63 protein-coding genes and 1 pseudogene (2 of these 64 cut by a window edge) are annotated in these 54,940 nt (G+C 68.2%); 14 read left to right on the plus strand and 50 right to left on the minus strand.

The window, feature by feature from the left end; all coding sequences use genetic code 11:
• Together H7J89_RS15835 and H7J89_RS15840 are read right to left on the minus strand one after the other, a co-directional pair.
• Positions 1–473: the 5' portion of a GNAT family N-acetyltransferase gene (locus H7J89_RS15835; RefSeq protein ID WP_264044601.1), read on the minus strand. It extends 193 nt beyond the left edge of the window; 473 of the gene's 666 nt are visible here — the first part of the coding sequence; it begins with the start codon at positions 471–473; the stop codon falls past the left edge of the window.
• 9 nt (positions 474–482) lie between these two features.
• Positions 483–1,844: a xylulokinase gene (locus H7J89_RS15840; protein WP_264044602.1), complete on the minus strand. Its 1,362-nt coding sequence runs from the start codon at positions 1,842–1,844 to the stop codon at positions 483–485.
• A gap of 30 nt (positions 1,845–1,874) precedes the next feature.
• On the opposite strand from H7J89_RS15840, the gene H7J89_RS15845 reads away from it, so the two are divergent.
• From H7J89_RS15845 to H7J89_RS15860, 4 genes are read left to right on the plus strand one after another with little or no spacing between them, the layout of a single operon-like run.
• On the plus strand, positions 1,875–2,864 hold the full coding sequence (locus H7J89_RS15845) for an NAD(P)-dependent oxidoreductase (RefSeq protein WP_264044603.1): 990 nt from the start codon (positions 1,875–1,877) through the stop codon (positions 2,862–2,864).
• Entirely contained in the window at positions 2,861–3,523 is a 663-nt protein-coding gene (locus tag H7J89_RS15850) for an L-fuculose-phosphate aldolase (protein ID WP_156622590.1), read from the plus strand. Before H7J89_RS15845 ends, H7J89_RS15850 begins: the two co-directional genes overlap by 4 nt.
• Positions 3,523–4,440, plus strand: coding sequence for an MBL fold metallo-hydrolase (locus H7J89_RS15855; protein WP_264044604.1), 918 nt, complete (start codon positions 3,523–3,525; stop codon positions 4,438–4,440). Before H7J89_RS15850 ends, H7J89_RS15855 begins: the two co-directional genes overlap by 1 nt.
• A 2-nt stretch (positions 4,441–4,442) precedes the next feature.
• Positions 4,443–5,480, plus strand: coding sequence for an NAD(P)H-dependent amine dehydrogenase family protein (locus H7J89_RS15860; RefSeq protein ID WP_264044605.1), 1,038 nt, complete (start codon positions 4,443–4,445; stop codon positions 5,478–5,480).
• 10 nt (positions 5,481–5,490) lie between these two features.
• On the opposite strand, the gene H7J89_RS15865 is transcribed toward H7J89_RS15860, so the two are convergent.
• Complete coding sequence (locus H7J89_RS15865) at positions 5,491–6,345, minus strand: helix-turn-helix transcriptional regulator (protein ID WP_264044606.1); 855 nt, start codon at positions 6,343–6,345, stop codon at positions 5,491–5,493.
• Between the two features lie 74 nt (positions 6,346–6,419).
• Here H7J89_RS15865 and H7J89_RS15870 point away from each other — a divergent pair, with 74 nt between their 5' ends.
• On the plus strand, positions 6,420–7,058 hold the full coding sequence (locus tag H7J89_RS15870) for a class I SAM-dependent methyltransferase (RefSeq protein ID WP_372513784.1): 639 nt from the start codon (positions 6,420–6,422) through the stop codon (positions 7,056–7,058).
• Here the strand turns inward: H7J89_RS15870 and H7J89_RS15875 are convergent.
• Together H7J89_RS15875 and H7J89_RS15880 are read right to left on the minus strand one after the other, a co-directional pair.
• Positions 7,034–8,287, minus strand: a complete 1,254-nt coding sequence (locus H7J89_RS15875; RefSeq protein ID WP_264044608.1) for a zinc-dependent alcohol dehydrogenase — start codon at positions 8,285–8,287, stop codon at positions 7,034–7,036. The genes H7J89_RS15870 and H7J89_RS15875 overlap by 25 nt on opposite strands.
• Positions 8,284–9,057: an SDR family NAD(P)-dependent oxidoreductase gene (locus tag H7J89_RS15880; protein ID WP_264044609.1), complete on the minus strand. Its 774-nt coding sequence runs from the start codon at positions 9,055–9,057 to the stop codon at positions 8,284–8,286. The genes H7J89_RS15875 and H7J89_RS15880 overlap by 4 nt, the downstream gene beginning before the upstream one ends.
• Before the next feature lie 96 nt (positions 9,058–9,153).
• Between H7J89_RS15880 and H7J89_RS15885 the strand changes: the two genes are divergently transcribed.
• From H7J89_RS15885 to H7J89_RS15895, 3 genes are read left to right on the plus strand one after another with little or no spacing between them, the layout of a single operon-like run.
• Entirely contained in the window at positions 9,154–10,104 is a 951-nt protein-coding gene (locus tag H7J89_RS15885; protein ID WP_264044610.1) for a class I SAM-dependent methyltransferase, read from the plus strand.
• A gap of 10 nt (positions 10,105–10,114) precedes the next feature.
• The gene (locus H7J89_RS15890) at positions 10,115–11,029 is read left to right on the plus strand and encodes a class I SAM-dependent methyltransferase (protein WP_276042147.1); all 915 of its coding nucleotides are present in this window, start codon (positions 10,115–10,117) and stop codon (positions 11,027–11,029) included.
• Between the two features lie 22 nt (positions 11,030–11,051).
• Complete coding sequence (locus H7J89_RS15895) at positions 11,052–11,966, plus strand: class I SAM-dependent methyltransferase (RefSeq protein ID WP_264044611.1); 915 nt, start codon at positions 11,052–11,054, stop codon at positions 11,964–11,966.
• 4 nt (positions 11,967–11,970) lie between these two features.
• Here the strand turns inward: H7J89_RS15895 and sppA are convergent, their stop codons facing one another.
• On the minus strand, positions 11,971–13,743 hold the full coding sequence (sppA, locus tag H7J89_RS15900) for a signal peptide peptidase SppA (protein WP_264044612.1): 1,773 nt from the start codon (positions 13,741–13,743) through the stop codon (positions 11,971–11,973).
• A 39-nt stretch (positions 13,744–13,782) separates the two neighbouring features.
• On the opposite strand from sppA, the gene H7J89_RS15905 reads away from it, so the two are divergent.
• The gene (locus H7J89_RS15905; RefSeq protein ID WP_264044613.1) at positions 13,783–14,709 is read left to right on the plus strand and encodes an LLM class flavin-dependent oxidoreductase; all 927 of its coding nucleotides are present in this window, start codon (positions 13,783–13,785) and stop codon (positions 14,707–14,709) included.
• On the opposite strand, the gene rplO is transcribed toward H7J89_RS15905, so the two are convergent.
• The 12 genes from rplO to H7J89_RS15965 all read right to left on the minus strand — a co-directional run bounded on the left by rplO (position 14,710) and on the right by H7J89_RS15965 (position 20,098).
• Positions 14,710–15,150, minus strand: coding sequence for a 50S ribosomal protein L15 (gene rplO / locus H7J89_RS15910; protein ID WP_264044614.1), 441 nt, complete (start codon positions 15,148–15,150; stop codon positions 14,710–14,712). It lies immediately after the preceding gene.
• Positions 15,147–15,362 carry a 50S ribosomal protein L30 gene (gene rpmD, locus H7J89_RS15915; RefSeq protein WP_068047460.1) on the minus strand — a complete coding sequence of 72 codons (216 nt, stop codon included), beginning with the start codon at positions 15,360–15,362 and terminating at the stop codon, positions 15,147–15,149. The genes rplO and rpmD overlap by 4 nt, the downstream gene beginning before the upstream one ends.
• Positions 15,359–16,033, minus strand: coding sequence for a 30S ribosomal protein S5 (rpsE, locus tag H7J89_RS15920; RefSeq protein WP_264044615.1), 675 nt, complete (start codon positions 16,031–16,033; stop codon positions 15,359–15,361). The genes rpmD and rpsE overlap by 4 nt, the downstream gene beginning before the upstream one ends.
• A 41-nt stretch (positions 16,034–16,074) precedes the next feature.
• Positions 16,075–16,443 (minus strand): 50S ribosomal protein L18, encoded by a 369-nt coding sequence (rplR, locus tag H7J89_RS15925; RefSeq protein ID WP_082939445.1) that lies wholly within the window; start codon positions 16,441–16,443, stop codon positions 16,075–16,077.
• A gap of 41 nt (positions 16,444–16,484) precedes the next feature.
• Positions 16,485–17,024 (minus strand): 50S ribosomal protein L6, encoded by a 540-nt coding sequence (rplF, locus tag H7J89_RS15930; RefSeq protein ID WP_264044616.1) that lies wholly within the window; start codon positions 17,022–17,024, stop codon positions 16,485–16,487.
• 21 nt (positions 17,025–17,045) lie between these two features.
• The gene (gene rpsH / locus H7J89_RS15935; protein WP_264044617.1) at positions 17,046–17,444 is read right to left on the minus strand and encodes a 30S ribosomal protein S8; all 399 of its coding nucleotides are present in this window, start codon (positions 17,442–17,444) and stop codon (positions 17,046–17,048) included.
• An 85-nt stretch (positions 17,445–17,529) separates the two neighbouring features.
• On the minus strand, positions 17,530–17,715 hold the full coding sequence (locus tag H7J89_RS15940) for a type Z 30S ribosomal protein S14 (RefSeq protein WP_264044618.1): 186 nt from the start codon (positions 17,713–17,715) through the stop codon (positions 17,530–17,532).
• Between the two features lie 4 nt (positions 17,716–17,719).
• Positions 17,720–18,283 (minus strand): 50S ribosomal protein L5, encoded by a 564-nt coding sequence (gene rplE, locus H7J89_RS15945; RefSeq protein WP_264044619.1) that lies wholly within the window; start codon positions 18,281–18,283, stop codon positions 17,720–17,722.
• Positions 18,283–18,600: a 50S ribosomal protein L24 gene (gene rplX / locus H7J89_RS15950; RefSeq protein WP_066945894.1), complete on the minus strand. Its 318-nt coding sequence runs from the start codon at positions 18,598–18,600 to the stop codon at positions 18,283–18,285. Before rplX ends, rplE begins: the two co-directional genes overlap by 1 nt.
• A complete protein-coding gene (gene rplN, locus H7J89_RS15955; RefSeq protein ID WP_003403649.1) occupies positions 18,601–18,969 on the minus strand; it encodes a 50S ribosomal protein L14 in 369 nt (122 codons plus the stop codon).
• Between the two features lie 200 nt (positions 18,970–19,169).
• Positions 19,170–19,706: a DinB family protein gene (locus H7J89_RS15960; RefSeq protein ID WP_264044620.1), complete on the minus strand. Its 537-nt coding sequence runs from the start codon at positions 19,704–19,706 to the stop codon at positions 19,170–19,172.
• Positions 19,707–19,807: 101 nt separating this feature from the next.
• On the minus strand, positions 19,808–20,098 hold the full coding sequence (locus tag H7J89_RS15965) for a CDGP domain-containing protein (RefSeq protein WP_264044621.1): 291 nt from the start codon (positions 20,096–20,098) through the stop codon (positions 19,808–19,810).
• Between the two features lie 293 nt (positions 20,099–20,391).
• Between H7J89_RS15965 and H7J89_RS15970 the strand changes: the two are divergent.
• Positions 20,392–21,126, plus strand: a pseudogene (locus tag H7J89_RS15970) (adenylate/guanylate cyclase domain-containing protein); the annotation flags it as partial.
• Positions 21,127–21,142: 16 nt separating this feature from the next.
• Here the strand turns inward: H7J89_RS15970 and H7J89_RS15975 are convergent.
• From H7J89_RS15975 to H7J89_RS15990, 4 genes are all read right to left on the minus strand, one after another.
• On the minus strand, positions 21,143–22,654 hold the full coding sequence (locus H7J89_RS15975) for an HNH endonuclease signature motif containing protein (protein ID WP_264044622.1): 1,512 nt from the start codon (positions 22,652–22,654) through the stop codon (positions 21,143–21,145).
• A gap of 42 nt (positions 22,655–22,696) precedes the next feature.
• Positions 22,697–23,575 carry a DUF4436 domain-containing protein gene (locus H7J89_RS15980; RefSeq protein WP_066951897.1) on the minus strand — a complete coding sequence of 293 codons (879 nt, stop codon included), beginning with the start codon at positions 23,573–23,575 and terminating at the stop codon, positions 22,697–22,699.
• A 216-nt stretch (positions 23,576–23,791) separates the two neighbouring features.
• Positions 23,792–24,706 (minus strand): formylglycine-generating enzyme family protein, encoded by a 915-nt coding sequence (locus H7J89_RS15985; protein ID WP_264044623.1) that lies wholly within the window; start codon positions 24,704–24,706, stop codon positions 23,792–23,794.
• 20 nt (positions 24,707–24,726) lie between these two features.
• Entirely contained in the window at positions 24,727–25,680 is a 954-nt protein-coding gene (locus tag H7J89_RS15990; RefSeq protein WP_264044624.1) for a DUF4436 domain-containing protein, read from the minus strand.
• 395 nt (positions 25,681–26,075) lie between these two features.
• Between H7J89_RS15990 and pstS the strand changes: the two genes are divergently transcribed.
• Entirely contained in the window at positions 26,076–27,212 is a 1,137-nt protein-coding gene (gene pstS, locus H7J89_RS15995; RefSeq protein ID WP_264044625.1) for a phosphate ABC transporter substrate-binding protein PstS, read from the plus strand.
• A 3-nt stretch (positions 27,213–27,215) separates the two neighbouring features.
• On the opposite strand, the gene H7J89_RS16000 is transcribed toward pstS, so the two are convergent.
• The 15 genes from H7J89_RS16000 to H7J89_RS16070 form a co-directional block, all read right to left on the minus strand.
• Entirely contained in the window at positions 27,216–28,151 is a 936-nt protein-coding gene (locus tag H7J89_RS16000; protein WP_264044626.1) for a DUF4436 domain-containing protein, read from the minus strand.
• Between the two features lie 42 nt (positions 28,152–28,193).
• Complete coding sequence (locus H7J89_RS16005) at positions 28,194–28,868, minus strand: hypothetical protein (RefSeq protein ID WP_264044627.1); 675 nt, start codon at positions 28,866–28,868, stop codon at positions 28,194–28,196.
• Positions 28,843–31,203: an arylsulfatase gene (locus H7J89_RS16010; RefSeq protein WP_264044628.1), complete on the minus strand. Its 2,361-nt coding sequence runs from the start codon at positions 31,201–31,203 to the stop codon at positions 28,843–28,845. Before H7J89_RS16010 ends, H7J89_RS16005 begins: the two co-directional genes overlap by 26 nt.
• A 139-nt stretch (positions 31,204–31,342) precedes the next feature.
• On the minus strand, positions 31,343–31,702 hold the full coding sequence (rpsQ, locus tag H7J89_RS16015) for a 30S ribosomal protein S17 (RefSeq protein WP_372513790.1): 360 nt from the start codon (positions 31,700–31,702) through the stop codon (positions 31,343–31,345).
• Positions 31,699–31,932, minus strand: coding sequence for a 50S ribosomal protein L29 (gene rpmC / locus H7J89_RS16020; RefSeq protein WP_066951916.1), 234 nt, complete (start codon positions 31,930–31,932; stop codon positions 31,699–31,701). Before rpmC ends, rpsQ begins: the two co-directional genes overlap by 4 nt.
• Positions 31,932–32,348 (minus strand): 50S ribosomal protein L16, encoded by a 417-nt coding sequence (gene rplP, locus H7J89_RS16025; RefSeq protein ID WP_007167840.1) that lies wholly within the window; start codon positions 32,346–32,348, stop codon positions 31,932–31,934. The genes rpmC and rplP overlap by 1 nt, the downstream gene beginning before the upstream one ends.
• A gap of 3 nt (positions 32,349–32,351) precedes the next feature.
• The gene (rpsC, locus tag H7J89_RS16030; protein ID WP_264044630.1) at positions 32,352–33,191 is read right to left on the minus strand and encodes a 30S ribosomal protein S3; all 840 of its coding nucleotides are present in this window, start codon (positions 33,189–33,191) and stop codon (positions 32,352–32,354) included.
• Entirely contained in the window at positions 33,191–33,745 is a 555-nt protein-coding gene (rplV, locus tag H7J89_RS16035) for a 50S ribosomal protein L22 (RefSeq protein WP_066951918.1), read from the minus strand. Before rplV ends, rpsC begins: the two co-directional genes overlap by 1 nt.
• A complete protein-coding gene (gene rpsS, locus H7J89_RS16040; RefSeq protein WP_006245110.1) occupies positions 33,742–34,023 on the minus strand; it encodes a 30S ribosomal protein S19 in 282 nt (93 codons plus the stop codon). Before rpsS ends, rplV begins: the two co-directional genes overlap by 4 nt.
• 29 nt (positions 34,024–34,052) lie before the next feature.
• Positions 34,053–34,895 (minus strand): 50S ribosomal protein L2, encoded by an 843-nt coding sequence (gene rplB, locus H7J89_RS16045; RefSeq protein ID WP_264044631.1) that lies wholly within the window; start codon positions 34,893–34,895, stop codon positions 34,053–34,055.
• A 29-nt stretch (positions 34,896–34,924) separates the two neighbouring features.
• Positions 34,925–35,227 carry a 50S ribosomal protein L23 gene (gene rplW, locus H7J89_RS16050; RefSeq protein ID WP_264044632.1) on the minus strand — a complete coding sequence of 101 codons (303 nt, stop codon included), beginning with the start codon at positions 35,225–35,227 and terminating at the stop codon, positions 34,925–34,927.
• Positions 35,228–35,908, minus strand: coding sequence for a 50S ribosomal protein L4 (gene rplD / locus H7J89_RS16055; protein ID WP_264044633.1), 681 nt, complete (start codon positions 35,906–35,908; stop codon positions 35,228–35,230).
• Entirely contained in the window at positions 35,908–36,561 is a 654-nt protein-coding gene (gene rplC, locus H7J89_RS16060; protein ID WP_264044634.1) for a 50S ribosomal protein L3, read from the minus strand. Before rplC ends, rplD begins: the two co-directional genes overlap by 1 nt.
• A 15-nt stretch (positions 36,562–36,576) precedes the next feature.
• Entirely contained in the window at positions 36,577–36,882 is a 306-nt protein-coding gene (gene rpsJ / locus H7J89_RS16065; RefSeq protein WP_003873519.1) for a 30S ribosomal protein S10, read from the minus strand.
• 384 nt (positions 36,883–37,266) lie between these two features.
• Entirely contained in the window at positions 37,267–37,923 is a 657-nt protein-coding gene (locus H7J89_RS16070; RefSeq protein WP_264044880.1) for a TetR/AcrR family transcriptional regulator, read from the minus strand.
• Between the two features lie 95 nt (positions 37,924–38,018).
• Here H7J89_RS16070 and H7J89_RS16075 point away from each other — a divergent pair, with 95 nt between their 5' ends.
• Positions 38,019–39,614: an MFS transporter gene (locus H7J89_RS16075; protein ID WP_264044635.1), complete on the plus strand. Its 1,596-nt coding sequence runs from the start codon at positions 38,019–38,021 to the stop codon at positions 39,612–39,614.
• Between the two features lie 647 nt (positions 39,615–40,261).
• Here the strand turns inward: H7J89_RS16075 and mftG are convergent.
• The 7 genes from mftG to mftA form a co-directional block, all read right to left on the minus strand.
• Positions 40,262–41,701, minus strand: coding sequence for a mycofactocin dehydrogenase MftG (gene mftG, locus H7J89_RS16080; RefSeq protein WP_264044636.1), 1,440 nt, complete (start codon positions 41,699–41,701; stop codon positions 40,262–40,264).
• Positions 41,702–41,720: 19 nt separating this feature from the next.
• Positions 41,721–43,133: a mycofactocin biosynthesis glycosyltransferase MftF gene (gene mftF / locus H7J89_RS16085; protein ID WP_264044637.1), complete on the minus strand. Its 1,413-nt coding sequence runs from the start codon at positions 43,131–43,133 to the stop codon at positions 41,721–41,723.
• Positions 43,130–43,873 carry a mycofactocin biosynthesis peptidyl-dipeptidase MftE gene (gene mftE / locus H7J89_RS16090; RefSeq protein WP_264044638.1) on the minus strand — a complete coding sequence of 248 codons (744 nt, stop codon included), beginning with the start codon at positions 43,871–43,873 and terminating at the stop codon, positions 43,130–43,132. Before mftE ends, mftF begins: the two co-directional genes overlap by 4 nt.
• 164 nt (positions 43,874–44,037) lie before the next feature.
• Complete coding sequence (gene mftD, locus H7J89_RS16095) at positions 44,038–45,228, minus strand: pre-mycofactocin synthase MftD (protein WP_264044882.1); 1,191 nt, start codon at positions 45,226–45,228, stop codon at positions 44,038–44,040.
• Positions 45,229–45,230: 2 nt separating this feature from the next.
• A complete protein-coding gene (mftC, locus tag H7J89_RS16100; RefSeq protein ID WP_264044639.1) occupies positions 45,231–46,427 on the minus strand; it encodes a mycofactocin radical SAM maturase in 1,197 nt (398 codons plus the stop codon).
• Positions 46,424–46,696, minus strand: a complete 273-nt coding sequence (gene mftB / locus H7J89_RS16105) for a mycofactocin biosynthesis chaperone MftB (RefSeq protein WP_231588695.1) — start codon at positions 46,694–46,696, stop codon at positions 46,424–46,426. The genes mftC and mftB overlap by 4 nt, the downstream gene beginning before the upstream one ends.
• A 5-nt stretch (positions 46,697–46,701) precedes the next feature.
• The gene (gene mftA / locus H7J89_RS16110; RefSeq protein WP_040621348.1) at positions 46,702–46,791 is read right to left on the minus strand and encodes a mycofactocin precursor MftA; all 90 of its coding nucleotides are present in this window, start codon (positions 46,789–46,791) and stop codon (positions 46,702–46,704) included.
• Positions 46,792–46,890: 99 nt separating this feature from the next.
• Here mftA and mftR point away from each other — a divergent pair, with 99 nt between their 5' ends.
• Both mftR and H7J89_RS16120 read left to right on the plus strand, forming a co-directional pair.
• Entirely contained in the window at positions 46,891–47,487 is a 597-nt protein-coding gene (gene mftR / locus H7J89_RS16115) for a mycofactocin system transcriptional regulator MftR (RefSeq protein WP_264044640.1), read from the plus strand.
• Positions 47,484–48,527 (plus strand): DUF2332 domain-containing protein, encoded by a 1,044-nt coding sequence (locus tag H7J89_RS16120; RefSeq protein ID WP_264044641.1) that lies wholly within the window; start codon positions 47,484–47,486, stop codon positions 48,525–48,527. The genes mftR and H7J89_RS16120 overlap by 4 nt, the downstream gene beginning before the upstream one ends.
• Positions 48,528–48,572: 45 nt before the next feature.
• On the opposite strand, the gene H7J89_RS16125 is transcribed toward H7J89_RS16120, so the two are convergent.
• The 6 genes from H7J89_RS16125 to fusA all read right to left on the minus strand — a co-directional run.
• Positions 48,573–49,748 carry an NAD(P)/FAD-dependent oxidoreductase gene (locus H7J89_RS16125; protein ID WP_264044642.1) on the minus strand — a complete coding sequence of 392 codons (1,176 nt, stop codon included), beginning with the start codon at positions 49,746–49,748 and terminating at the stop codon, positions 48,573–48,575.
• Between the two features lie 25 nt (positions 49,749–49,773).
• Positions 49,774–50,601, minus strand: a complete 828-nt coding sequence (locus H7J89_RS16130) for a mycofactocin-coupled SDR family oxidoreductase (RefSeq protein ID WP_264044643.1) — start codon at positions 50,599–50,601, stop codon at positions 49,774–49,776.
• Between the two features lie 49 nt (positions 50,602–50,650).
• Complete coding sequence (locus H7J89_RS16135; protein WP_264044644.1) at positions 50,651–51,490, minus strand: SHOCT domain-containing protein; 840 nt, start codon at positions 51,488–51,490, stop codon at positions 50,651–50,653.
• 90 nt (positions 51,491–51,580) lie between these two features.
• Positions 51,581–52,333: a PE family protein gene (locus H7J89_RS25670; protein WP_276042150.1), complete on the minus strand. Its 753-nt coding sequence runs from the start codon at positions 52,331–52,333 to the stop codon at positions 51,581–51,583.
• A gap of 133 nt (positions 52,334–52,466) precedes the next feature.
• Positions 52,467–53,657: an elongation factor Tu gene (tuf, locus tag H7J89_RS16145; RefSeq protein WP_066951944.1), complete on the minus strand. Its 1,191-nt coding sequence runs from the start codon at positions 53,655–53,657 to the stop codon at positions 52,467–52,469.
• Positions 53,658–53,766: 109 nt separating this feature from the next.
• Positions 53,767–54,940 carry the 3' portion of an elongation factor G gene (gene fusA, locus H7J89_RS16150; protein WP_264044645.1) on the minus strand. Its footprint extends 932 nt past the window's final position, so the window shows 1,174 of its 2,106 coding nt (coding positions 933–2,106); its start codon lies beyond the right edge, outside the window; the stop codon is at positions 53,767–53,769.

The following is a 54,940-nucleotide window of genomic DNA, read 5'->3' on the forward strand; positions in this document are numbered from 1 at the left end:
TCGACGGCCACGAACCACGCCGCCTCCTCGTCGTCGAGGCGCCCCAGCGCCGCGCCGATCTCGTCGTCGAGGTTGCCGGCCGGGCCGCCGGACCCGTCGCCCGCGGCGCCCATGTCCTCGGTGCGGGCGGCGAAGATGTCGCGGTCTTTTTCCGCCGAGAACGGCCGCAGCTCCAGGGTCTCGCCCAAGCTGGCCGGACGCTCGCCGAGGGTGAAGCTGAGCTGCTTGTTGAGGTCCTCGAGCTCGGCCAGGATCTTGCGGCGCGAGTCGATGGTGAGCTGATCGAACGACATCCCCATCACCGCTTCGGCGGCCACGTGGGAGGTGTCGAGCAGGCGGACGATCGCCTCGACCGCGGCCGCCTTGTTCTCGGACTCGACCACGACGTCGGCGATTTCATGCCGCCGTTCAAGAGCTTTCAGCAGGGCATCGGCAATCTCGCGGCGGGCGGCTTTGCGATCGTGGTCGGTCATTGCACCAGCCTAGAACGCCGCCGGACGGAGCGCGCTACATCTCCGGTTTCCCAGCTCCAGGAACCGCTGGTAGCGGTCCTCGACCGCGCCGGCCCAGGCGGGATCGGGTTCGACAACCCGCTCCGTGGAGGCCCAGCGCGCGGCGTCGGCGATCGAGGTTTCCAGGCCGGCCGCCATGCGCCCGAGGAAAGCCGCGCCCAGCGCCGCCCCCTCGGGCACCGCCGACACCTCCACCGGCCGCCCGGTGGCGTCGGCGATGGCCTGCATCCACGGTCCGACCCGGGTGCCGCCGCCCGTGGCGACGATGCGTGCCACCGGCGCCCCGCTCAACTCGATGAGCTGCCGGACCACGAAGCCCGACGCCTCGTAGGCGGCCCGGCGCAGCGCGGCGGCGTCGTGGGTGAGGTCCAGCGCGTCGAGCACGGCCCGGCGATCCGGGTCATGGAACGGGGTGCGCTCCCCGCGAATGTAGGGCGACCACACCGGCACCCGCCCGGGCTGCGCGGCGGCCGGGTCGCCGGATGCGACCACACGGTCCACCCAGCCGAGGAACAGCCCGCCGGCATTGCTCGCCCCACCGATCTGACTCTTGCCCGCGGCGGTATGGGGGATAGTCCAAAGGCCCGGCACCTGCCGGGCCTCTCCGATGGTGGTCCACACGATCAAGGTGGTGCCGCACAGCACCAGCACGTCGCCGTCGCGGTCGGCGCCGGCCACGATCTGCTCGCACAACGCGTCGATCGCGCCGATTCCCAGCGCCGCGCCGCTGCCGTGCACCTGCCCCACGGCGGCACCCATGCTCTCCACCCGCGGCATCTGCTCGGGCCGCGCGGCGCGCTCGGCGCACGCCTCGGGGTTCCAGCCCGTCCCGTCGAACAGCGGGTACGCGGTCGCGGCGGTGGCGAAGTCGATCACCGCCTCGCCCGCAAGGGCGTGGTTGGCCACCGCCGGCGCCGGCCAGTACCCGGCCGCGTCCGGCGCGTGCGCCGCCGTCCAGCGCAGGAACTCGGCGGCCTCGCCCAGGGCCGGCAGCGGCTGCACCGGTTGTTCCGGTGTTCGGCCCCGTTCGTCGCCGTACAACAGTCCCGGCGTCATCGGTACCCCCGCGGCGTCGACGGCCGTCAGCGACGGCACCATCGCCGATACGGCCACCGCGCGGACGTTCGGCCCGGGATTCAGCTGGTTCAAAGCCGCCACCGGCCCCCGCCGCCACGCCTCGCCGGCGTCGTGCTCGAGCCGGCCGGGCGCCGGCACCCGCAGCTGGTGCGGGATCCGCGCCCGCGCCGTCACCCGGCCGTCGGCGTCCGCGGCGACCGCCTTGACCGCGGTGCTGCCGACGTCGATGCCGATTGTGACGACTTCACGTGACACGGGCGTCACCGTACGCCAGCATTGGGGTTCGTGACGTCAAGACCGCGCGCCTTGGTGACGGCCCCGCTGCGGGGACCGGGCTTCGCCAAGCTGAAGCAGCTGGCCGACGTGGTCTATGACCCTTGGATAAGTGAGCTCGAGCAGACCCCGCTGCGGATCTACAGCGCCGAACAGCTGGCCGAACGCATCACCGCCGAGGCCGCCGATGTCGTTGTGGTGGAAAGCGACTCGGTCGGTGGGCCGGTGTTCGACTTGGGCCTGCGGGTGATCGCCTCGACCCGCGGCGACCCCAACAACGTCGACATCGCGGGGGCCACCGCGGCCGGGGTCCCGGTGCTGAACACCCCGGGCCGCAACGCCGACGCCGTCGCCGAGATGACGGTGGCGCTGCTGCTGGCCGTCACCCGCCGGCTCCTGCCCGCCGACGCGGATGTCCGCAGCGGCAACATCTTTCGCGACGGCAGCATCCCCTATCAGCGGTTCCGCGGCTGGGAGGTCGCCGGGCGGACCGCCGGTCTGGTGGGCCTCGGCGCCGTCGGCCGCGCCACCGCATGGCGGCTGTCCGGGTTGGGCCTGCAGGTCATCGCCCACGACCCCTACAACGACGACGCCCGGCACGGCCTGGACGAGCTGCTGGGCGAGGCCGACGTCGTCTCCCTGCACGCGCCCGTCACCGACGACACGGTCGGCATGATCGGGGCGCCACAGTTCGCCGCCATGCGCGACGGCGTGGTCTTCCTCAACACCGCCCGCGCCCAGCTGCACGACACCGGCGCGCTCGTCGACGCGCTGCGCGACGGCAAGGTGTCCGCCGCCGGCCTGGACCACTTCGTCGGCGAATGGCTGCCCACCGACCACCCGCTGGTCGGGATGCCCAATGTCGTGCTGACGCCCCACATCGGCGGCGCCACGTGGAACACTGAGGCTCGGCAGGCGCAGATGGTGGCCGACGACCTGGAAGCGCTGCTGGCCGGCGAGATGCCCGCCCACATCGTCAACCCGGAGGTGCTCGGCCCATGACGTCCGTGAAATCGGTGGCCCACCCCGAAACGGCGGTGCTCGACGCGGCCAAGGACATGCTGCGCCGGGGCCTGGTGGAGGGAACCGCGGGCAATATCTCCGCGCGGCGCTCCGACGGCAACATCGTCATCACCCCGTCATCGGTCGACTACCGCGACATGCAGCTCGACGACCTCGTGCTCATAGACCCCGACGGCGCCGTGCTGCACGCCGCGGACGGCCGCTCGCCGTCCTCGGAGATGCAGCTGCACCTGGCCTGCTACCGCGCGTTCGACGACATCGGCAGCGTCATTCACAGCCACCCGGTGTGGGCGACCATGTTCGCCATTGCGCACCAATCGATTCCGGCGTGCATCGACGAGTTCGCGGTGTACTGCGGCGGGGACGTCCGCTGCACCGAGTACGCCGCCTCCGGGACCCCCGACGTCGGCGCCAACGCCGTCAAGGCGCTCGACGGCCGTGGCGCCGCGTTGATCGCCAACCACGGCCTGGTGGCCGTGGGCCCACGACCGGACAAGGTGCTGCACATCACCGCCCTGGTGGAGCGCACCGCCCAAATCGTCTGGGGTGCAAGGGCTCTCGGTGGCCCGGTGCCCATCCCCGAGGACGTCAACCGCAACTTCGCCGGCGTCTACGGCTACCTGCGCGCGAACGCCTGATGCGCCCGCTCCGGCTCGGCCACGCGAGCGTGGCACGGGTCCTCGAACTCCAATTCGACTTGTCGACAAGCCTTTTCGCGCAAACACCGCCGTCCGGCTGGCAAGACAACGCCGACCTGCTGGTGCCGGACTTCTTCGACCCATCCGCCGATCAGTGGCACATCGCGATCCAAAGCTGGGTCATCGAGGTCGACGGGTTGACCGTCGTCGTGGACACCGGTGTCGGCAACGACCGCCAACGCCCGCACATGCCACCCCTGGACCACCTCAACACCGGATTCCTGGCCGCCCTGCGGGCCGCGGGCGTCGACCGCGCCGCCGTGGACGTGGTGGTCAACACCCACGTCCACTCCGACCATGTCGGGTGGAACACCATGCTGGACAACGATTCCTGGGTGCCGACCTTTCCCAACGCCCGATACGTGGTACCGGCCGCCGACTACCGCCACTTCGCACCCGGCGGGCCCGCCGCCACGCGAGCTCCCCGCAGCGAGGAGGAAGCGGCCCAGCAGCGCGGTGACCAACTGGTGTTCGCCGACAGCGTCGCGCCCATCGACGAGGCGGGCCAGCTCGTCCAATGGTCGGACGATTGCCAGATCAGCCCGTCGCTGCGGCTACGGCCCGCCCCCGGACACACCCCGGGCTCCTCGGTGCTGTGGCTGGACGCGGGCCAGCCGGCCGTCTTCGTCGGCGACCTCACCCACAGCCCGCTGCAGTTGCGTCGCCCCGCCGACGCCTGCGCGTTCGACGTGGACGCGCACGCTGCCGCGGAGACCCGCCGGCGAATCTTCACCGAGGCGGTCCAGGCGAAAGCCGCCGTGATCCCCGCGCACTACCCCGGCCACGGTGGCGCCACGATCCGCGCCGTTGGCGACCAATTCGACGTCGACAGCTGGCTCGACACCGATACGGTGTGAGCATGGCGCCGTACCGAGTGGTCCAATGGTCGACCGGCAACATCGGCAAGCGAGCGCTCGGGGCGCTGCTGGACCGCGACGACTTCGACGTGGTGGGCGTTCATGCATTCGGTTCGGACAAGGTGGGCCGCGACGTGGGCGAGCTGGCGGGCCAAGCCTCGGCCGGCGTTGCCGCGACCGGCGATGCCGACGCGTTGATCGAACTCCGACCGGATTGCGTGTGCTACATGCCCCGCGCCATCGACTACGAGCTGGTGCTCAGGATGCTGCGCTGTGGCATCAACGTCGTCACGACGGGAGATTTCCTGACCGGCACCCATCACCCGGTCGAACTCCCCGCCCTCGAAGCGGCGGCGCAGGAGGGGCGCGCGACGTTCCTGGGCACAGGATTCGAACCCGGCTTCATCAACGTCGTCGCCGGCTTCCTCACTGGCGCATGCCGAAAGATTCACAGCGTCAAGCTCGTCGAAACCCTGGACTGCACCACCTATCCCGTTTGGGACGTGTGGAAGGTGCTCGGATTCGGCAAAGCACCCCGTGAGCCGGTGACCCATATCGACCCTCAAACGCAGCGATACGGCCTGGGCTATTTCGAGACCCTGGACATGATCGCCACCATGCTCGGCGTCGAACTCGACTCCAAAGACGCGTTCATCGAGCCGGCGGTGCTGACCCGCGATCTCAACCTGGGCTGGGTGGACTTCGCCGCCGGCACCGTCGGCGGCCAGCGCCGCACCTATCGCGGCCATCTGGGCGGCCGTCCCGTCGTCGAGCTCGCCATCTGCTGGACGATGAGCGACGACGCGCTCGACCCGCAATGGCCCGACCCCAAGGGCTTCAGCGTGGTGATCGAAGGCCAGCCGCGCGTCGACGCGACCATCCGGTTCGGTCACCCGGGCGAGGACGTGATGACCGTTCTGATGGACAGCACCGCCGTCGCGGCGGTCAACGCCATCCCGTTCGTCTGCGACGCCCAACCGGGCGTCATGACCCCGATCGACTTGCCCATCACCGGGGCCCACGGAGCCATCACCGTTTGAGTCGTGGCAGTCAGGCCGCCCGGCCGCGCCATGTGCGTGGCGAAACGCCGTGGGTCCGGCTGAACAGCCTGCTGAAATAGCCCGCATCGCCAATCCCGACCCGGCCGGCGACCTCCGCGATCGGAAGGTCGGTCTGGGCCAGTAACCGACGCGCCTCGGCCATGCGGCGATCGGTGATCCACTCCCCGACGGTGCGTCCGGTGCGGCGCCGGACCACGGTGGTCAGGTGTCCCGGGGTGATGCCGAGTTCACCTGCCACGTCGCGCAGCGACAACTGCTCGGCGTGCCGCCGGTCGATCACGTCGAAGACCCCGGCCAGCAGCGGTTCACCGCTGCGCCGCAGCTCGGCAACCACCGGGCCGGCCAGGCGCGCGAGGTCGATCAACAGCAGGGTCAGGTGCGCCAACGCGGCCTGCCGATAACCCTCCTGCCGCGCAGCCAATTCCGTTTCGATCGAACGGATCGCGGCGTCCCACGACCCTCGTCGATCCGTGGGCACAGCCAGGCGCAGGATCCCGCCGGCCTGTCCGTGCAGGAACGGGAACAGCAGGGGGTGCGCCCGCCACGCCGGCCACGGCGATCGCGCGTCCTCGCCGAGCGCGGTGGGATCGAAGAACACCGCCACGCCTGCGTCGTGAAGCTCCAGCCGTCCGGGTTCGAGCACCCGGCCCGCGGCCGCCACGTAGACCAGCCCGGCGACGGGAAGGTACCAGAGCGCGGGAAAGTCGTGAATGTGGCGGCCGCGCTCGATGAAATCGCCGGGACCTGACCGCACCACCGACACCGGTGGCGTGTCCGGATCGGTGCGGTATTCGTAGATCGGCACCCCCGCGCGTCGCCGAACCATCCGAGCAGGTCGCGTCATGTCACCAAAAATAATCTAATTTTTCCCGAGGATCACCCAATTATTCAGCCGTCCATCGATTCACCATGGATTTTGTGACGAAACATCATCCACATGATTACTTGCCCGCCGCCGGCCACGACGCGCTGCTGCCCTGCTACGACCTGATCTCACGCCTGCTGGGCATCAAACGGGTCCACCAGGCCCTCATCGCTCAGGCCGAGCTGGCCGACTGCCATCGCGTTCTGGAAATCGGCTGCGGCACCGGGAATCTCATCCTTCGGGCCAAAAGCGGCTATCCCCACTTGGAGGCGGTCGGATGCGACCCCGACCCGCGGGCGCTTGATCGGGCGCGTCGAAAGGGGAACGACGTCCGTTTCGAGCACGGCTATGCCGAGCGGCTCCCGTACGCCGACGGCGAATTCGATCGAGTGCTGTCATCGATGATGCTCCACCATATCGACGACCAGGCGAAAACGGCTGCGGCTCAAGAGGTTTTCCGCGTACTGCGACCCGGCGGCAGGCTGCACCTGGTCGACATCGGCGGCGAGAAGACCACCGACCACGGCCTGCTGGCGCGGCTGATCAGGCGCAACCCCCACGCGGCCGCCAACCTGGGCGACGCGATCCCTCGACTGCTGAATGCGGCGGGATTCGACTGCACCGAGGTCGCATCGGAGCCGCATCGCATCCTCGGGCGACTGAACTACTACCGCGCGACCCGCCCCGCCTGACGCTGGTCGATAGCGACTTTCACGGCGCCGCTTTCGCCCTGGTTGGCGATCGCGAAAAACGCGTCGCGCCACTGCTCGAGACCGAAGGTGTGGGTGAGCATCGGGCGCAGGTCGACGCGGCCGGCGGCCGCCAGGTCGAGGTAGTGGGCGATTGCGTGCTTGCGCTGCCCGTCGACCTCCTCGACGCCGAAGGCGTTGGAACCCACCAGGGCGATCTCCTTGAAATACAACGGACTCCACTCCCAGCGGCCGGGCGCGTGTACGCCGGCCTTCACCAGCGTGCCCCGGGAGCGCAGCACCCGGACCCCCACCTCGAACGTCTCGGGTTTGCCGACGGTGTCGTAGACCACGTCGATCGCGCCGGGGTGTGCCATCGGCAGGCCGAGTAGCGGCTGGCGCAGCCGGCCGCCGCCCCAGGCGACCAGTTCTTCGATGACGGCCACCCGCGGTTCGTGGCGCACCACCTTGGCGGCGCCGAACAGCCGGGCCAGCTCGGCCTGGGCCGAGAAGCGCGCCACCACCGCGATGGCCACATCGGGGTACAACGCCCGCAGGATCGCGACCGCGCACAACCCCAGCGAGCCGGCCCCATACACCAGGGCGCGGCCGGATCCTGGCGGCGGGTGCCGGGTGACCGCGTGCAAAGACACCGAAAACGGGTCGGCGAACACGGCCACCTCGTCCGGAATCGACTCCGGGACACCGAACAGCATGCTGTCGTGGGCCGACATCAACTCGGCGTAACCGCCCGTCACATCGGCGGACACCCCGGTATGGATTCCGGGCTTGATGTCCCCGTCGGTGAAGCTCCAGCACAGGCTGTAGTCGCCGGCCTCGCATGCGGGACAGGGTGGCTCGATGCCACGCGGCCCGCAGGACAGCCACGGGTTGAGCACCACCCGCTGCCCCACCCGTAGCCCGCGGGCCCTGGCACCCAGCGCCACCACGTCGGCTACCACCTCGTGACCCATGACCTGCGGGAAAGAACAGAACGACGACATGGCGTTGTCGGCGTCGCCCTCGCCGAAGTCCATCAGGATCTGCTTGGAATCCGAACCGCAGATGCCGGTCAGCCGCGGCCGGGTGAGCACCCAATCGTCGTGCGGCAGGGTCGGTTCCGGCACCTGCCGCAGGGCGGTAGGAGTGTGCGCAAGGTTCGCCGTGAGCGTGTTGGCGCCGTCGGCGACCTCGAACGGCTCCGGCGGCACGCCGTAAACCAGGGCTTTCATCGCGGCGACTCTCTGGTTTTGAGGCCGGCCGCCCCTACGATGAACGCATCGAGATCGGCGTTCTTGGCGTCGACGACCGCCTTCATGTCGGGCACGTAGTGCTCGAAGCCGTCGCCGTCCAGCGCCGCGATGATGCCGTCGGCCACCACGTCGGCGGCCACCTTCGGCCCCTGGTAAAGGGGTTCCTCGCTGCCGGGGTGATCCCATATCTCGGTGTCGACCGGACCCGGTTCGATCAACTTCACCGAGACGCCGGAGCCGTGTAGATCCACGGCCATCGCCTCGCTCCACCCGCACAGCGCGAACTTGCTTGCGCAGTAAGCGGACTCATGAATGATTCCGAGTCGGCCGCCGATGCTCGACACGTTGACGATCAGGCCGGATCCGCGCGCCAGCATTCGTGGGAGCAGGGCCAGCGTCAGCCGCATCGGCGCGAAGAAGTTGACCCGCATGACGTCCTCGACCTCATCCGGGGCCAGCGCGGTGACGGGGCGCCGCTTGGGCACCGCGGCGTTGTTGATCAGCACGTCGACGCCGCCGAGCGCGTCCCAGGCTTGCGCGGCCAAGTCACCCAGCGCCGCGGTGTCGGCCAAATCGGCCACCCACATCGCCGACCCTGGCGAGGCCCGCCTGCAGTCCGCCAGCACCTCCTCCAGCCGGTCCCGCCGGCGGGCGACGAGCCCCACCACTGCGAGCCGCGCGGCCAGCTGTCGCGCCAGGGCCGCCCCCAGACCTGACGACGCACCCGTGATGAGCACCCGATCACCCATCCGTCAAGGTTGCCGCGAATCGGGGGAAGCGTACAGTGGTGGAGGCTTGTTAAATTAGCTAAATATTAGCCTAACTACTTCTGAACAGGGGCGAACATGACTTCCACCAGGTATGAGGGCGACACCTGGGACCTGGCGTCCAGTGTCGGGGTGACCGCGACGATGGTCGCGGCCGCCCGCGCCGTGGCCACCCGCGCCGACCGTCCGCTAATCAACGACCCGTTCGCCGAGCCGCTGGTGCGGGCCGTGGGCGTCGACCTGCTCACCCGGCTCGCGACCGGCGAGGTGAACCCGGACGAGCTGAACGACGCGCACGACGGCGCGACCGGATCCACCGGCGCGATGTCCCGGATGGCCGACAACATGGCCGTGCGCACGAAGTTCTTCGACGAGTTCTTCCTGGACGCGACGCGCGCGGGCATCAAGCAGGCGGTGATCCTGGCCTCGGGGCTGGATGCCCGCGCCTACCGGCTGGCGTGGCCCGCCGGGACCGTCGTCTACGAGGTGGACCAGCCACAGGTGATCGACTTCAAGTCGCGCACGCTGGCCGAGTTGGGCGCCGCGCCCACCGCCGACCCGCGCGTGGTGGCCGTCGACCTGCGCGACGACTGGCCCGCCGCCTTGCGCGCCGCCGGATTCGACCCGGCCCAGCCGACCGCGTGGAGCGCCGAGGGCCTGCTGGGCTACCTGCCCCCGGAGGCGCAGGACCGCCTGCTGGACACCATCACCGAACTCAGCGCACAGGGCAGCCGAGTGGCGGTCGAGAGCGCGCCCAACCCCGAGCCCGGGGACGAGGAGAAGCTCAAGGAGCGCATGCAACAAATCTCCGAACGCTGGCGTGCGCACGGTTTCGACCTGGACATGGCGGGGCTCGTCTACTTCGGGGACCGCAACGAGGCCGCCCCCTACCTCGGCGAGCGCGGTTGGTCGCTGAACGGCTCCAGCATCCGGGAGCTGTTCTCGGCCAACGGACTTCCGCCGCTCGAGGACGACGACACACGCATGGGCGAGGTGCTTTACGTAAGCGGCACGCTGGACAAGAAATAGGAGCCTTGGCATGACTGTGGAATCGGGACGTACCGAAGGTGACAGCTGGGGACCCGGGTCCAGCGTGGGAGCGACGGCCACCATGGTCGCCGCATCCCGCGCGGTGGCGTCGCAGGGACCCGAGGCGTTACTCGACGATCCGCTGGCCGAACCGCTGGTCCGTGCCGTCGGACTGGAGCCCTTCATCCGCATCGTCGACGGACAGGTCGATTTCGAGGACGACCCGCTGTTCAACCGCAAGGCCCGGGCCGAGCAGATCACGGTTCGCACGCGGTTTTTCGACGACTTCTTCACCGGTGCCACCAAAGCTGGTGTGCGGCAGGCGGTGATCCTGGCGTCGGGCCTGGACACCCGCGCCTACCGCTTGCCGTGGCCGGCGGGCACCGTGGTCTACGAGATCGACCAGCCGCAGGTCATCGCGTTCAAGACCGACACGCTGGCCGGCCTCGGCGCCGCCCCGACGGCCGAGCGCCGCGCGATCGCCGTCGACCTGCGTGACGACTGGCCGGCGGCGTTGCGCGACGGCGGGTTCGACGTGACGCAGCCGACGGCGTGGAGCGCGGAAGGGCTGTTGCCGTATCTGCCGCCCGAGGCCCAGGACCGGTTGTTCGACAACGTCACCGCCCTCAGCGCGCCGGGCAGCCGGGTGGCCACCGAACACGTGCCCGACCCCAACGCCTTCTCCGACGAGCGATTGCAGCGCATCAGCGAACGGTGGCAGCGCTTCGGCTTCAACCTCAACGCGGCCGACCTCTTCTACCGGGGCGAACGCAACGTCGTCGTCGAATACCTGAAAACGCACGGCTGGCAGGTGGAGACACACCCGGCTCGGGAGTTGTACGCGCAGAACGGCTTTGAATTCCCCGAGGACGAGATGTCGGCGACGTTCGGCGAGTTGAGCTACGTCGCCGCGACGCTGGCGTAGCGGATTGGCTAGGGTCTCCCCCATGTCACGCGCTCACGACGACGAGTGGGATCTGGCGTCCAGTGTGGGCGCGACCGCGACCATGGTGGCCGCCGGGCGGGCCATGGCGACGAAGGATCCCCGCGGCCTGATCCACGACCCGTTCGCCGAACCGCTGGTGCGCGCGGTCGGGGTGGACTTCTTCACCAAGATGATGGACGGTGAGCTGGACCTCGAGGCGATCGAGAACGTGTCGCTGGTGCGCATGCGGGCGATGGCCGACGGAATGGCGGTGCGCACCAAGTACTTCGACGATTACTTCGTCAACGCCACCGGCGGCGGAATCCGGCAGGTGGTGATCCTCGCGTCCGGATTGGACTCGCGCGCCTACCGGTTACCGTGGCCGGACGGCACGGTGGTGTACGAGATCGACCAGCCCCGGGTGATCGACTTCAAGACCGGCACGTTGGCCGGCATCGGCGCCGAACCGACCGCGACGCGGTGCACCGTGCCGATCGACCTGCGCGCCGACTGGCCGGCCGCCCTGAAAGCGGCCGGGTTCGATACGACGGCGCCGACAGCGTGGCTGGCCGAGGGCCTGCTGATCTACCTGCCGCCGGAAGCCCAGGACCGGTTGTTCGACAACATCACCGCCCTCAGCGTGCCCGGGAGCACGATCGCCACCGAATTCGTGCCCGGCATCGCCGATTTCGATGCCGACAGGGTCCGGGAGTTGTCCGGCTCCTTCCGCGAGCACGGCGTGGACATCGACATGGCGTCGCTGGTCTACGCCGGCGAGCGCAACCACGTCGTGGATTACCTGCGGTCCAAGCGGTGGGACGTCGAAGGCACCACGCGCACGGAACTCTTCCGGCGCCAGGGCATCGACGCGCCCGCCCCGGAGAACGACGATCCGCTCGGCGAGATCATCTTCATCAGCGGCAATCTCACCGGCTAGGCTTCTAGAACCGCGACGGGCCCGGCCACAGCACGCTGGCCCCGCTCAGCGTCTGCTCGACGCTGTCCAGGACGCCGGTGACCGTGCGGCCCAGCAGGGCCGCCAGCGCGTCCGGCAGCGACGCGGCGGCGGGCTGCGACGAGGCGCGGGGCCGCACCATGTCCAGCAGCGATGAGCCCGGATAACTGACGATGCGGACGTCGCTGTCCTCGTCGAGGTCGGCCAGAACCTTGGCCCGGCGCACGGCGGTGCGGAACCCGCCGAGTTCGTCGACCAGGCCGCGGTCCAGCGCGTCGGCGCCGGTCCAAATTCGTCCCTGCGCAACACGATCGACCGCCTCGGCGGTCAGGTTGCGAGCCTCGGCGACCCGCTGCACGAAGTCGGCATAGAACAGGTCCGCCTCGGCTTCTCGATGCGCCTGCTGCTCCGGCGTGAACGGTGCGTCGATCGACCAGGCGTCGGCATTGGCGTTGGTGCGCACGGTATCCGACCCAACCCCCAACCGCTCCAGCAGATCGCGGATCACCAGCTTGCCGGTGATCACACCGATCGAACCGGTGACCGTCGCCGGGTTGGCGACGATCGCGTCGGCCCCCATCGAGACGTAGTAACCACCGGAGGCGGCGACCGCGCCCATGGAAGCGACCACCGGCTTGCCCCGCTTGCGGGCGCGCGTCACCTCGCGCCAGATGCTCTCCGACGCGGTGATCGTGCCGCCGGGGCTGTTCACCCGCAGCACGATCGCGGACACCGAGTCGTCGGCGCCGGCCTCCCGCAGCGCCGCCCCGATGGTGTCACCGCCGGCGGTGGCGGTGCCCAGGGGCAGGAACTGCGGCCCGCCGCGTCCGTCGACGATCGTGCCGTCGACGGTGATGACGGCCAGGGTCGGCTTGGGCCGGCGGCCGGGAACCGATGGCTTGGGCGGGGCCAGCCGGGAGCGGGCCGCACCGGCGTAGCGCGCCAAGTACAGCCGCGGCGGGGCCGTGTCATCCGAAACATCCTTCACCCCAACCAGTTCCGCTATGCGGGCGTAGGCTTCGTCGCGAAATCCGATCCGGTCGAGCAGGCCGGCGGCCACGGCGCCGTCACGCAACAGCGGGGCGCGGTCGGCCAGCGCGTCGAGCGCGCCGGGGTCGAGGTTGCGCGATTCGGCGATCGCCCGCCACGCCTGCTGCTGCAGGCTTTCCAGCATCCGGGTGACGGCCTCGCGGTGGGCGGTCGTGAAGCCGTGTTCGGTGAAACGGTTTGCCCACGACTTGTATTGGCCGCGCGCGACGAATTGGGGTTCGATCCCCGCCTTGTCGAACGCGTCGCGCAGGAAGGTTTCGTTGCTCGCGAAGCCGATCAGCCCGACGCTTCCCGACGGCTGCATCCAGACCTCGCCGAACGCCGAGGCCAGATAGTAGGACAGCGTGCCCGGATAGGTTTCCGCCCAGGCCAGCGAGGGCTTGGCGGCGGTGAACGCCGCGATGGCCTCGCGCAGCTCCTGTACCGCCGCCGGCGGTGACGCCGCGAGTTGCACCCGGGCGATCAGCCCGGCGACCCGCGGGTCCTCCGCCGCGCGGTGGATCGCGGCGACGGCGGCGCGCAACGCCATCGGCCTGCCACCGGTGAAGATCGCGAGCGGGTCGAACCCCGTCGCCTCCGGCGGCGCCGACCGCAGATCGAGCTCGAGGACACAGCCATTGGCTACGCCGTGGTGGCGGGCGGTGTCGACTCGTACGGCCAGCGCGCGGACGTCGTCGACCCCGGGCATCGAGGGCAGGAAGGCGAACATATTTGCAGCGTACCGACACCGCCGCCGTACGGTGGTGGGGTGAGGTTCTCCGTCGCCATCCCCCAACTCGACTACGACCGGTTCGACGCCGACGGGCTGCGCGCCTACCTGCTTCGGGCCGAGGAGCTCGGGTTCGAGGGGGGCTGGGTGCTCGAGCAGATCATCGGGGACGCACCGCTGCTGGCACCGCTGGAGCTGCTGGCCTACTGCGCGGCCTGCACCGAGCGGCTGCGCCTGGGCGTCGCCGTGCTGGTGACGTCATTGCACGATCCGCTGCAGCTGGCCTCTTCCGTCACCGCGGTCGACCGGCTCAGCCACGGCCGGCTGGACGTCGGCGTCGGGACGGGCGGCGGCTTCCGCAGGTTCGCCGCGTTCGGCGTCGAAAAGGAAACGTACATCTCCTATTTCACCGAGGGCCTCAAGCTGATGAAGGCCGCGTGGTCCGACGAACCCCGGGTTACCTTCCATGGCCGGTTCCGCGACGTCGACGACCTGCCGATCCAGCCCAAGCCGGTACAGCGGCCGCACCCACCCATCTGGTTCGGCGGCTTGGCCCCGAAGGCCCTGGCCAGGGCGGTGCGCCACGGCGACTCCTTCCTGGGTGCCGGTTCGTCGACCACCCAGGCCTTCGCCGGGGCCGTGGCCGTGGTGCGTCGTGAACTCGACGAACAGCGAAAGGACCCAGCCCATTTCACCGTCGGCAAACGCGTCTACCTGATGGTCGACGACGATGCGACGCGGGCCCGCGAGCGCGTGCTGGCCGGCCTGCGGCGGATCTACGGCAAGATGCCCGGCGTCGAAGACGTTCCGGTATCGGGCACGCCCGACGACGTGGCACGGGGGCTGCGCGAGGTGATCGACGCCGGGGCCGAATACCTGCTGCTCAATCCCGTCGGCGTCGATGTCGCAGAGAACCGGGAGCAGATGGAACGCCTTGCCGCGGAAGTCATTCCGCGGCTGCGCTGACTACAGCTCGGTCGCCGAGCCGCCCGCGGCGGTGATCTTCTCGCGGGCGCTACCGCTGAACTTGTGCGCGGAAACCTCGAGCTTGACGGTCAGCTTGCCGTCGCCGAGGACCTTGACCAACCAGTTCTTGCGGACCGCGCCCTTAGCCACCAGTTCGTCGACACCGATGGAACCACCCTGGGGGAACAGCCGATTGAGGTCGCCGACGTTGACGACCTGGTATTCGGTGCGGAACCGGTTCCGGAAGCCCTTGAGCTTGGGCAGCCGCATGTGAATCGGCATCTGCCCGCCCTCGAAGGTGGCCGGCACGTTCTTGCGGGCCTTGGTGCCCTTGGTGCCGCGGCCGGCGGTCTTGCCCTTCGAGCCCTCACCGCGACCGACGCGGGTGCGGGCGGTCTTCGACCCGGGCGCGGGCTTCAGGTCGTGCAGCTTGATCGTCATTTCTTCTTCCCTCCGGTCCCTGCGGCTTGCGCCTCGGCCGGCTCCACCTCGACGAGGTGGTTGACCACCGCGATCAGGCCGCGGGTCGCTGCGTTGTCCTCACGGATCACCGAGTGGCGGATCCGCCGCAGGCCCAGCGTGCGCAGGCTCTCCCGCTGCTTCCAGCGGGCCCCGATGGTGCTGCGCACCTGGGTGATTTTCAGTTGGCTCATTGCGGTGCCGTTCCCTCACGCGCGGCACTGGCGGCCAGCGCTTCACTTTCCCGTCGCGCCTTGAGCATTCCGGCCGGGGCGACGTCCTCGATGGGCAGCCCGCGGCGGGCCGCCACCTCCTCGGGACGCTGCAGCAGCTTGAGCGCGGTGACGGTGGCATGCACCACGTTGATCGCGTTGTCGCTGCCCAACGACTTGGCCAGGATGTCGCGCACCCCAGCGCATTCCAGCACCGCACGCGCCGCGCCCCCGGCGATCACACCGGTACCCGGGCTGGCCGGGCGCAGCAGCACCACGCCGGCGGCGGCTTCACCCTGCACCGGGTGCGTGATGGTGCCACCGATCAGCGGCACGCGGAAGAAGCCCTTGCGTGCCTCCTCGACGCCCTTGGCGATGGCGGCCGGAACTTCCTTGGCCTTGCCGTAGCCGACGCCGACCATCCCGTGGCCGTCGCCCACGATGACCAATGCGGTGAAGCTGAAGCGCCGACCACCCTTGACCACCTTGGAGACACGGTTGATGGCGACGACCCGCTCCAGATAGTTGCTCTTGTCGCCGTCGCGGTCACGGCCACCACGCCCGCCGCCATCGCGCCGACCGCGGCTGTCGCGGTCACCGCGCGAGTCACGGCTGTCCGGGGCGCCCTGCCCGCCCGCCGACTGTTCCGCCATTATGCGGTCCTTTCAGTCTTGGTGTTCGAGGTCTCGATCATCTAGAAACTCAATCCGTTCTCGCGGGCGGCATCGGCCAGCGCCGCAATCCGTCCGGCGTAGGTGTACCCGCCGCGGTCGAACACCACGGTGTCGATGCCGGCGGCCTTGGCGCGCTCGGCGATCAGTTGGCCCACCCGCACGCTGCGGGCCTTCTTGTCGCCCTGCAGGCCCCGCACATCGTCCTCGATGGACGACGCGGCGGCCACCGTGGTGCCGTTCTCGTCGTTGACCAGCTGCACGTGAATGTGCCGCGAGGACCGGTTGATGACGAGCCGCGGACGCTCCGGCGTGCCGGCGATCTTCTTGCGAAGCCGGGCGTGCCTACGCAGCCGCGAGACCCGACGAGTTGCGGATACGCTCTGCCCCACCGGCTTTCGCGCGGCGGTGTCAGCTTGTTTTTGCGCCATGACTACTTACCTGTCTTTCCGACCTTGCGGCGGATCTGCTCGCCCTCGTAGCGCACGCCCTTGCCCTTGTACGGGTCGGGACGGCGCAGGCGGCGGATGTTCGCCGAGATCTGGCCGACCTTTTGCTTGTCGATGCCGGTGATCGAGAACTTCGTCGGGGATTGCACCGCGAACGTGATGCCCTCGGGCGCCTCGATGACCACGGGATGGCTGTAGCCCAGCGCGAACTCGAGGTTGGCGCCCTTGAGCTGCACGCGGTAACCGACCCCGAAGATCTCCATCTTGGTCGTGTATCCCTCGGTCACGCCGGTGACCAGGTTGGACACCAGCGTGCGGGACAGCCCGTGCAGCGAGCGGTTGCGCCGCTCGTCGTTGGGGCGGGTGACCACGATGGCGCCGTCGTCGTTGCGGTCCACCGTAATCGGTTCGGCGACCGTCAAATTCAGGCTGCCCTTGGGCCCCTTCACCGAGACGTTCTGGCCCTCGATCGTTACGTCGACTCCGGTGGGAACCGGAACCGGCTGCTTACCAATGCGCGACATAATCTATTGCTGCCTCTCCCGCTACCACACGTACGCGAGGACTTCGCCGCCCACGCCCTGTCTGGCTGCCTGACGATCGGTCAGCAGGCCCGAGGAGGTCGAGATGATCGCCACGCCCAGGCCGCCGAGCACGCGCGGCAGGTTGGTGGATTTCGCGTACACCCGCAGACCGGGCTTGGACACTCGCCGCAATCCGGCGATGCTGCGCTCCCGGCTGGGGCCGTACTTGAGCTGGACGACCAGCGCCTTGCCCACCCGAGCGTCTTCGGTCCGGTAATCGCTGATGTAACCCTCGCTCTTGAGGATCTGGGCGATGTTGGCCTTGATCTTGGAGTGCGGCAACGTCACTTCGTCGTGATACGCCGAATTGGCGTTGCGCAGACGTGTCAAAAAGTCTGCGATCGGATCCGTCATCGTCATGACAGCGTTGGTACCTTCCTCGCGGTGGTTCCCGGTCCGGGCCTGTCGCGCACCTGTTCTGGGTTGGTCTTAGGGGTCCTGGCCGTTACCAGCTGCTCTTTTGCACGCCGGGCAGTTCACCCGCGTGCGCCATCTCGCGCAGGCAGATCCTGCACAGCCCGAACTTGCGGAAGACCGCGCGAGGGCGGCCGCACCTGTTGCAGCGCGTGTAGCCGCGCACCGCGAACTTCGGCTTTTTTGCGGCCTTGTTGACCAGTGCCTTCTTCGCCATCTACTCAGTTCTCCTTGAAGGGAAAGCCGAGGGCCCGCAACAGCGCTCGTCCTTCGTCGTCGTTCGTCGCCGAGGTGACGACGTTGATGTCCATGCCGCGAACCCGGTCGATCTTGTCCACGTCGATCTCGTGGAACACCGACTGCTCGGCCAGCCCGAACGTGTAGTTGCCCACACCGTCGAACTGCTTGGGCGAAAGCCCGCGGAAGTCACGGATACGGGGCAGCGCGATCGAGGTGAGGCGGTCGAGGAACTCCCACATCCGGTCTCCGCGCAGGGTGACGCGGGCGCCGATCGGCATGCCCTCGCGCAGCTTGAACTGCGCGATGGACTTGCGCGCCCTGCGGATCTCGGGCTTTTGCCCGGTGATCAGCGCGAGGTCGTTGACCGCGCCGTTGATCAGCTTCGCGTCCCGCGCCGCATCGCCGACGCCCATGTTGACAACGACTTTCGTCACGGTCGGGATCTGCATGACGTTCCCGTAGCCGAACTGCTGCTGCAACGAATCGCGAATCTCGCTGCGGTAGCGCTCTTTCAGGCGGGGCTGAACTTTCTCTGCGGTGGTCATCAGATGTCCTTGCCGTTGCGCTTGGAGATACGAACCCGCTTGCCGGTCTCCTCGTCGACCCGGTAGCCGACGCGGGTGGGCTTACCGTCGGAGTCGACCACCATCACGTTGGAGGCATCGATCGGCGCCTCCTGGGTGACGATTCCACCCGACTGGGCTCCGCGCTGGTTGCTCGAAACCGCGGTGTGCTTCTTGATCGAGTTGACGCCCTGGACCAGGACCCGGTTGCGCTCCGGGTAAACCTTGAGCACCTTGCCTTTGGCGCCCTTGTCCTTGCCGGCGATGACGAGGACGGTGTCGTCCTTCTTGATTTTCATCTACAACACCTCCGGGGCCAGCGAAATGATCTTCATGAACCGCTTCTCACGCAGCTCGCGGCCGACGGGGCCGAAGATGCGCGTGCCGCGCGGGTCGTTGTCGGGCTTGATGATCACCGCGGCGTTCTCGTCGAACTTGATGTAGCTGCCGTCCGGGCGGCGGCGCTCCTTGACGGTGCGCACCACGACGGCCTTGACAACGTCCCCGCGCTTGACGTTGCCGCCGGGGATGGCGTCCTTGACGGTGGCGACGATGACGTCCCCGATGCCGGCATAGCGTCGCGACGAACCGCCGAGCACCCGGATGCACAAGATCTCCTTGGCGCCGGTGTTGTCGGCGACCTTCAGCCGCGATTCCTGCTGAATCACTCGATCTCCTGACCTGGTTGCGTGTGCACGGCAGGAGGCAAGCCACAGCCCACCGAATAACCTGACATGCGCGGTCTTTGTCACCGAAGGGCACGCGGGGCCGATTCGCACCGGCCGAGGTCTGCCCAAGGCAACCCCTAGAGTCTAGGTGACGACCAGCTCAGAGCCAAATTCGCGGCCGAGCCGACTTTAGGGCGGCCTCAAGGAGCCGTTCCCCCGATTCTTCGGATATCGCCGAGGTGGTGCACGCCTTCGTGCATCGCCTGGCGCACGAACCAGCGGGCGGTGCGCCGTTCGCCCGGCAACCGGGTCGCGGTGCGGTCCCAGTCGCGGTCTTTGACGCGCGCGACCTCGTCGCGGAAGCCCGCCACGGCGGCCGCGAGCTCGTCGAGCGTGGCGTCGATGTCGCAGTCGTTGTACCGGAAGCGGCGGGCCCGCAGATCGTTGAACATCGGCTCGCACGCGGGCTCGTGTTCGGTGCGGACGCGGTGCAGCCGGATGGTGAAGGAAACGTAGACGTCCCGCAGATGGCAGAGGTATTCGGCGACCGACCACACTTCGGCACTGGGCCGTGACCGCCGCGCCCCGGGCGGGATCGCGGAGATCGCCTCCCGAACCGCGTCCGGCAGGCCGGCGATGACATCGACCGCGTCGTCGGGCCGAGTGTCCGAGTAATTCATTCCACAATCAGCGCAGGCGTGGTCTTCGGCGGCCAGTGGCGGCAGGGACGCGGGCATCTCCCGATCCTCCACCTAGACCGGTGCCGGCCGGTTCGCGACTACGGACAGATAACGGGAATCCGAGGCGTGTTCCGGGCTGCGCAGTAATCCCTCGCGACTCAGCCGTCGATGTGCACCGGCGGGTCGGCGAAGGCCGGGTCTGCAGGGTGCTGGTCGGGCCCCATCGACTCGCAGTGCCCGTCGGGCACCAGGTAGGAACTGGCGCCGTTGGGAATCAAGCGGGGAACTGCGACGCAGCGTTGCCAGGTGCCGTCCGGCTGGACCGGTCCGTCGCACTTACTGAGGACGTTTCCTCCGTACTGGCAGCCGGCGCTGGCCGGCGGCGCCGAGGCGACCAGCTCCGCGGCCAGGAACAGGCTGGCGAATCCTCCGACGATGCCGCGCTTCATGCTTGCCTCCCGTCACATCGCCGCCGGGGGCATTGCCGAGTGTTTGGTGTGATGCACGGCGTCGACAGCCCAGCCAGCAAGTAATGACGCTACCGCTTAGGTAAGCGGCATTGGCTGCATTTGAGGTTCCGATTCAAAGGAGTAACACGAGCACGAGACATCGAAGTGAACGCACCTCTTTTTCGGCCCCTGAACAGCACAAAGGGCTGTGGGCGGGCTCTGCCCGGAATTACACTTCTGCGGTGTTCTCGGAGACGCACTACGCCTTGAATGGTGACTTGCGTGTCGCCTATCTCCCTCTTGTCGCCGAAATGGATGTGCGGGCCGTGCTCTCGACCGTTCGCGTGCCAACGCTCGTGGTGCAGCACAGCGACGACAAGATGATCACGCCTGCCATGGGCAGAGACGTCGCCGACCGCATATCGGGCGCCAAATACGTTGAGCTGCCTGGGCGCAACGTATTTCACTTCGTCGAGCCATGGCGTCAGTCGTTCCAGGAAATCGCCGAATTCCTCACCGGGCACCGAGCCGACGTGGCGGACGATCGGGTCCTTGCCACGGTGCTGTTCACCGACATCGTGGACTCGACGCGCCGGGCCGCGGAGATCGGCGATCGTGATTGGCATGCGCTGCTTGATGCGCACGACGCGATCGTCCGCGTACAACTCGATCGCTTCCGCGGCCGCGAGGTAAACACCTCGGGCGACGGTTTCCTGGCGGTGTTCGATGGTCCGCAGCGAGCGATCCGCTGCGCCATGGCAATTCGCGACGCGGTGCAGGCGCTGGGCATCGAGGTACGCGCCGGGTTGCACACCGGCGAATGCGAGGTCCGCGGTGATGACATCGGCGGGATCGGGGTGCACATCGGCGCGCGCGTTAGCGCACTTGCCGGGGCGAACGACGTGCTGGTATCCAGCACGCTGCGCGACCTCGTGATCGGGTCAGGACTCGAGTTTGAGGACCGCGGCACGCATCACCTCAAGGGTGTGCCCGGCGAGTGGCGCCTGTTGGCCGTCGCTTCCAGCTAAGACCGATGATGGCTCATCAGAATGGTGGCGGATCGTCATCGCTGTCGGGTGGGGCCGGCCCGCTGTAGCTCACCGATTCGGCTCGCCGAGCCATGCGGGCTTGGCGGTTGTTGTGGCGTTCGGCGGCCACCCGGTACGCGCGGTCTTGGGTGCGGGTGCGGCGCCGTTTCGGCATCATCGCGGTGCGCTCGGCGCAGAATTCCTGGGGCGAGTCGACTTCGGGGGCCGCGATCGCCCCGGTGGCCCGGCACAGACTCGGGAACAGCAGCGCGCTGCCCGGGGTGGTGACATAGGTGCGCCCGGCCGGGGAGGTCAGGATCAGCGTCGCATCGGGCAGCTGCTTTTCCTGCCAGCCCCAAAAGGTTTTCACCAAATGATGGGTGCGGCAATAACACTTGAGGTTGGAGGCGTGCGTGGGCCCGCCGGCGCTATAGGGGACGGTGTGGTCGATGTCGCAGGCCACCGCCGGGCAATCACAACCCGGCCAGCGGCAGGTCAGATCCCGGCACCGCACGAAATCGGCCAGCGCCTGCGAGGGCAGATAGCCCGGCTCGGCAGGCGCGTCGCCGGGATGGACCAGCGGCACCAGCCTGGCTGAGGCGGCCAACTCGGCGATCAGCTCGGGCGGGATCAGCCCCTCGCCGCCCAGCTGGCAGCCCGCCCCGGCGCCACCCTCAACGGGGGCCTGCTCGGCGACCACATGAATCACCACCGGCCCCGCCGGCGCCCGCCCGCCCGCGGCGCAATCCAGGCGCCCGCAGCGACACCCCAACCGGTCCGCCCCGGCGGCCAGCGCCCCCAACGCGTCGGCACGGCGCTGCTCGCGGCTGCGCGGATCATGCTCACACACGGTGGCCGCCACCGCGTTTAACCGCGCTTCTAGGGCGTGGGCATCCGGGCTGAACAAAACGCCCTCGATGCGCGCCAGGCCGTCCGCCATGTCGCCGATCCAGACCTCCCGCCCCGCCGCGCGTTCCCGACGCCGGCGCACCGCATCGGCATCCGCGCCCGCCACGACCCTGTCCACCCGCGCGGCCAACCGGGCCGGGGTCAGCGACGGCCACCGCCCCACCTGCGCGGCCAACTGCCCATCCACCGCCGCCAACACCTCGGGATCGGTGATCAGATCGGTACGAAACACCAGCGTCTGCACCATCCGAAAATCGATGTCCCCGACGGCGAACACCTCCCCCACCCGCGGCAGCCGCTCACGCAGCGCCCGGGCATGACGGACCCGGCTGGCGGCCCGCCCCTGGCTGATCCCCAACTCCGCGGCCACCTCCGCACTAACGGCCGCCTCGGTGTCCACCGCCCAATCCTCGGTCTCGGCACACCGCGACAGTCGATAGGCAAACAACCGCCCGATCGCGCTTAGCTGCCCGGCCACCGCCCGGTTCTCGGCCCGCGCGCAGCCGCCGGCTTCCGTCAACAGCCCCGCCGACTCCGCGGTCTCGGACGGATACCGTCGCTCGAAGTGCTCGTCAAACTCGGCGATCACGTCCGGCGACGACACCTTGGAATCGAACATACATTCGATCATGCCACGGAGGTCCGACAACTACCCGGCCCGCTAGTCCCCTTGCCGGACCCAGGCAAAGATGTACAGGCTCATCGCCGTGACGAGCGCGATCAGCACCCATTGGACGATGGCCTGGTCGATCCACGAACCGGGCGGTGGTGCGCCGGGAAGGATGTTGCGCAACGGGACGATGGCGAACAGGTTCGCGGCGTACCAGGTGGCGAACGGCGGCAGAAACTTCCTTCTGCCCAACGCCATCGGAATGGCGACCAGCAGCGCCAGGGTGGGCAGGCTGATGAGGACCAGGCAGATGCCCAGGTCGAAGATCAGCGGGCCCTTGGCTCTCTTCAGCGTGATGACCACGTTCCCGTTGTCGGTACCGCGCTGCGTCGGGAGTGCTCCGGGGTCGTGGACGCGGTTGACGGTGATGTCCCACCCGTCCAACTCCCCGGTCACCTCGACCCGGGCGGGCACCTTCTTCAGGTTGTCGCCCGAACCGACGAAGGCGTCGGCGGAGATCGGCTCGGTCCGGTAGGAGTCGAAGGGCCAGTTGCCCGGATCGCCGTGCGCCACGACCGTGGTGCTGAGTTGCGCCGGCGCCTTGCCCTTCGGGTAGTGCAGGTCGCCCAGGTCGCTCGTCGGGTACAGGCGCACGGCGACGTCGGTGCCCAACACGTCGAATCGGTTGTCGTACGCCGAAATCCCTGGATAGACAAGCACATTGACCGCGAGGCGCTTGGCGACCGGCTTCAGTTCCTCGACCTGCAGCTGCACAATGGTCGCATCGCCCCCGCCCTGGCCCAGGTCCAGCGGAGGCAGCGGCCCCTCGGACCTCTCCAGCCAGTGGACGCCGAACAGGGACAGCATGTAGGCCGTGACGACCACCGCCAGGACGGCCACCCCGATCACGATGCGCGGCCGCTTCGCCATGTGTTTGCGGGCCGGCGGTCCGGACGGTGTCGGCGCATCCGATGGGGGCGGCGGTGCCGGTGCCGCGGGAGCCTCGGCGGTCACTGGTAAGCCACTGATGATTCAAGGCTCGTCGACGGCCACACGTGGTCAGATGCTAGCGAACTCGCGCACACCCTGCGCGCCGTTGCAGGCCCCGTCACTCGCCGTCCATCCGGCGGTAACCCGCTCGTCGTTTCAGCTGTGGGCGGCACCGCCGGGAGTCGCCCGCGTTTGCTGAGTGACACAGCGGAACCCGATGTGGGTGGTCGCGGTGTCCTGCGACTGCGGTGACCGCGCGGCCGGACGATACCGGTGGCAGTATTCCGGCGCGCACAGGTGCGAACCGCCCTTCAGCGTCTGGCTGATGGCCGGATCCGCCGGCCCGGTCGGGGTGCAACACGCCTCCGGCGGCTCGTCGAGGCGGTGGTGCGCGGCGAACCGTGTGGCGGTCCACTCCCAGACGTTGCCGATCATGTCGACCAGGCCGAACCCGTTGGGGGGAAACGTCCCCACCGGCGAGGTGCCCACCCAGCCCAGGGCGCCGTCGTTGCGGTATGGGAAGCGGCCCTGCCAGGTGTTGGCCATCAGCCGACCGTCGGGGTTCGGTTCGTCCCCCCACGCATACGTGCCCGTGCCCCCGCCGCGGGCCGCATACTCCCACTCGGCCTCGGTCGGCAGCCGCCGGCCGGCCCAGCGCGCGTACGCGGCGGCGTCGGGGTAGGCCACCTGCACCACCGGGTGCTCGGCCCGGTCGGTGAGATCACTGTCCGGCCCGAACGGATGGCGCCAGCTGGCGCCCGGTACCCAGTCCCACCATTGCCGCCAGTCGCGTAGGTCGACCGGGCCGGGAGTGGGGCGAAAGACCATGGCGCCCGGGCACAGATCGGCCGGGTCCGCCCCTGGGTACAGCGCCGGGTCGATGGGCCGCTCGGCAACCGTCACATAGCCTGTGGCGGAGACGAATTCGGCGAACTGCGCGTTGGTCACCGGGTGTCGCTCCACCGCGAATGCGGGCAGAGTGACGGTGTGGATCGGCGCCTCTTCGGGATAGAAGCTGGTGCACCCCATGCGGAACGATCCGCCCGGTAGGTCGACCAGCTCGGTGAGCACCTCCCAAGCGTACGAGCGGCTCAGTCGGATTGCCGATACCACGTGAGCATGTACAACCCCATCGCCCCGACAAGCGCGAGCAGCACCCAGATCACCAGCGCCTGGTCGATCCATGCCCCGGGCGGTGGCGAGCCGGGAAGGAAGTTGCGGATGGGTATGACGGCGAACAGCATCGCCGCGAACCATGTGACGAAGGGTGGTACGAATTTGCGCCTGCCCAAGGCGATCTGGATGGCCACCGCGAACGCCAAGGTCGGCAGGGCGAAGAGGACCAGGCAGATGCCGAGGTCGAAGATCAGCGGACCCTTGGCCCGGTGCAGCGTGATGACCACGTTGTCCGGCCGGTCCGACTCCTGGCTGGCTTCACCGACGCGCTGGACGCTCACGTCCCAGCCATCCAACGCGCCGGTCACCTCGACCCGGGCCGGGATGTATTGGCGGGCGTCGCCTTGGCCAACGAGGACATCGGCCGAGAGAGTATCGGTGCGGTAGGAATCGAACGGCCAATCGTTGGGGTTCCCGTGCGCCTCGATCGTGGTGGCAACCTGCGCCGGGGACTTCCCCGCCGGGTATTGCAGGTCGCCCAGGTCGTTGGGCGGATCCATGCGGACCGCGGTGTCGGTCTTCAACACGTCAAGGCGTTTGTCGAACATCGAGTCTTCGGGAATCACAAGCACTTTCACCGTCAGGCGATTGGCGATGGTGTCCAGCTTCTCGAGGCGAACCAGCACGACGGTGTCACCGGTTGCGTTCAGGTCCGGCGGCTTGAGGGGGGCCCCGGAATTGGCCAGCAGGTGGAAGCCGAACAGAGATAACCCATAGACCACAACAACGGCCAGCAGGGCACCCAGACCGATGACGAGGCGCCTCCTGGGCTTGCGCGACGACGTTTCGGGCGGCACCAACGTCGCAGCGCCGGCCGAAGGCGTTGCGGGCGTTGCGGGCTGCTGCTGCGGCGGCGTGTGATGGGTCATCTTCCTGCCTTCGTCGAGGTTGACCGATCCGCCGCCCTGGGCGGCACGAGACAGATGGTAGCGAACTTACTGTGCCCGCGGGGCGGAAAATAAATATCGATCCCTACCAGGTATGTTGCACCAACGCTGGCAGCGGCGGGCCGCCCGGCAGCGAATCCTTCCCCGTGCGATTCGTCCGCTCGTCGCGCGCACCGGCACCCCGCGTGGTCAAGGGATCAGTTCACCCGATGTTTGTTTGCTTGCCGGCGGGGATAACGGTAAGTCTCGACGTGTGTCGAAACGGGGCGAAGCCCCTCTGCTCGCCGTCGCCGCCGGGCCACCTGCACCATCGCGTGCTCACCAGCCGTCGTCAACGTCGACCGTGCCGAATCCGTAGTCCCCAGGAGCCAACCAGCGTGAAGCGCAATCCACCGGCGGCCGCCATCAGCTTGTTCGCCGCGGCGGCGGTGGCGGTGGCGGTCTCAGCATGCAGCAGCGATTCTCAGCCGACGCTGGCGTATGCCGCCGGGGCCAAGGTGGAGTGCGGCGGCAAGCAGGCTCTGACGGCCAGTGGCTCGACCGCGCAGGCCAACGCGATGACGAAGTTCGTCGCCGCCTACGGGAAGGTCTGCGCCGGGCAGACTCTCAACTACACCGCGAACGGATCGGGCGCTGGAATCAGCGACTTCCTGGCCGGCAAAACGGATTTCGGCGGATCGGACACGCCGCTGTCCGGAGACCAATATGCCGCGGCCAAACAACGCTGCGGCGGCGCCGACGCGTGGAACCTGCCGGTGGTGTTCGGCCCGCTGGCCATCACCTACAACCTCGGCTCGGTCGACTCGTTGGTGCTCGACGCGTCGACGATAGCCAAGATCTTCGATGGCACCATCACCCGCTGGGATGACCCGGCGCTCACCGCGCTCAACGCATCGATGCCGGCCGAAGAGATTCGTGTCATATACCGCAGCGACGCGTCCGGGACCACCGACAACTTCCAGTCCTACCTGCAGGCCGCGTCCGGCGGGGCCTGGAGCAAGGGCACGGGCAAGGCGTTCAACGGCGGCGCCGGCACCGGCGCCGCCGGCAACAACGGCACCGCGGCACTGGTGAAATCGACCGAGGGCGCAATCAGTTACAACGAGCTGTCTTTCGCGCTGCAGCAAGGGCTTTACGCCGCCGAGATCAAAACCCCGGCGAGCCGCAGGTCGTTGCGGCCGGTGCGGATCGGCACCGACACCGTCGGCAAGACCATCACCGGCGCCAAGATCGTCGGTAGCGGCAACGACCTGGTGCTCGACATCTCGTCGTTCTACAACCCCGCCCAGCCCGACGTGTACCCAATCGTCCTGGCCACCTACGAGATCGTCTGCTCGAAGTACCCGACGCTGGACGTCGCCAAGGCCGTCAAGGCGTTCCTGCAGGCGGCGATCGGACCCGGCCAGGTGGAGCTGGCGAAGAACGGCTACATCCCGCTGTCGCCCAACTTCCAGGCCAGGGTCTCGAGCGCCGTCGACGCGATCAGCTCGGTGGAGGCACCGAACCCGGAGTAGGCGTCAGGCCCTCTTCGGCGGCTTTTTCTCGCGGGATCGCCACCAGGCGACGATGAACAGGGACATCGCCGTAACCAGCCCTATCAACACCCACAGCACGACGGCCTGGTCGATCCAGGAACCCGGCGGTGGAGATCCTGGCAGGAAGTTGCGCAGCGGGACGACGGCGAACAGCAGCGCCGCAAACCAGGTTCCCAACGGCGGCAGGAAGGTGGTCCGGCCCAACGCCATCGGGATGGCCACCCACAATGCCAGCACCGGCAGGGCGATGAGGACCAGGCAGATGCCGACGTCGAAGATCAGCGCACCCTTGGACCGTTGCAGCGTGATGATCAGGTCGTCCTGCACATCGGGGTTGGCGTCCTCGGGGTCGTGGACGCGGGTGACGGTTGCGTCCCAGCCGTCCAACTTTCCGGTCGCCTCGAGGCGGGCGGGTGCCTTTTCGCGGCTGGCGCCGGTTCCGGTGAACACGTCGGCGGCGATGACCTCGGTCTTGTACGTGTCGAACGGCCAGTTGGCGGGATCACCGTGCGCGACGATGGTCGTGCTGACCTGGGCCGGCGATTTTCCTACCGGGTATTGCAGGTCGCCCAGGTCGTTGTCGGGATACAGGCGCACCGCGGCATCGGTGGTCAGCACCCCGAAGTTCTTGTCGTACAACGAATCCTTGGGGTAGACGGTCACGTTCACCGTCAGGCGGTTCGCGACGGTATCCAATTTCTCCAGGCGTACCTGAACGACACTGTCTTCCGCCTCCACCTTGCTCAAATCCACCGAGGGAAGCGCGGGCGCCGACTTTGCCAGCAGGTGCACGGCGATCAGCGAGAGAGCGTAGATGACGATGAGGCAGGCGACTATTCCAAAAGCGATGGCGATTTGCCGGCCCCGGTGATTGGCGGGCGCCGGCGGCGCGGGGGGCGCCGGAGGCCCGGCGGTCATGAGGCATCACGGGCCAAATGCTAACAGGGACAACGGCGAATTTCAGGGGATGGTGACGGCGAATTGCTGCATTACCGTCGATTTAGCCGCTTCGAAACCTGGCGCTTTGCCGGGCCCCTGAAGATGGATGGCGACCAGGTACGCCTGGGTGTTGGTCCAGATGTGGGTGATGCGGTCGGCGAAATCGTTTGCTCCGGCCCCTCCGTTGGTACCGCTGAGCAGTTGGCTGCTGTAACCGCAGAATTGGGCCGCCGTGACGGTGAACTTGGCCCCCGGGTTCGCCGTCCCCAAGTCGGTGGCATAACGCAGGAACGCGCCACCGGGGTCGAGGTCGGTGCGGGCGATGGTCACCCGCACCGACATGCCGCCGGGGCCGGTCGACGTCAACGCCACGTCGCCCGTGCCGGGGGCCGCGTTCCAGCCGTCGGGCAACGGGACCGTGAGCACGGGCGCCGCCGGGTCCGCCACCGAGGCCTTGGTCATGGAGCCGCTGGCGGGCGGCGGGAAGCACACCAAGGCATTGGGCGGAATGTGGTCGGGCAGCGTGGTTTCGATTCCGGGCACCGGCTCGGCCGGGTCGGAAGCTCGCGTGGTGGTCGACGTCGACGAGCCGGTGCCACCGACGGCCGTTCCGCCGGTGGTCTTCTCACATCCCACTGCAGCGAGCGCCAGCAGGCACAGCGCCAGGGCTTCAGTCGCGCGAAAACGCAAGCGCAATTTCGGCTTCCACGTCTACATAGGGCCGGCCGGACAGGTCGACGGTGACCTGCACGATGGTGCCCCCGGTGAACGAGAACGGCGCTTTGTAGCGGCTGCACACCCCCGAGCCGCCGTTGCGGCCGACGGTGATCCCGGCGCCCGCGATCCCGAACGTTCCGGGATGGGTCTGCACCTCCGCGAGCGTGCCGACCACTTCGTCGTCGATGAACAACGTGACGTCGCCGAGCGGCGTGTGGCTGTTCGGCACGGTTCCGGTCCGCGAATAGTTCACGCCGAGCAGGTGCCTGCCGAGCGGCACCGCGCCCGATGAGGAGACCGTCTGCTGCCGTTCGCCCAGGAAGTTGTAGACGTAATGCAGGCGCCCGTCCTGGATGAACAGCACGTGCCCGCCGTGGGCGCCGCCCTGCTTGAACAACACCCCTTCCGCGCCGGTGGTATCCACGTTCACCTCGGCCAGGACGGCGAACGACCTGCCGCGAATCTCGGCGCCGGCGCCGATGCTCACGTCCGCGCAGTCGGGGTAGTAGACGTAGCTGGATCGGTCACCGCCGAGGTACGGGCGGAACCGCGTCATCGTCTCCAGGATGTTCAGGTCCGAGAGCGGCAACCCGTTGTACTTCGCGGCTTCGGAGAACCACAGCGCCTTGAGTTCTTCGAGCTTGTCCGGGTGCTCGGCGGCCAGGTCGTGACACTGGCTGCGGTCGGCCTCGATGTGGAACAGCTCCCAGCGATCGGCGTCGAAGTGCGACCAGCCGGCGGGCGTGGCCGCATGTACGGTGTTGGCGAACCAGCCCTGATGCCAAATCCCGCGGGTGCCCAGCATGGAGTAGAACTGAGTCTGCTTCCCGGTCTCGGCGGCCGGATCGGCAAGGGCCGCTTTGAAACTCACGCCGTCCAGTGGCTTCTGCGCAATGCCCCGGACGGTGTCGGGGGGCGTCATGCCCAGCAGATCGTAGACCGTGGGCGTGATGTCGCAGACGTTGACGTAGTTGTCACGGATCTCCCCATGTGCGGCAACACCATTGGGCCACGAAATGATCGCCGTGTCGGCGATGCCGCCCTCGTGCGACGCGTACCGCTTGTACAGCTTGTACGGGGTGTTGAAGGCCATCGCCCAGCCGATCGGGTAATGGTTATAGGTCTCCGGGCCGCCGAGGTGGTCGAACAGCTTCATGCTCTCCTCGACGGTGTCGATGTAGCCGTTGAAGAACTTGCCCTCGTTGACCGACCCGTTCGGGCCGCCCTCCCCGCTGGCGCCGTTGTCGGAGATCACCACGATGAGGGTGTTGTCCAGTTGACCGGATTCCTCCAAATAGTCCAGGATGCGGCCGATTTGGGCGTCGGTGTAGCTGAGGAAGCCGGCGAACACCTCGGCCATCCGGGAGAACAGCTTCTTCTCGTCGGCGTTCAGCGAGTCCCACGGCCGCACCGTGTCCTGCAGCGGCCAGGGCTCGCCCTGTGGCCCCTTGACGTCGGAGTACGGATTGACCGGAGAGAGTTCGGTGTCCGGTGGCACGATGCCCATCGACTTCTGGTTTTCCAGCACGATCTCGCGGTAGGCCTCGTAGCCCATGTCGAAGCGGCCGGCGTAGCGGTCCGCCCATTCGGAGAAGACGTGGTGCGGCGCGTGCCCGGCGCCCGGGCACACGTAGCTGAACCACGGCTTGTCGGGCGCGATCACCTTGGCATCGCGGATGAATTCGATGGTCTTGTCGGCGATGTCCTTCGAGAGGTGATAGCCGTCTTCGGGCGTGCCCGGCGGGTTGACCGGATGGTTGTCGTAGACCAGGTCGGGATACCACTGGTCGGTCTCGCCGCCCAGGAAACCGTAGAACCGTTCGAAGCCACGCGAGATCGGCCAATGTCGTTTCGTCGACGCCAGATTGGACTCTTCGAGAGGAGTCAGGTGCCACTTTCCGACGCAGTACGTGTTGTAGCCGCGCTCGGTGAGCACTTCGGAGAGCAGGGCGGTATCGAACGGGATCCGGCCGTTGGCGTTCGGGAACGCGTCGGTGAACTCCTCGATGGTGGCCATGCCGACGGTGGTGGCGTTGCGGCCGGTCAGCAGCGAGGCCCGGGTCGGCGAGCACAGCGCGGTGGTGTGAAATTGCGACAGCCGCACACCGCGCTCGGCGATGCGGGTCATCGCGGGCATCTCGACCAGGCCGCCGAAACAGTCCCACGTCGCGATGCCGGTGTCGTCCCAGACCAGGTACAGGATGTTCGGCGAGTTCTCCGGTGCGGTCGGCGCGGCGTACGGGCCCCAGTCCGGCTCGGAGTCCCGGATATCCAGCTCGATCTTGCCCTGAAATACATGGGAGTCAGTCGACATGCGCCGAGCGTAGCGCCACGGCGAGGATTCCGATCTTTTTTCGGCGGCGTCTCCCCCCGCAAGGGGCCGGCGCCCCGGGCCTGGCAAAGCAAAACGCCCGAGACGCTAAAGTCTCGGGCGTTTCGATGTTCCTTGGGGGCTACTTGGCCTTCTCGAGGATTTCGACGAGCCGCCACCGTTTGGTCGCCGACGTCGGACGCGTCTCCATCAGCGAGACGCGGTCGCCGATGCCCGCGGTGCTGTTCTCGTCGTGCGCCTTCACCTTCTTGGTGGTACGGATGATCTTGCCGTACAGCGGGTGACGCACGCGGTCTTCCAGCTCGACCACGATGGTCTTCTGCATCTTGTCGCTCACCACGTACCCGATGCGGACCTTACGCCGGCCACGCACCTTCGGGTTGGCCGGAGTGTGCTTGGGGCCCTTCTCTTTCGAGGGTGCGTCCTTTGCGGCCGCCTTGGGAGCCGCCTTCGCTGCCGCCTTCTTCGCTTCTGCCATCAGGATTCCTTACCGTCGGGCCCGGAAGCCAGGCCCAGTTCTCGTTCGCGCAGCACGGTGTAAACGCGCGCGATCTCCTGCCGCACCGCGCGCAGCCGGCGGTTGTTGGACAGCTGCCCCGTCGCCATCTGGAAACGCAGGTTGAACAGCTCTTCCTTGGATTCGCGCAGACGCTCGGTCAGCTCCTCGTCGGTGAGCTCACGCAGTTCGCCAGGCGAAATTCCCACTGCCATCAGAACTGATCCTCTCGGGTCACGATGCGTGCCTTGATCGGCAGCTTGTGGATTGCACGGGTAAGGGCCGCCCGGGCCACCTGCTCGTTGGGGTAGCTCAGCTCGAACAGCACGCGGCCCGGCTTGACGTTGACCACCCACCATTCCGGCGAGCCCTTACCCGAACCCATCCGGGTTTCGGCGGGCTTCTTGGTCAGCGGACGGTCCGGGAAGACGTTGATCCACACCTTCCCGCCACGCTTGATGTGGCGGTTGATCGCGATACGCGCGGACTCGATCTGCCGGTTGGTGACGTAGGCGTGCTCCAGGGCCTGGATGCCGTAGTCACCGAAGTTCACCGCCGTGCCGCCGCTGGCGATGCCGCGCTGGCGGGGGTGGTGCTGCTTACGGTGTTTAACCCTGCGGGGAATCAACATGATTCAGCTCTCCGTGCTCTGCGGTTCTGCGGCGGGCGCGGCCTCGGCCGCTGCGGCCGCAGTGTTTTCTTCGGCGCCCGCGGCGGCCCGGCCGGCCTCGGTGCTGGTCGCCGTGGTGCCCGACGCACCGCTGCGCCGGGGGCGCGTGCCCGACGGACGCTCGCGGCGCGGACGGTCGGCGCCCGCCGGAGCGGCTACGGCCAGTTCGCGTTTCCCACCGACGATGTCGCCCTTGTAGATCCACACCTTCACACCGATCCGGCCGAAGGTGGTCTTGGCCTCGTACAGGCCGTAGTCGATGTCGGCGCGCAGCGTGTGCAGCGGCACCCGCCCCTCGCGGTAGAACTCCGACCGGCTCATCTCCGCACCGCCCAGACGACCCGAGCACTGCACCCGGATGCCCTTGACGTTGGGCTGCCGCATCGCCGACTGGATGGCCTTACGCATCGCGCGGCGGAACGCCACCCGGTTGCTCAGCTGCTCGGCGACGCCCTGGGCCACCAATTGCGCCTGGGCCTCGGGGTTGCGGACTTCGAGGATGTTGAGCTGAACCTGCTTGCCGGTCAGCTTCTCCAGGTCCGCACGGATGCGGTCGGCCTCGGTGCCGCGGCGGCCGATGACGATGCCGGGGCGCGCGGTGTGGATGTCGACGCGCACCCGGTCGCGGGTGCGCTCGATCTCCACGTCGGCGATGCCGGCGCGCTCGAGCCCGGTGGACAGCAGCTTGCGGATCGCGACGTCTTCCTTGACGTAGTCCGCGTACTGCTTGTCGGCGTACCAGCGGGACTTCCAGTCGGTGGTGATACCCAGCCGGAAGCCGTGCGGATTGATCTTCTGGCCCACTAGTCTGAGCCTCCCTTCGCTTCCGAGGTCTCAGCAGTTGCCTTCGAAGTCTTCGCCTCGGCGGTTTTCGCCGCAGCCTTCTTCGCGGGCGCCTTCTTGGCGGGCGCCTTGGTGGCGGCCTTCTTCGCGGGAGCCTTCGCGGCGGCCTTGCTGGCCTCCGCGCGGCGGGCCCTCGTCGACTTCGCCGAACGTTGGTCCTTGGCCGGCCGGCTTTCCACCACGACCGTGATGTGGCTGGTGCGCTTGCGGATCCGGAATGCGCGGCCCTGGGCGCGCGGGCGAATGCGCTTGGCGGTCGGGCCCTCGTCGGCGTACACCGTGGCGACCACCAGGGTGGCCGGGTCCAGCCCGTTGTTGTTCTGCGCGTTCGCTGCGGCGCTGGCGATCACCTTGGCTACCGGCTCGCTGGCCGCCTGGGGCGCCCAGCGCAGGATGTCGAGCGCGTCGGCCACCGACCGGCCCCGCACCAGGTCGATCACCCGGCGTGCCTTTGTCGGTGAGACCCGCACGAACCGCGCCTTGGCGACCGCCGACGGGAATTCAGTTGTGGTCATCGCCGTTTGGCCTTCCGGTCGTCCTTGATGTGGCCCTTGAAGGTTCGCGTCGGCGCGAATTCACCAAGCTTGTGACCGACCATCGACTCGGTGACGAACACCGGGACGTGCTTGCGTCCGTCGTGGACGGCAAAGGTGTGACCGATGAAGTCCGGGATGATCGTCGAACGCCGAGACCAGGTCTTGATGACCTGCTTGGTGTTCTTCTCGTTCTGGACGTCCACCTTCTTGAGCAGGTGGTCGTCGACGAACGGGCCCTTCTTCAGGCTGCGTGGCATGTGCTTGTACTCCTAGTCCCGGAACTTCCTCAGCGACCGTGCTTCTTGCCGGTGCGCCGGCGCCGGACGATGAGTTTGTTGCTGGCCTTGTTCGGGTGGCGGGTGCGGCCCTCCGGCTTGCCCCACGGGCTCACCGGGTGGCGACCACCGGAGGTCTTACCCTCACCACCACCGTGCGGGTGGTCCACCGGGTTCATGACCACACCACGGACCGAAGGGCGCTTGCCCTTCCACCGCATCCGGCCGGCCTTGCCCCAGTTGATGTTTGCCTGCTCCGCGTTGCCCACCTCGCCGACAGTGGCGCGGCAGCGCACGTCGACGCGGCGGATTTCACCGCTGGGCATACGCAGCGACGCGTAACTGCCCTCTTTACCGAGCAACTGGATGCTCGAGCCGGCGGACCGCGCCAGCTTGGCGCCGCCGCCCGGCCGCAGTTCCACCGCGTGGATCACGGTACCGGCGGGGATGTTGCGCAGCGGCAGGTTGTTGCCGGGCTTGATGTCGGCGTTTGGGCCCGACTCCACCACGTCGCCCTGCGAAAGGCCTTGCGGCGCGATGATGTAACGCTTCTCGCCGTCCAGGAAGTGCAGCAGTGCGATGTTGGCGGTCCGGTTCGGGTCGTACTCGATGTGCGCGACCTTGGCGTTGACGCCGTCCTTGTCGTTGCGACGGAAGTCGATCACCCGGTAGGCCCGCTTGTGGCCGCCGCCCTTGTGGCGGGTGGTGATGCGGCCGTGTGCGTTACGGCCACCGTGGCCGTGCAGCGGGCGCACCAACGATTTCTCCGGCTCCGAGCGGGTGACCTCGGCGAAGTCGGACACGCTGGAGCCGCGGCGGCCGGGGCTCGTCGGCTTGTACTTGCGAATTGCCATGTCTAATCAGGTCTTTCTCTCGCGCGCGGCTAGGCCGGGGCCCCGAACAGGTCGATGGGCTTGCTTCCGGGCGCCAGCGTGACGATGGCGCGCTTGGTGCCCTTGCGCTTGCCGTATCCGGTCCTGGTGCGCTTGCGCTTGCCCTGTCGATTCGCGGTGTTCACCGACACGACCTTGACGGAGAAGATCTTCTCGATGGCGATCTTGATCTGCGTCTTGTTCGAATCGGGGTGCACCACAAAGGTGTACACGTTGTCATCCAGAAGCCCATAGGACTTTTCCGAGATGACCGGGGCCAGGATGATGTCGCGGGGGTCGGTGATGGTCGCCATCTACGCCGTTACCTCCTCGGTGCTAGCGGTGTTGGCGCCCGCCTGGGCGCTGATGTAGGCGTTGAGCGCCTCAACGCTGAACACCACGTCGTCGGAGCGCAGCACGTCATAGGTGTTGAGCTGGTCGGGCGTCAGGATGTGCACACCGGGCAGGTTGCGCACGCTCTTGGCGCCGGCCTCGTCGCTGCGGCCGATCACGATCAGCACCTTCTTGCGGTCGGTCAGCGTGCCCAGGAATGCCCTCGCGTTCTTGGTCGACGGCGTCTGGCCCGACACCAGCTCGGTGACCGCATGAATGCGGCCGTTGCGCGCCCGGTCCGACAACGCGCCGCGCAACGCCGCGACGATCATCTTCTTGGGGGTGCGCTGGGCGTAGTCGCGCGGCTTCGGGCCGTGCACGACGCCACCGCCGGTGAACTGCGGGGCCCGCGTCGAACCCTGACGGGCACGACCGGTTCCCTTCTGCCGGTACGGCTTACGTCCACCGCCGCTGACCTCGCCGCGGGTCTTGGTCGAGTGCGTGCCCTGGCGCGCCGCCGCCCGCTGCGCAGTGACCACCTGGTGCATCAACGCGATATTGGCCGGGGCGTCGAACAATTCGGCCGGCAATTCGACCGAGCCGTCGACCTTGCCGTCCGGCGTCTTGACGTCAATCTTGAGTGTCTGGCCTTTAGTCGCCATTACTTCTCACCTCGTTTGATCGCGCTGCGGACCACCACGAGTCCACCGGTGCGGCCGGGGACCGCACCCTTGATCAGCAGCACGCCGTTCTCGGCATCAACCTTGTGCACCACCAGGTTCTGCACCGTCACCCGGTCGTTACCCATCCGGCCGGCCATCCGGGTGCCCTTGAAGACGCGCGCGGGGGTGGCGCAGCCGCCGATGGAACCCGGACGGCGGTGCACCGCCTGCGCACCGTGGCTGGCGCCCTGGCCACGGAAGCCGTGGCGCTTCATGGTGCCGGCGAAGCCCTTGCCCTTGGAGGTGCCGGTCACGTCGACATAGGCGCCGTCGGCGAAGATCTCCGCCGTCAGCTCCTGGCCGACTTCGTATTCGTTGGTCGCGGCCTCGTCATCCAGCCGCAACTCGGCGAGGTGCCGGCGCGGGTTCACGCCCGCGGCGCTGTACTGACCGGTCACCGGCTTGTTCACCTTGCGGGGGCTGATCTCGCCGTAGGCCAGTTGGACGGCGCTGTAGCCGTCGCGCTCGGGGGTGCGGATGCGGGTGACCACGTTGGGCCCCGCTTTGACCACCGTCACCGGGACGACCCGGTTGTTCTCGTCGAACACCTGCGTCATGCCCAGCTTGGTACCCAGAATGCCTTTTCTTGCCATGAGTTCACCAAGCCCCTACTGGATGTTGACGTCGACACTGGCCGGAAGGTCGATGCGCATCAGCGCGTCGACGGTCTTCGGCGTCGGGTCGAGGATGTCGATCAACCGCTTGTGAGTACGCATCTCGAAGTGCTCCCGCGAGTCCTTGTACTTGTGCGGAGAGCGAATGACGCAGTACACATTCTTCTCAGTCGGCAGCGGCACCGGACCTACGACACTGGCACCCGTGCGGACGACGGTCTCGACGATTTTGCGCGCCGATGCGTCGATGGCCTCATGGTCGTAGGCCTTGAGCCTGATGCGGATCTTTTGTCCCGCCACGCTTCTCCTACCCTCACTCCACTTACAAAAATCCGTGTCCGGACCTGGTGCTCCCAGCGCGCTGGTCGAGCCCGGGTCAACCCTGGGCCGATCGAGCGTCGCGCCGGATACTGCGCCGCTGTTTACCTGTCGTGGTCCACCGGCCCCCGCGATCGGGTGTGTCACCCTCACGCAGCCTGGACCGCGGCAAAATTTGTCGCGCTCCAAGGATGGGACCGGACGCGCCCGTTTGGGCGCTGGTCGTATGCCCGACCAGGCGCAAACCCGGCCCAAGGCAACCTGAACAGTATGCCCTAGATCATGGGTTTGGCCAAATCCCGGCCGAACGCCCCCGAACCGGCCCCGCCGGGCGGTCAACCCGCTGGTCAGCGGCCGTCGCCGGCCTCAGGCACCCGCCGATTCGACGCTCGCCGCATCGGCCCGGTTGTGTGCACGCTGAACATAGAGGAAACCGTCGACGGCCGCGAGCGCGCACGCGCGGTAATCGAAGTCGGGAAACGTGGAAACGCGCCCCAGCACCAGGGGGCCGATGAGCAGCGCGATGGCCCGGGAGCGGTCCACCTCGCCAAGCTCGGCGGCCTCCGGGCTGTCGAAGATGGCGTCGAACGGGGCGGCGTACTGCTGGGCGATGCGCTCGCGCAGCGTGGTGATCGCCGCGCTGTCCGCCGCCTGGCTGTCGCGGGGTTCCGGCATCTTTTCCAGGTCGCGGCCCAGGGCCAGCCACGACATCGCCGTCATCACGACGGGTGCCTGGGCCACCGATTCGGCCTGCGCCAACACCACCGCCACCAGGCGGTCGCGCAGCGAACCCTCGGCCGGCGGCGTGGGCGACGGCGGGATGAGGCTGTTGAAAGCCGCTGCGAGCAAATCGTTTCCGCTCGGGAAGTGGCGATACAGTGTGGCTCTGGCCACGTTGGCGGTGCGGGTGACCGCGTCGACGGTCACCGCGCTGGGACCGCCGGAACTCAGCAGCGTGGCGGCGGCCTCGAGTAAACGGGCCCGCGAGCGCGCCGGGCGGGGGTCGCTGGTACTGCCGGTGATTGTGACCCACCTCCCTGTTTGGGAACAAGACTATCGGTCTACCTACAAGACTATTGGTCTCGAAACTTCCCAACGCCACCGTGAGGAGGCGCATCATGGTCGAAACCCTGGTCCGGCCTGACCAGCGTACTGATGCAGTCAGCATCGGCAATAGTCCCCGAGCGCGAAACTGGACGCTGGCCGTCGCCTGCATGGGAGTCGCCCTGGTTGTCGCGTCGATGACGGCGCTGAACACCGCGCTGGGAGACCTCGCGGTGGCCACCTCGGCCACCCAGTCGCAGCTGAACTGGATCGTCGACGGATACACCGTGGCACTGGCCTGCCTGCTGTTGCCCGCGGGCGCGATCGGCGACCGCTACGGCAGGCGCGGCGCCCTGCTGATCGGCCTGGTGGTCTTCTCGTTGGGCTCGATGGCCCCGGCGATGCTGCACAGTCCCGCGCAGATCATCGCCGGCCGCGCGGCGGCCGGGATCGGCGCCGCCTTCGTGATGCCGGCAACCCTGTCGCTGCTGAGCGTGGCCTATCCGAAAGCCGAGCGCACCAAGGCGGTCGGGATCTGGGCCGGCACGGCCGGATCCGGCGGCGTGCTGGGCATGATCGGTTCCGGTTTGCTGCTTCGCTTTTGGGACTGGCACGCGATCTTCTTGTCGCTGGGCGCCGCCGGGCTGGTGATCTTCGCGCTGGCGTGCACCGTCGCCTCGTCCCGCGACGGCGGCGCCCCGCGGATCGATGGGCTGGGCGCGGTCCTGATCGGCGCCGCGGTGGCCATCGCCGTGGCGGCGATACTGGAGGCGCCGACCCGCGGATGGAGCAACCCCCTGGTCTGGGGCGGGCTCGTCGCGGGCGCGGTGCTGGCGGCGGCATTCGGCGCCGTCGAGCTGCGCCTCGCCCGGCGCAGCAGGCAACCCCTGCTCGACGTCCGGCTGTTCGCCGATCCGAATTTCGCCACCGGCGTCGCCGCGATCGTCATCCTGTTCGGCGCCACGTTCGGGTTCTTCTACATCGGCATGCAATACGTGCAACAGATCATGGGCTACTCGCCCCTGGCGACGGCAATCTCCTTCGGCCCCTTCATGGTGCCGCTGGGCATCTTCTCGGCGCTGTCGTTCTGGTACGTGCCCAAGCTGGGCCTGCGGCTCGTGCTCTTCGTCGGCACGCTGCTGATGGCGGTCGGGTTCGCGTGCATGTACCGGTTGAACCTGCACTCGTCCTATCTGGAATTCGCCTGGCCCACACTGATACTGGCAACCGGCATCGGAATCTGCACGGCGCCGACGACATCGGCGATCATGGGAGCGGTGCCCGACGAGAAGCAGGGCGTCGCCTCCGCGGTGAACGATACGTCCCGGGAGATGGGCGGCGCGTTGGGAATCGCGGTGGCCGGTTCGATTCTGGCCGGTCGCTATTCGCACGAACTCGCCCCGAAGTTGACAGGCTTTCCCGGGCCCGTCCGGGGGGCGGCCACCGATTCGCTGGCCAAAGCCGTGGAGGTGGCGGGCCGGATGGGGCCCCAGGGCCGCCAGCTGGCCGACATCAGCAAGGCCGCGTTCCTCGCGGCCTTGCACGCGTCGACGATCACGATGGCCGCGATCGTCGCCGCCGCCGCGCTGCTGATCGCGGTTTGGGCGCCGGGCCGTGACGGCCGGCAGCTTCGGCCGGTGCGCGGGATGCTGTCCGGCCGCCGTCACTGAAACGCCCCCAGGTCAACACCGCTTCGCCCAATAGTGTTGCCCGACAGCGGGTTCAACGCTTGAAAACCTCTGCCGGTTCTGGTATCACCAGATGTATATCGACAGATACAGATCATCTCTGCGAGGCGAGGTGGATGTGGTGTTGATGGGTGTTACGAGCGTGGTCGAGCCGGTATGCCCGGTGATGCGTGAGGCGGCGGCGATCGTGGAGGCCGAATGGATACGCCTGAGGCGAGGGAGCGAGCCGGCTCGGCACCCAGGCTGTGAGTATCCCATGGCGCGGCGCTGCCGGCGCCGGACGAGCACCCTGGTGTCCACCGAGTCGACGAGCGCCGGACGCGCGGCGCACACCCTCGGGCGGCGGGCACGCTGGCCGGCCTCCCTGATCTGGGCCCGGCAGCGTTCACCTCCGGTCTGCCGACACGTTTCACGCATCGACGAAGGGAGGTAGCCGAAAAGAGACAAGCACGGGCAATCGAACAGTGAAATGGCGACCGTGCAGTCCACGGATATTGCGACGCATTTCCGCGCGACGCGCTACTTGCGCGCGCACTGCCACTTGCCGTGGCCATCTACGTGGACCGCATGAACAATCGCCGCTCGCGGGGCGGGCCTCATGCCTCACCCTTGGGGCCCGCCCCCACGCATCACCGAACGAATTCGGCGGCTCGATGACCGATCATGACCACGGTGGCGTGCGGCCCCCGGCTGGTGATGGCGGGCAGGATCGAGCCGTCGATCACCCAAAGGTTGTCGATGCCGTGCACCCGGCAGCGATGGTCGACGACGGCCCGCGGGTCGGTATCGGCGCCCATCGGCGCTGTGCCGCAGAGATGTTGCGACGTGGACCATACGGGTTCGCCGACATGCGTTGCGGTACGCGCCAATTCGCGGGCCAGTTCGGCACCTTGGCCTAGCGCCGCTACGTCTTCGGGCTCGCTGTCGTAACGGTGCTCGATGCGGGGCGGCGCCTCGGGGTCCGCCGACGCCAGCGTAATGCGCCCCCGCGCGCGCGGCCGCATTAGCGCAACCCCGATGTGCGGCCAGTCCGCATGACCGGCGGTGCCGTCCCCGGTCATCGCGACGAATCCCCCTGTGTACGGCCTGATCTCGAGGCCATCGACGGTGCTGAGCACGACTTCGAGCACCGGGCGGCCGGGAGCCACCGTCCAGTCGGTGGGCAACACCCACTCCGGATGATCGCTGAACGACGTCCCCACCGGCAACGGCCTCAGCGCGGGTACCCCGACGGAGCGCAACCCCTCCTCGGGTCCGATGCCGGAGAGCATCAGCAGCTGTGCCGTTTGGATAGCACCGGCACACAACACGATCCGGTCTGCGGTCAGCGTCAAGTGGCCGTGCGGGCCGATCGCGTCGACACCCGCGGCGGCGGTGCCGGCGAAGCGCAACCGCGCGGCGCGCGTCCGGGAGCGCAATGTCAGGTTAGGCCGGCGCAGCGCCGGCAACAGAAATCCCGCGCCGGATCCGGTACGCACACCGTCCACGATGTTGAGCGGGACGGCGCCCATTCCCGAAACCAGTTCCGGCCCACAGTCATTGAGATCTTCGATCCAGTCGAACCCGGCGCGCTGCGCGGCGGTGATGAAACGATCGGTGGTTCCCGTCATTTCGTGGGCACGACGGACCCGGATGGGACCGCTGCCGCCATGGGCCGGCCCGCTGAAGTCCAGGTCGGTCTCGATGGCCCGGAAGCTGTCGAGGACGTCGGACCAGGCCCAGCCGGGTAGCGATAGCCGGTCGAAGTCGCGCGGCAATCCGCGGCAGAAGTACCCGCCATTGACTGCGCCCGAGCCACCGACGGTCGCCCCGCGCACGATCGGATGCGCGCGCATGGGTCGATCGGTCAGGCTCGTCTGATAACGGCGCACCAGCGGGCTGCCGACCCCGATCGGCAGCTGCAACCCGTTCGCGGTTTGAGCGAGCAATCCCGGATCGTCGAGGGCCGGCCCCGCCTCGATGACGGTCACCACACACCCCGGCTCGGCAGAAAGACGTTCGGCGACAACCGATCCAGCGCTACCGGCACCGACGATCAGCACGTCGCTGTGCGGGGCGGCCTTACTCAAGGGCGGGTCAAGGTGGCGGCTAGCTCCGAATCTGGGGTTTCAGCGCCCGCAGGTTGCGCTCCCGCACCACACCCCACCACAACCCGAGGCCGTACGCCAGGTCGTCGACACGCTTGAGCAACAGATAGGTCAGCAGGCCGATCGGTTCGGCATCGTCGCCGACGGCGTCGCGGCGTCGCAGCCAGTCCACCACGCCGTCCATGATCGCCGCGACCAGCACGACGCGTCGGAAATGTCGCGACAGCGTGGCGGCAACCAGCGCCACCGGCCAATAGTGCCGACACAGGGCCGACGCCAGCTGCAGCGCGGCCGACCACAGGCCGCGGGTCGCGATCATCGCCACGTCGGCGATCGACGTCTCGGCGCCGCGCATCGCCCTGGCGATCCTTCGACCGGTCAGGACGGCGACGACGACGGACGCCAGTTGGGACAGGCTGGTCCCGAACGCCATCAGGATCCAGGTCATCAGCGCCCAGCCGGAGATCACCACCGGGGCCGTCTTGTCCGGGTGGCGAACCGAGAGCGGGGCCGCCGATCCGCCATAGTACGCCTTGCGCGCGAGCCAATCCCGCAGTTCGGTGCGGTGGTCGTGGGCGACCAGCGCGATGGGTTCGTAGCGCAGCCGGGCGCCGGACTCGATGAGCCGCCAACACAAGTCGACATCCTCACCGGATTGCAGGGTCTCGTCGAACCCGCCGACCCTGCGGAGGGCGGAGCACCGACAGATGATCGCCGCGCTGGGCACGTAGGACACCTGGCTGTGGGGCAGCACGGGCGCCTCGCGCTCACCGAGGTCGAGCGACGAGTGCACCGCCTCGTAGCGGGCCACCACATTTTCACTGTGCGACAAACCGACGATGCGCGGCGCGGACAGGGCGACGGTGGGATCGCAGAAATGCCCGAGCAGCGCCTCCAGCCAGCCGCGCCGCGGCGCGACGTCGGAATCCAGAAACGCGACGTAGTCGGTGCTGCAGGCGGCCAACCCGGTGTTGCGGGCGGCGGCCGGGCCCCTGGAGCGGGAGTGCCGCAATACTTCGACGTCGCAGTGCGCGCCGACGAAGTCGTCCGGCTCGATCGGCGGGAACGAACCGTCGTCCACCACGATGACCCGCAGACCGCGCAGCGAGCTCACCAAGCGGCGCACCCCGGAAAGGTTGTCGCGCACCGGAATTACCACGGTGACGTCGTTGTGCGACGGGCCGCCCGCCGGCCGCGGATGCGCCACCGTGGCGTCCAGCAGGGTGCGGGCCAGCTGGGCACTGACGTCGTCGCGAACCTTCAGCCGGCCGTCGCACAGCATGTCCTGGGCGGCCGGCGCCAGCTTCAGCAGCCGGGTCGGCGAACCACCGAGCAGCGCCGAGCCATCGCCGAGCACCCGCACCCGCCGGTCGACCTGGACGGCGAAGCCATCCGGCAGCCGGGTCGCCGTCATGTAAGCATCCCGTCGCGCCCGGGCGACCACCGGGCCACTCGCCGGACACAGCCGTCGACCATCTCGGCGAGGATGCGCTTGCCCTCGGCGGCCGTCGCGGTTGTCGGGTCCCCCAGCACGCCCACGGGGCTGACCGCCGCGACTCCCCCGCGCCGCATCGACGGGAGTAATTCCGGCAGCGGCGCCCGGTTGCCGGCGAGCCACCGGTCGGTCAGCACGTCGCCGGGCGAGATGTGCAGCAATATCGATGTTTCGGTGTGCCCGGCGTGCGCATCGCCGCCGTCGGCCAGGCATGGGCACCAGCCGGCGTCGCGGCCCTCGGCCCGCAGCCGCGCCACCGCCCCGGTCAGCGCGGCGACGTTGCCGCCGTGGCCGTTGACGAAGACGAGGCGGTTGGCCCAGCTAGCGGCCGACCGGCCGTATTCCACGAGCAGCATCGTCAGGGCTTCGGTGCCGATGGAGATCGTTCCGGTGAAACTCTGGTGCTCGCCGCTGGCGCCGTAGGCGATGGCCGGCGCCAGCAACCACTCGCGCTCGATGCGCGCTTCGAGACCGGCCCGAGCCCCACGGGCGACCGCGGTGGCGATCCGGGTGTCGGTGTCCAGCGGCAGATGCGGGCCGTGCTGTTCGGTCGACCCCAGCGGGATCAATATCGACGGCGAGGTGCCCGACAGCTGGCTTGACGTCGCCATTGCCAATTCGCCGAGTACGGGCACTCGGTGATGGTAGGACGAATTCACCTGGCGTGCACCAATTGTTGTTCGGAGAAAACATTTTTTTTCTGACTGGTTCATCAGGGGTTCGAAATTTGTGCTCGTTCGTCACGGATACCACGCGTGTACCACCGTTGTGGGGCCGCCGAGCATTCCGGATAAATCTGCCCGGGATATGGGTGATTAGCCGATCAGGCGTCCCCGCCGGACGGGACGCCCAGCGCCCGGGTGAAGCCGGCCGGCACCAGGATGTCCTCCGGGCCGAGGTCGTGGACGCTGGCATGGCCCAGACCCATCAGCGCCGAGTCGATGCCCCCGCGCAGGACGTCGAGCACGTTCTCCACGCCCGCCTGGCCGGCCGCCGCGAGGCCCCACAGATAGGCGCGGCCGATCATCACAGCGCGCGCCCCGAGCGCCACGGCCTTGACGACGTCGCTGCCGCGGCGGATGCCACCATCGAGCAGCACCTCGACCTCATCGCCGACCGCGGCGGCCACCGCGGGCAGGGCGCGGATCGAGGCCGGCGTGCCGTCGAGGTTGTTACCACCGTGGTTCGACACCGAAATCGCCGAAACCCCGGCGTCGACAGCCCTTTTCGCGTCATCGACACGCATCACGCCCTTGAGCATGAAGGGGCCGCCCCACAGCTCGCGTAGCCAGGCGATGTCCTCCCACGTCGGGGGCGGCGTACCCATCCACTCGCCGTAGGCCGCAAAAAAGGGCGGGCCGGGTTCACCGCGGCGACCCTGGTTGGGCACCCGCAAATCCGGCGGGCGCAGTGTCTTGCCGTATTTGAGCAGCCAGCGTGGCTTGAAGACCGCTTCCGGAGACTGCCGCAGGACGGTCCGCAGGTTCATCGCTTCGGGAATCTGGGGACTACCCCAGTCGCGCCCGTGGGAGAACGACCAGTCGGTGGTGACGATCAAACCAACCGCCCCGGCCTGGCGCGCCCGTTCCACCCGCTCGGCGATCGCGTCGCGCCCGCCCAGCCAGTACACCTGGAAGAAGATCTTGGGATTGGCGGCGATAACCTCCTCGATCGGCTTGCTGGCGAAAGAGGACAGGCCCATCGCGGTTCCCCGCGCCGCCGCAGCCCGCGCGACCGCGACCTCACCGTCCGGATCGACCGCCTGGACACCGGTTGGCGAAATCAGCACCGGCATCGAAATATCTTGTCCCATCACGGTAGTCGACAGGTCGCGCTTTTCCTGCGCGCCCACGACGTGCGGGGCGAATCCGAGTTCACCAAACGCCGCGACGTTATCGGAGACGGTGACTCCCTTTTCGCTGCCCGCAAGCAGCGCCGAGTAAACGGATTTCGGGAGCCGCCGCTTCGCGCGCTGCTGCGCGATGGCGACGGTTTCAAACCACTGGCCGGCCATGATCACACCGGGCTTTCGTTGCACAGCCGCGCGGGTGGCACGTCCGGTGGCCGCACCGACAGCGTCAGGGGCACCGGCTGGCGAACCCGCCGCCCATGGGAATGGTCGGCCCGGGGGCGCGGCGTCTCGCGCCGGCGGGCCAACGCCGACGCGCTGTGCCCCTGGACGCATTCGGGATCCGGCCCGTCCATCGGCAGGCCGGTGAAGAACTTGGCCGCCATGCAGCCGCCCCGGCAGGCGTCGTAGTGGCCGCAGCTGCCGCACGCGCCCGCGGACTGCGGTTCGCGGAGCTCACGGAACAGCGGTGCGTTCTTCCAGACCTGGTCAAACCCACCGTCCGACAGAACATTTCCGGCCAGGAAGCGGTCGTGAATGGCGAATGGGCAGGCATACACGTCGCCCACCGGGTCGATCAGGCACACCACCCGGCCGGCGCCGCACATGTTCAGCCCGGCCAGCGCGCCGGAGGACCCCAGCGGCGACAGGTGGAAGAAGGAGTCGCCGGTGAGCACCCGCTCCCCCTTGGCCACCAGCCAGTCGTAGAGCTGCACCTGCTGCTCGGCGGTGGGGTGCAGGTCCTCCCAGACGTCCGCGCCCCGGCCCGAGGGACGCAGCCGCGTGATGCGCAGGGTGGCGCCGTAACGGCTTGCCAGCGCGGCGAATTCGTCGAGCTGGTCGACGTTGTGCCGGGTGACCACGACGGAGATCTTCGCGTCGGCAAAGCCCGCGTTGGCCAGGTTTTCGAGCGCGCGCACGGCCATGTCGAAGGACCCGGGGCCGCGGACCGCGTCGTTGACCTCCGCGGTGGCGCCGTCCAGCGAGATCTGGACGTCGACGTAGTCGCTGGCGGCCAACCGGGCGGCGACCTCTTCGGTGATGCGGACACCGTTGGTGGAGAACTTCACCCCGACGTGGTGCGCGGTGGCGTAGTCGACCAGCTCCCAGAAGTCCGGGCGCACGGTGGGCTCCCCACCGCCGATGTTGACGTAGAACACCTGCATGCGTTCGAGCTCGTCGATGATGTCCATGCACTGCCGGGTGGACAGCTCCCGCGGATCGCGTTTACCCGAGGACGACAGGCAGTGCACGCACGCCAGGTTGCAGGCGTACGTCAGCTCCCACGTCAGGCAGATTGGCGCATCCAGCCCGCTCTCGAACTGCTCGATGAGCCGCGGCACTCTGGCCAGTCCGGCGGTCATGGAACCTCCTGAGGTACCAACATCTTCGAATCGGCCAACACGCCCAGCGCGTGTAGGTACGGCGCCTCGCCCGAGTCGTCCACACCCGCCGCGCGGCAGGCGGAATGTACATCGGGATGGTCGGCCAGCGACCGCACCACCGTCAGAATGGTGCGGTTCTTGAGAAAGGACAGCTTGCGGGTGCCGAAGTGATACAGCAGCGCCCCGAACGGTTCGGGTCGAACCGCCACCTGCGGGTGCAACCGCCAGCCGCGGTCGGGGTCGAACACGCGGGTCAGTAGACCCCGCACATGCCGTCGATGGACACCTCTTCGACCAGGGTCTCGGCGACGAGTTGGGTCTCGGTCTCGGTTTCGTGGTCCACGGGTCATTGCCTTTCGTCGGTTCTTGACAACGATGGGGATCGAGTCACAAGCTTCGTCAGAATATGGCATCGAGTGCCGAAATGGAAGGGCGGGGTCTCATGGTGCCGCAGCCACGGGTGGGCCGTCGCCGCTCGACGACTCCGCACCACATCACCGACGTGGCCATCGAACTGTTCAGCGCCCGCGGTTTCGCCGACGTCAGCGTCGACGACGTCGCGCAGGCCGCCGGCATCTCGCGGCGGACGCTGTTTCGCTACTACGCGTCCAAGAACGCGATCCCCTGGGGCGACTTCGACACCCACCTCGCGCACCTGCGTGACTTGCTCGACGACGTCGATCCGCGGGTGCCGCTGGGCCAGGCACTGCGCGATGCGCTGTTAACGTTCAACACCTTTGACGAGTCCGAGACCGCGCGGCACCGCGAGCGCATGCGGGTGATCCTGCAGACGGCCGAACTGCAGGCCTATTCGATGACGATGTACGCGGGCTGGCGCGAGGTGATCGCCGGCTTCGTGGCCCGCCGGTCGGACCGCAAGTCGACCGACCTGCTGCCCCAGACCGCCGCCTGGACCATGCTCGCGGTGGCGCTGTCGGCCTACGAGCACTGGCTCGGTGACGAGTCCGTCCCGCTGCCGACCGCGCTGGGCAACGCGTTTGACGTTGTCGGCGCCGGACTGGACAGGCTGGATCGGTGACCGGTGACCACCTGCTGCACACCCTGCGGGCGCAGGGGCGGTTCTGCGCCGGCTCGGGCTCACCGATGTACGGGGAGCTTTTCGAGCTGGTGGCCATCGACGTCGCCGCCGGCGGCGTCTTCGCCGCCATCCTGTCCGGGCACGAGGACGACCCGTCGCGCCTGGCGGTGCCGCTGCGGCTGCTTGGCGGGCTGCACCGATTGGTGCTCGACGGCCGGGCGGCGCAATTGCGCCGGTGGTATCCCAGCACCGGGGGCAGCTGGGACGCCGAGTCGGCGTGGCCGGAGATCAAGGACGTCGCGGCCGGCCACTCCGAGGCCCTGCGGGCGGCGTTGCGGCAACCGCCCCAGACCAACGAGGTCGGGCGGTCCGCCGCGCTGATCGGTGGCCTGTTGCGCGTCAACCGTGAATTCGAGCTGCCGATAAGGCTTTTCGAGATCGGATCGAGCGCGGGGCTGAACCTGCGCGGAGATCATTACGGTTACCGATTCGCCGGTGGCCAGTGGGGGCCGGGCGATTCGCCGGTGACCATCTCCGACGCGTGGCGCGGCGCGCTGCCGCACGGCCGGGTACGGATCGTCGAGCGGCACGGCTATGACATCGCACCCATCGACGTCACCGGGGCCGACGGGGAGCTCACCGTGTTGAGCTACGTGTGGCCCGACCAGAGCGCCCGACTAGATCGGTTGCGCGGCGCCATCGAGGTCGCCCGGCGGGTGCCGGCCGGGCTGGAACGCCAGACGGCGGCCGACGCGGTCGCCGGCCTGACCCTGGCCGCGGGCGCGCTGACGGTGCTGTGGCATTCCATCACCTGGCAATACCTGTCCGGCGAGGAGCGGGAGACCGTTCGCGCGCGCGTCCACGCGCTGGGCGAGCAGGCGGATGAGCGATCGCCGTTCGTCCACCTCACCCTGGAGCCGGCGCGCGACCGGCCCGACTCACCCATCCGGTTCTTGGTGCGGGCGCGCCGCTGGCCGGGCGGCGACCTCGAGATACTCGGCGAATGCCATCCTCATGGCCCGCCGGTGCGCTGGCTGTGAGTCGTGGGCAGGAAAAATGCTGGGGCGCAGGCGCTTCCGCAAGAGTCAGCCCAGCACGTCCGCGATGGGCGCGCCGGCGGCGATCTTGGCGCGCACCTTCATGACCTTGCCGGGCATCCCGCCGCCCACCACCCCGACCAGCACCCCGTCGCGCTCGTAATAGGCCAGGAACTTGCGGCCGTCGTCTTCGACGAGGTGGACGGTGTCGGTGGCTTCGGGCTCGCCGAGGCATTGGATCTTGACGTCGTACTGGTCGCTCCAGAAGTACGGGACGACCACGGCCGACGAGACTTCCTGCCCCAGCATCGCGGGCACCACCACGCGGGTCTGGTCGGCGACGTTGCTCCAATGTTCCACGCGCGCTTGATGTCCCGTCGCGTCGCGCCAGGAGGCGACGTCACCGAGCGCCCACACGTTCGGCGCGCTGGTCCGTCCGGCCTCGTCGCAGAGCACGCCGTTGTCGACCTCGACACCGCTGCCCTCGAGCCAGCCCGTGGCGGGGCGGGATCCGATGCCGATGACCACCAGGTCCGCGACGAGCTCGGTGCCGTCGGTCAGCACCACGGTGTCCACCCGCTCGTCGCCGCGCACTTCGGCCACCCCGACACCAAGGCGCACATCGACCCCCTCCGCGCGGTGCAGGCGCGCGACCAGCTCGCCGATCGGCTCGCCGAGCACCGACGCCAGGGGCGTCGGCTGCGGCTCGACCAACACGACGTCCACCCCGAGGCTGCGCAGGCTGGCCGCCACCTCACAGCCGATGAAGCCGGCGCCGATGACCACGGCTCGCCGGCACGCGGAGGCGTGCTCACGCAGCGCCATGCTCTCGTCGAACGTGCGCAGCACCCGGATGCCCGCCAGATCGGGCAGCGTCGGGATGCGTCGCGGCACCAAACCGGTCGCGATGACGAGTTCGTCGTAGCCGATCACGGACCCGTCGGCCAGCGTCACCGTCTGCGCCGCGGTGTCCAGGCCGGTGGCCGCCGCACCCAGCCGCAGGGTGATGTCGTTCTCGTCGTACCACTCGCGCGGTTTGAGGGCCACGTCGTCGACCTCTTTGCGCAGCACCTCTTTTGACAGCGGCGGACGATCGTAGGGCACGTGCACCTCGTCGCTGATGATCGTCACACGGCCGGTGTACTCGGATCGCCGCAGCTGCTCGGCGGTCCGGGCGGCGGCCAGACCACCACCGACGATCACGATTCCTTTGCTAGCGGTCACGTGGAGTTCATACCACGATCGCCGGTCAATACTTCAAGGCGCCCTTGTCCACGGGGATCTGCGTGCCGGTCACCGTGCCCGACCCGTCGCCAGCTAGCCACGCCACGACATCGGCCACCTCGTCGGGCGTCATGAAGCCGTTGGGCTGCAAGGGCATCGGGGGGAAGCTGTGCACGAAGCCGGGATGGCGGGCAAATATCTCCATCATCGCCTCCGGCTCGATCATCGGGGTGTCGACCGAGTAGGGGTGGATGGAGTTGACCCGGATGTTGTATTCGCCGAGCTCGATGGCGAGGGTGTTCGTCAGTGCGGTGAGTCCGTGCTTGCTGGCCGAGTAGTGCCCGTTGCCCGGAGTGGCTTTCAGCCCCGCCGACGAGCTGACCACCACGATCGAGCCCCCGTTGCCGGCTTCGATGATGGCGGGCACGGTGGCGCGCAGTGTGCGCCAGGTGCCGGTCAGGTTGACCCCGATCACCGTGTCCCACTGCTCATCGGTCAGCTCCCAAAGCCGGCCCCAGCTCAGGACTCCCGCGTTGGCCACCACGATGTCGAGCCGTCCGAATTGTTCGACGCCGTCGGCCACCAGTTGGCGCAGCGCGGCGTCGTCGCGGATGTCCGCTTCACGGGCCAGCACCTTGCGGCCCTCGGCTTCCACCAGGCGGACGGTCTCGCTGAGGTCCTCCGGCGTCGCCGGCGCGTAGGTCAGGCTCTTTGACGCCGGGGCGCAGATGTCGAGCGCGATGATGTCGGCGCCTTCGGCGGCCAGCCGCACCGCGTGCGAACGGCCCTGGGCGCGGGCGGCGCCGGTAATGAAAGCCACCCGCCCCTGCAGTGATCCAGTTTGTCCCGCCACGCAGTCAGGCTAGCAGCGAAACTGAAACCTGTTCTAACTCGCCCGCCGATCAGATTTCGGAGATGATCTGGGCCCGCCGGCTGTTGTACTCCTGGTCGGTCGGCGCACCACTGGCGCGCAACGTCTCGAGCTCCTGAAGCCGCTGAGCGATCGACGGTTGCGGGGGCGTCACCACCGGCGCCGGGCCCGCGGCGGCGGCCGGCTGGGCGGCCTGTGCGGCCGGCGCCTGTTGTTCGGCCGCGCGGCGGACCACCGTCTGGACCTGCTGGCGCAGCACCGGGTTCGACCGGATGTCGACCATCCGGTTGAGCGGAACGTTGTTGGCCTTGAGGATCTGCAGGATCTCCATCAACGGGCCGGCCTGCCCGCTCAGGTCGTAGGTCCTGTTGTCCTCGGCCACGGTGAACTGCGCCGGCACCAAACCGTTGACCAACGCGCTTCGCTCCCAGTCGATTCGGTACTCGTTGGTGGTGGGGTTGACCAGCACCACCACCTTGCGGGCGCTCAGGTTGCCGAGCCGGGTCACGCTCGCGATCACCCGGTCTTCGCTGTCGAACGGCACGAAACCCGGCCCGGAGATGTGCAGGTTCACCTTCACCACCTGCTGGTTGTTGATCCACGTCCCCGTCTCGGTGACGCAAGTGATTTGAGCGAGCGCCAGTACCCCGTTCTGCTCGAGCTCCGCCGTCTTGGCCGACGACTTCGCGCCGTAGTTGGCCAGCGCGAGCGCGATCAGCACGTCGGCCACCGTGATGAGCAGGCCGACGTAGAACATCCACTGCAGCAGGCTGCCCAGGCCGAGGGTGAAGCAGACGATCAGGAAGATCGGCCCGACCAGGCCGCCGCACAGCAAAACCACCAACTGTGCCTTCAGGTAGCGCGCCAACACGAGTGTCTCCTTACCCTTGCTGGGATTTTCGTGTCAGGTTAGCTGTCGCGATGTCGCCGCGCGCGCCATAAACGCAAACCCGGCCCGGCGTCAGTCCACCTTGGGTATCAGTGCCGGCGCGGGGCGCGCCGAAGACTCCGCCGACGTCGGCGCGGCGGGTGAATGGGCCGACACCATCTTCACCGGCGTGCCGGTCGATACCGGCATCGCCGGGGCCGCGGCGGCCTGCGGGGTCTCCACCTGCGCCGGCGTCGACGCGAGCGGATTGACCGGCGCCGCGGCCGGCGCCGCGGGCTGCGTGGTGGCCGGGGTATAGGCGGGGGTCACCATCCGCACCGGCGTAGCCGATGTGGTGGCCGGGGCCATCGCGGCCGGCCCCGTGGTGGCCGCGGCTACCGTCGGGCTGGCCGGTGCCTGCGCACCGGCGACCGCCGAGGCCGGCCCGACCGCCGACATCAGGGGTCCCGCCGGTACACCCGGCGCCGAACCGCCCGCGGCGGTCGCCGCAGGCAGCTGCGCCGCCATCGACGCCGGGGCCGCCGCGGACTGCAGCGGCGTGGTGTTGGCGGCCTCGGTGGCGAGGTACTGCGCCGAGCCGCCGTTCATCAGCTGCACGAACTGGTTGTGAAACGCGGCGGCCTGAGCGCTGAGCGCCTGGTAGACCTGAGAATGCGCGTCGAACAGCGCCGCGATACCGGCCGACACCTCGTCGGCACCCGGGGCAAGCACGCTCGACGTCGGCCCCAGCGCCATCGAGTTCGCCGACGTGATCGTCCAGCCGATCCTGGCTAAATCCGACGCCGCGGCGGCGACGTACTCGGGCGTCGCGAATACGAAGGACATCCGAACCTCCCGGCCATCTTCCCCCGACTCCCTTGTCCCGGAATCGTAGCGGAATCGTCAAGATCCGGCCCGGGAAAACGCGTAAAGCCCGGATCGCCGCAATCGGCGATCCGGGCTCTACGGCGAACTGGACCTACTTGATGATCTTGACGACCCGGCCGGCGCCGACGGTGCGGCCACCCTCGCGGATCGCGAACCGCAGACCGTCGTCCATGGCGACGGGCTGGATCAGCTTGACCGAGATGTTGGTGTTGTCACCGGGCATCACCATTTCGGTGCCCTCCGGCAGCGTCACCACACCGGTCACGTCGGTGGTGCGGAAGTAGAACTGCGGACGGTAGTTGTTGAAGAACGGCGTGTGCCGGCCGCCCTCGTCCTTGGACAGGATGTAGACGCTGCCCTCGAACTCGGTGTGCGGCGTGGTGGTGCCGGGCTTCACGACGACCTGACCGCGCTCGACGTCCTCGCGCTTGATGCCACGCAGCAACAGTCCGACGTTGTCGCCGGCCTGTCCCTGGTCGAGCAGCTTGCGGAACATCTCCACACCGGTGACGGTGGTCTTGGTGCTGGTCGGCTTGATACCGACGATCTCGACTTCCTCGTTCACGTTGATCACACCGCGCTCGACACGACCGGTGACCACGGTGCCACGACCGGTGATCGTGAAGACGTCCTCCACCGGCATCAGGAACGGCTTCTCGGTCTCACGGACGGGGTCCGGGATCGACTCGTCGACGGCCTCCATCAGCTGCTCGACCGACTCCACCCACTTGGCGTCGCCCTCGAGCGCCTTCAGCGCCGAGACGCGCACCACCGGGGCGTCCTCGTCGAACTCCTGGGCGGCCAGCAGTTCGCGGACCTCCATCTCGACGAGCTCGAGGAGCTCCTCGTCGTCGACCATGTCGGCCTTGTTGAGGGCGACCAGGATGTAGGGCACCCCGACCTGACGCGCGAGCAGCACGTGCTCACGGGTCTGCGGCATCGGGCCGTCGGTGGCGGCAACCACCAGGATCGCGCCGTCCATCTGGGCCGCACCGGTGATCATGTTCTTGATGTAGTCGGCGTGACCCGGGGCGTCGACGTGGGCATAGTGCCGCTTGTCGGTCTGGTACTCCACGTGGGAGATGTTGATCGTGATACCGCGCTGACGCTCCTCGGGAGCGTTGTCGATCTGGTCGAACGCGCGGGACTCGTTCAGGTCCGGGTACTTGTCGTGCAGAACCTTGGTGATAGCCGCGGTCAGCGTCGTCTTGCCGTGGTCAACGTGACCGATGGTCCCAATGTTGACGTGCGGCTTCGTCCGCTCGAACTTCGCCTTCGCCACTTCGTTGTCCTCCTGGACTGTTGGTGCTCGTTAAAGCAGTGTTGGTGTTTTCAGTTGTGCCGCGCCCAAGGCTTTGCAATGACCCGGCAAGATTACTCCGAGGCGATATTTACTGACCCGTCGCCTTCGCGATGATCTCCTTCGACACGTTCGCCGGCACTTCGGCGTACGAGTCGAACACCATGGAGTAGTTCGCCCGGCCTTGGGTCTTGGACCTCAGGTCGCCGACGTAGCCGAACATCTCCGACAGCGGCACGTGCGCCTTGACGACGCGTGCACCGCTCCGCTCCTCCATGGCCTGGATCTGGCCACGGCGGGAGTTCAAGTCGCCGATCACGTCGCCCATGTAGTCCTCGGGCGTGGTGACCTCGACGGCCATGATCGGTTCCAGGATCACCGGCTGGGCTTGCTGCGCAGCCTTCTTCAGCACCTGGGAACCGGCGATCTTGAACGCCATCTCCGACGAGTCCACCTCGTGGAAGGCGCCGTCGAGCAGGGTGACCTTCAAGTTCACCAACGGGTAGCCGGCCAGCACGCCGTACTGCATGGCGTCCTGCGCACCGGCGTCCACCGACGGGATGTACTCACGCGGGATGCGGCCACCGGTGACCTTGTTCTCGAACTCGTAGGTAGCCCCATCCTCGCCGTGGAACGGCTCGAGGCTGATCAGCACCTTCGCGAACTGGCCGGAACCGCCGGTCTGCTTCTTGTGGGTGAACTCGACCTTGTCCACGGCCCGCTTGATGGTCTCCTTATAGGCGACCTGCGGCTTGCCGACGTTGGCCTCGACCTTGAACTCGCGGCGCATGCGGTCGACCAGGATGTCCAGGTGCAGCTCGCCCATGCCACCGATCACGGTCTGACCGGTCTCCGAGTCCTGGTGAACCTTGAAGGTCGGGTCCTCCTCGGCGAGCTTCTGGATCGACAGGCTCAGCTTCTCCTGGTCGCTCTTGGTCTTCGGCTCGATGGCCACCTCGATGACCGGGTCGGGGAAGGTCATCGACTCCAGCACGACCTGGTCGTTCGGGTCGCTCAGGGTGTCGCCGGTGGTGGTGTCCTTCAGGCCGATCACCGCGTAGATGTGGCCCGCCGACGCGGTCTCGACCGGGTTCTCCTTGTTGGAGTGCATCTGGAACAGCTTGCCCAGCCGCTCCTTCTTGCCCTTCGTGGAGTTGATGACCTGGCTGCCGGAGTCGACCTTGCCCGAGTACACCCGGACGTAGGTGAGCTTGCCAAAGAACGGGTGCGTCGCGACCTTGAACGCCAGCGCGGAGAACGGCTCG

It is taken from the genome of Mycobacterium paraffinicum (assembly GCF_025822865.1).
Taxonomy (GTDB): Bacteria; Actinomycetota; Actinomycetes; order Mycobacteriales; family Mycobacteriaceae; genus Mycobacterium; species Mycobacterium paraffinicum.

What these genes read in the sequence shown, in the direction of transcription:
- H7J89_RS15850 (WP_156622590.1), top strand. Translation starts at nt 2,861, where the DNA reads ATGACGTCCGTGAAATCGGTGGCCCACCCCGAAACGGCGGTGCTCGAC.
- H7J89_RS15855 (WP_264044604.1), top strand. Translation starts at nt 3,523, where the DNA reads ATGCGCCCGCTCCGGCTCGGCCACGCGAGCGTGGCACGGGTCCTCGAA.
- H7J89_RS15860 (WP_264044605.1), top strand. Translation starts at nt 4,443, where the DNA reads ATGGCGCCGTACCGAGTGGTCCAATGGTCGACCGGCAACATCGGCAAG.
- H7J89_RS15865 (WP_264044606.1), bottom strand. Translation starts at nt 6,345, where the DNA reads ATGACGCGACCTGCTCGGATGGTTCGGCGACGCGCGGGGGTGCCGATC.
- H7J89_RS15875 (WP_264044608.1), bottom strand. Translation starts at nt 8,287, where the DNA reads ATGAAAGCCCTGGTTTACGGCGTGCCGCCGGAGCCGTTCGAGGTCGCC.
- H7J89_RS15880 (WP_264044609.1), bottom strand. Translation starts at nt 9,057, where the DNA reads ATGGGTGATCGGGTGCTCATCACGGGTGCGTCGTCAGGTCTGGGGGCG.
- H7J89_RS15885 (WP_264044610.1), top strand. Translation starts at nt 9,154, where the DNA reads ATGACTTCCACCAGGTATGAGGGCGACACCTGGGACCTGGCGTCCAGT.
- H7J89_RS15890 (WP_276042147.1), top strand. Translation starts at nt 10,115, where the DNA reads ATGACTGTGGAATCGGGACGTACCGAAGGTGACAGCTGGGGACCCGGG.
- H7J89_RS15895 (WP_264044611.1), top strand. Translation starts at nt 11,052, where the DNA reads ATGTCACGCGCTCACGACGACGAGTGGGATCTGGCGTCCAGTGTGGGC.
- sppA (WP_264044612.1), bottom strand. Translation starts at nt 13,743, where the DNA reads ATGTTCGCCTTCCTGCCCTCGATGCCCGGGGTCGACGACGTCCGCGCG.
- rplO (WP_264044614.1), bottom strand. Translation starts at nt 15,150, where the DNA reads ATGACGATCAAGCTGCACGACCTGAAGCCCGCGCCCGGGTCGAAGACC.
- rpmD (WP_068047460.1), bottom strand. Translation starts at nt 15,362, where the DNA reads ATGAGCCAACTGAAAATCACCCAGGTGCGCAGCACCATCGGGGCCCGC.
- rpsE (WP_264044615.1), bottom strand. Translation starts at nt 16,033, where the DNA reads ATGGCGGAACAGTCGGCGGGCGGGCAGGGCGCCCCGGACAGCCGTGAC.
- rplF (WP_264044616.1), bottom strand. Translation starts at nt 17,024, where the DNA reads ATGTCGCGCATTGGTAAGCAGCCGGTTCCGGTTCCCACCGGAGTCGAC.
- rpsH (WP_264044617.1), bottom strand. Translation starts at nt 17,444, where the DNA reads ATGACGATGACGGATCCGATCGCAGACTTTTTGACACGTCTGCGCAAC.
- H7J89_RS15940 (WP_264044618.1), bottom strand. Translation starts at nt 17,715, where the DNA reads ATGGCGAAGAAGGCACTGGTCAACAAGGCCGCAAAAAAGCCGAAGTTC.
- rplE (WP_264044619.1), bottom strand. Translation starts at nt 18,283, where the DNA reads ATGACCACCGCAGAGAAAGTTCAGCCCCGCCTGAAAGAGCGCTACCGC.
- rplX (WP_066945894.1), bottom strand. Translation starts at nt 18,600, where the DNA reads ATGAAAATCAAGAAGGACGACACCGTCCTCGTCATCGCCGGCAAGGAC.
- H7J89_RS15960 (WP_264044620.1), bottom strand. Translation starts at nt 19,706, where the DNA reads ATGCCCGCGTCCCTGCCGCCACTGGCCGCCGAAGACCACGCCTGCGCT.
- H7J89_RS15965 (WP_264044621.1), bottom strand. Translation starts at nt 20,098, where the DNA reads ATGAAGCGCGGCATCGTCGGAGGATTCGCCAGCCTGTTCCTGGCCGCG.
- H7J89_RS15975 (WP_264044622.1), bottom strand. Translation starts at nt 22,654, where the DNA reads ATGTTCGATTCCAAGGTGTCGTCGCCGGACGTGATCGCCGAGTTTGAC.
- H7J89_RS15980 (WP_066951897.1), bottom strand. Translation starts at nt 23,575, where the DNA reads ATGGCGAAGCGGCCGCGCATCGTGATCGGGGTGGCCGTCCTGGCGGTG.
- H7J89_RS15990 (WP_264044624.1), bottom strand. Translation starts at nt 25,680, where the DNA reads ATGACCCATCACACGCCGCCGCAGCAGCAGCCCGCAACGCCCGCAACG.
- H7J89_RS16000 (WP_264044626.1), bottom strand. Translation starts at nt 28,151, where the DNA reads ATGACCGCCGGGCCTCCGGCGCCCCCCGCGCCGCCGGCGCCCGCCAAT.
- H7J89_RS16010 (WP_264044628.1), bottom strand. Translation starts at nt 31,203, where the DNA reads ATGTCGACTGACTCCCATGTATTTCAGGGCAAGATCGAGCTGGATATC.
- rpmC (WP_066951916.1), bottom strand. Translation starts at nt 31,932, where the DNA reads ATGGCAGTGGGAATTTCGCCTGGCGAACTGCGTGAGCTCACCGACGAG.
- rplP (WP_007167840.1), bottom strand. Translation starts at nt 32,348, where the DNA reads ATGTTGATTCCCCGCAGGGTTAAACACCGTAAGCAGCACCACCCCCGC.
- rplV (WP_066951918.1), bottom strand. Translation starts at nt 33,745, where the DNA reads ATGACCACAACTGAATTCCCGTCGGCGGTCGCCAAGGCGCGGTTCGTG.
- rpsS (WP_006245110.1), bottom strand. Translation starts at nt 34,023, where the DNA reads ATGCCACGCAGCCTGAAGAAGGGCCCGTTCGTCGACGACCACCTGCTC.
- rplB (WP_264044631.1), bottom strand. Translation starts at nt 34,895, where the DNA reads ATGGCAATTCGCAAGTACAAGCCGACGAGCCCCGGCCGCCGCGGCTCC.
- rplW (WP_264044632.1), bottom strand. Translation starts at nt 35,227, where the DNA reads ATGGCGACCATCACCGACCCCCGCGACATCATCCTGGCCCCGGTCATC.
- rplD (WP_264044633.1), bottom strand. Translation starts at nt 35,908, where the DNA reads ATGGCGACTAAAGGCCAGACACTCAAGATTGACGTCAAGACGCCGGAC.
- rplC (WP_264044634.1), bottom strand. Translation starts at nt 36,561, where the DNA reads ATGGCAAGAAAAGGCATTCTGGGTACCAAGCTGGGCATGACGCAGGTG.
- H7J89_RS16075 (WP_264044635.1), top strand. Translation starts at nt 38,019, where the DNA reads ATGGTCGAAACCCTGGTCCGGCCTGACCAGCGTACTGATGCAGTCAGC.
- mftF (WP_264044637.1), bottom strand. Translation starts at nt 43,133, where the DNA reads ATGACGGCGACCCGGCTGCCGGATGGCTTCGCCGTCCAGGTCGACCGG.
- mftD (WP_264044882.1), bottom strand. Translation starts at nt 45,228, where the DNA reads ATGGCCGGCCAGTGGTTTGAAACCGTCGCCATCGCGCAGCAGCGCGCG.
- mftC (WP_264044639.1), bottom strand. Translation starts at nt 46,427, where the DNA reads ATGACCGCCGGACTGGCCAGAGTGCCGCGGCTCATCGAGCAGTTCGAG.
- mftR (WP_264044640.1), top strand. Translation starts at nt 46,891, where the DNA reads ATGGTGCCGCAGCCACGGGTGGGCCGTCGCCGCTCGACGACTCCGCAC.
- H7J89_RS25670 (WP_276042150.1), bottom strand. Translation starts at nt 52,333, where the DNA reads ATGTCCTTCGTATTCGCGACGCCCGAGTACGTCGCCGCCGCGGCGTCG.